The sequence below is a fragment of the Methanobrevibacter gottschalkii DSM 11977 genome, assembly GCF_003814835.1.
In the GTDB taxonomy this organism is placed as follows: domain Archaea; phylum Methanobacteriota; class Methanobacteria; order Methanobacteriales; family Methanobacteriaceae; genus Methanocatella; species Methanocatella gottschalkii.
The window spans coordinates 173,015-230,685 of record NZ_RKRG01000003.1 but is presented as its reverse complement, the minus strand read 5'-3'; the positions used below and the strand labels follow the sequence as shown (position 1 = coordinate 230,685).

Annotated in this window: 43 protein-coding genes (2 of these 43 running past the window's edge); 12 read left to right on the top strand and 31 right to left on the bottom strand. The window is 30.2% G+C overall.

Annotation, left to right across the window (positions count from 1 at the left end; genetic code table 11):
- From EDC42_RS07825 to EDC42_RS07805, 5 genes are all read right to left on the bottom strand, one after another.
- Positions 1–177, bottom strand: partial view of a phosphate ABC transporter substrate-binding protein gene (locus tag EDC42_RS07825; protein WP_069575333.1) — the beginning only. It extends 639 nt beyond the left edge of the window; the window shows 177 of its 816 coding nt (coding positions 1–177); the start codon lies at positions 175–177; its stop codon lies off the left edge, out of view.
- A 382-nt stretch (positions 178–559) separates the two neighbouring features.
- Positions 560–877 (bottom strand): transcription factor S, encoded by a 318-nt coding sequence (locus EDC42_RS07820; protein ID WP_069575340.1) that lies wholly within the window; start codon positions 875–877, stop codon positions 560–562.
- 106 nt (positions 878–983) lie between these two features.
- Positions 984–1,307 carry a DUF2149 domain-containing protein gene (locus EDC42_RS07815; protein WP_069575381.1) on the bottom strand — a complete coding sequence of 108 codons (324 nt, stop codon included), beginning with the start codon at positions 1,305–1,307 and terminating at the stop codon, positions 984–986.
- A 7-nt stretch (positions 1,308–1,314) separates the two neighbouring features.
- Positions 1,315–1,959 carry a MotA/TolQ/ExbB proton channel family protein gene (locus tag EDC42_RS07810; protein WP_069575341.1) on the bottom strand — a complete coding sequence of 215 codons (645 nt, stop codon included), beginning with the start codon at positions 1,957–1,959 and terminating at the stop codon, positions 1,315–1,317.
- A 15-nt stretch (positions 1,960–1,974) separates the two neighbouring features.
- The gene (locus EDC42_RS07805; protein ID WP_083234888.1) at positions 1,975–2,685 is read right to left on the bottom strand and encodes a DUF2162 domain-containing protein; all 711 of its coding nucleotides are present in this window, start codon (positions 2,683–2,685) and stop codon (positions 1,975–1,977) included.
- 211 nt (positions 2,686–2,896) lie between these two features.
- On the opposite strand from EDC42_RS07805, the gene EDC42_RS07800 reads away from it, so the two are divergent.
- Genes EDC42_RS07800 through EDC42_RS07790 form a run of 3 tightly spaced genes read left to right on the top strand, consistent with a single transcriptional unit; the run spans position 2,897 to position 5,674 of the window.
- The gene (locus tag EDC42_RS07800) at positions 2,897–4,198 is read left to right on the top strand and encodes a phenylacetate--CoA ligase family protein (protein ID WP_069575343.1); all 1,302 of its coding nucleotides are present in this window, start codon (positions 2,897–2,899) and stop codon (positions 4,196–4,198) included.
- A complete protein-coding gene (locus EDC42_RS07795; RefSeq protein WP_083234889.1) occupies positions 4,199–4,639 on the top strand; it encodes an acetolactate synthase in 441 nt (146 codons plus the stop codon). It abuts the gene before it with no gap.
- Positions 4,640–4,681: 42 nt separating this feature from the next.
- Positions 4,682–5,674 carry an acyltransferase family protein gene (locus EDC42_RS07790; protein ID WP_069575352.1) on the top strand — a complete coding sequence of 331 codons (993 nt, stop codon included), beginning with the start codon at positions 4,682–4,684 and terminating at the stop codon, positions 5,672–5,674.
- Between the two features lie 18 nt (positions 5,675–5,692).
- Here EDC42_RS07790 and EDC42_RS07785 read toward each other — a convergent pair whose 3' ends face one another.
- From EDC42_RS07785 to EDC42_RS07775, 3 genes are all read right to left on the bottom strand, one after another.
- Positions 5,693–6,673 carry a beta-ribofuranosylaminobenzene 5'-phosphate synthase gene (locus tag EDC42_RS07785; RefSeq protein ID WP_069575356.1) on the bottom strand — a complete coding sequence of 327 codons (981 nt, stop codon included), beginning with the start codon at positions 6,671–6,673 and terminating at the stop codon, positions 5,693–5,695.
- 75 nt (positions 6,674–6,748) lie between these two features.
- Positions 6,749–7,396, bottom strand: coding sequence for a hypothetical protein (locus EDC42_RS07780; protein WP_069575360.1), 648 nt, complete (start codon positions 7,394–7,396; stop codon positions 6,749–6,751).
- 39 nt (positions 7,397–7,435) lie between these two features.
- Entirely contained in the window at positions 7,436–7,942 is a 507-nt protein-coding gene (locus EDC42_RS07775; protein ID WP_069575365.1) for a ferritin, read from the bottom strand.
- 71 nt (positions 7,943–8,013) lie between these two features.
- Here EDC42_RS07775 and nudC point away from each other — a divergent pair, with 71 nt between their 5' ends.
- Positions 8,014–8,814 carry an NAD(+) diphosphatase gene (gene nudC, locus EDC42_RS07770; RefSeq protein ID WP_069575370.1) on the top strand — a complete coding sequence of 267 codons (801 nt, stop codon included), beginning with the start codon at positions 8,014–8,016 and terminating at the stop codon, positions 8,812–8,814.
- Between the two features lie 22 nt (positions 8,815–8,836).
- Here nudC and EDC42_RS07765 read toward each other — a convergent pair whose 3' ends face one another.
- Both EDC42_RS07765 and EDC42_RS07760 read right to left on the bottom strand, forming a co-directional pair.
- The gene (locus tag EDC42_RS07765) at positions 8,837–10,012 is read right to left on the bottom strand and encodes a MalY/PatB family protein (RefSeq protein ID WP_069575385.1); all 1,176 of its coding nucleotides are present in this window, start codon (positions 10,010–10,012) and stop codon (positions 8,837–8,839) included.
- The gene (locus EDC42_RS07760) at positions 9,999–10,517 is read right to left on the bottom strand and encodes a nitroreductase family protein (RefSeq protein ID WP_069575373.1); all 519 of its coding nucleotides are present in this window, start codon (positions 10,515–10,517) and stop codon (positions 9,999–10,001) included. The genes EDC42_RS07765 and EDC42_RS07760 overlap by 14 nt, the downstream gene beginning before the upstream one ends.
- Positions 10,518–10,574: 57 nt before the next feature.
- Here EDC42_RS07760 and EDC42_RS07755 point away from each other — a divergent pair, with 57 nt between their 5' ends.
- Positions 10,575–11,060, top strand: a complete 486-nt coding sequence (locus EDC42_RS07755; protein WP_069575378.1) for a DUF308 domain-containing protein — start codon at positions 10,575–10,577, stop codon at positions 11,058–11,060.
- 170 nt (positions 11,061–11,230) lie between these two features.
- Here the strand turns inward: EDC42_RS07755 and EDC42_RS07750 are convergent, their stop codons facing one another.
- Both EDC42_RS07750 and EDC42_RS07745 read right to left on the bottom strand, forming a co-directional pair.
- A complete protein-coding gene (locus tag EDC42_RS07750) occupies positions 11,231–15,808 on the bottom strand; it encodes a collagen binding domain-containing protein (protein WP_123833444.1) in 4,578 nt (1,525 codons plus the stop codon).
- 111 nt (positions 15,809–15,919) lie between these two features.
- Positions 15,920–18,508 carry a PQQ-binding-like beta-propeller repeat protein gene (locus EDC42_RS07745; RefSeq protein WP_069574609.1) on the bottom strand — a complete coding sequence of 863 codons (2,589 nt, stop codon included), beginning with the start codon at positions 18,506–18,508 and terminating at the stop codon, positions 15,920–15,922.
- A 491-nt stretch (positions 18,509–18,999) separates the two neighbouring features.
- On the opposite strand from EDC42_RS07745, the gene EDC42_RS07740 reads away from it, so the two are divergent.
- The gene (locus EDC42_RS07740; protein ID WP_158005584.1) at positions 19,000–24,477 is read left to right on the top strand and encodes an Ig-like domain-containing protein; all 5,478 of its coding nucleotides are present in this window, start codon (positions 19,000–19,002) and stop codon (positions 24,475–24,477) included.
- Positions 24,478–25,016: 539 nt separating this feature from the next.
- On the opposite strand, the gene EDC42_RS07735 is transcribed toward EDC42_RS07740, so the two are convergent.
- The 7 genes from EDC42_RS07735 to EDC42_RS07705 form a co-directional block, all read right to left on the bottom strand.
- A complete protein-coding gene (locus tag EDC42_RS07735; protein ID WP_170151654.1) occupies positions 25,017–27,251 on the bottom strand; it encodes a right-handed parallel beta-helix repeat-containing protein in 2,235 nt (744 codons plus the stop codon).
- An 840-nt stretch (positions 27,252–28,091) separates the two neighbouring features.
- Positions 28,092–28,865, bottom strand: a complete 774-nt coding sequence (locus tag EDC42_RS07730) for a hypothetical protein (protein ID WP_123833443.1) — start codon at positions 28,863–28,865, stop codon at positions 28,092–28,094.
- Positions 28,866–29,047: 182 nt separating this feature from the next.
- Positions 29,048–29,680, bottom strand: a complete 633-nt coding sequence (locus EDC42_RS07725; protein ID WP_069572874.1) for a flavodoxin family protein — start codon at positions 29,678–29,680, stop codon at positions 29,048–29,050.
- A 204-nt stretch (positions 29,681–29,884) separates the two neighbouring features.
- Positions 29,885–31,162: a serine--tRNA ligase gene (gene serS / locus EDC42_RS07720; RefSeq protein ID WP_069572872.1), complete on the bottom strand. Its 1,278-nt coding sequence runs from the start codon at positions 31,160–31,162 to the stop codon at positions 29,885–29,887.
- A 152-nt stretch (positions 31,163–31,314) separates the two neighbouring features.
- On the bottom strand, positions 31,315–31,686 hold the full coding sequence (locus EDC42_RS07715; protein WP_091698817.1) for a winged helix-turn-helix transcriptional regulator: 372 nt from the start codon (positions 31,684–31,686) through the stop codon (positions 31,315–31,317).
- Between the two features lie 349 nt (positions 31,687–32,035).
- Complete coding sequence (locus EDC42_RS07710) at positions 32,036–32,386, bottom strand: arsenate reductase family protein (protein ID WP_069572637.1); 351 nt, start codon at positions 32,384–32,386, stop codon at positions 32,036–32,038.
- Between the two features lie 50 nt (positions 32,387–32,436).
- Positions 32,437–33,081 (bottom strand): HAD family hydrolase, encoded by a 645-nt coding sequence (locus EDC42_RS07705; protein ID WP_069572641.1) that lies wholly within the window; start codon positions 33,079–33,081, stop codon positions 32,437–32,439.
- A gap of 70 nt (positions 33,082–33,151) precedes the next feature.
- Here EDC42_RS07705 and EDC42_RS07700 point away from each other — a divergent pair, with 70 nt between their 5' ends.
- Both EDC42_RS07700 and EDC42_RS07695 read left to right on the top strand, forming a co-directional pair.
- The gene (locus EDC42_RS07700; RefSeq protein WP_069572643.1) at positions 33,152–34,858 is read left to right on the top strand and encodes an ABC transporter ATP-binding protein; all 1,707 of its coding nucleotides are present in this window, start codon (positions 33,152–33,154) and stop codon (positions 34,856–34,858) included.
- Positions 34,855–36,660: an ABC transporter ATP-binding protein gene (locus EDC42_RS07695; RefSeq protein WP_069572648.1), complete on the top strand. Its 1,806-nt coding sequence runs from the start codon at positions 34,855–34,857 to the stop codon at positions 36,658–36,660. The genes EDC42_RS07700 and EDC42_RS07695 overlap by 4 nt, the downstream gene beginning before the upstream one ends.
- Before the next feature lie 29 nt (positions 36,661–36,689).
- Here EDC42_RS07695 and EDC42_RS07690 read toward each other — a convergent pair whose 3' ends face one another.
- From EDC42_RS07690 to EDC42_RS07645, 10 genes are all read right to left on the bottom strand, one after another.
- Positions 36,690–37,430: an SDR family NAD(P)-dependent oxidoreductase gene (locus EDC42_RS07690; RefSeq protein WP_069572653.1), complete on the bottom strand. Its 741-nt coding sequence runs from the start codon at positions 37,428–37,430 to the stop codon at positions 36,690–36,692.
- A 430-nt stretch (positions 37,431–37,860) separates the two neighbouring features.
- Positions 37,861–40,401, bottom strand: a complete 2,541-nt coding sequence (locus tag EDC42_RS07685) for a DUF3344 domain-containing protein (RefSeq protein ID WP_158005569.1) — start codon at positions 40,399–40,401, stop codon at positions 37,861–37,863.
- A 315-nt stretch (positions 40,402–40,716) separates the two neighbouring features.
- Positions 40,717–41,052, bottom strand: coding sequence for a DUF2149 domain-containing protein (locus EDC42_RS07680; protein WP_069572668.1), 336 nt, complete (start codon positions 41,050–41,052; stop codon positions 40,717–40,719).
- A gap of 14 nt (positions 41,053–41,066) precedes the next feature.
- Positions 41,067–41,711, bottom strand: a complete 645-nt coding sequence (locus tag EDC42_RS07675; protein ID WP_069572671.1) for a MotA/TolQ/ExbB proton channel family protein — start codon at positions 41,709–41,711, stop codon at positions 41,067–41,069.
- A 10-nt stretch (positions 41,712–41,721) separates the two neighbouring features.
- Positions 41,722–42,429, bottom strand: a complete 708-nt coding sequence (locus EDC42_RS07670) for a DUF2162 domain-containing protein (protein WP_069572675.1) — start codon at positions 42,427–42,429, stop codon at positions 41,722–41,724.
- 33 nt (positions 42,430–42,462) lie between these two features.
- Complete coding sequence (locus EDC42_RS07665) at positions 42,463–47,574, bottom strand: cobaltochelatase subunit CobN (protein WP_069572677.1); 5,112 nt, start codon at positions 47,572–47,574, stop codon at positions 42,463–42,465.
- Positions 47,575–47,843: 269 nt separating this feature from the next.
- Positions 47,844–48,677 (bottom strand): MATE family efflux transporter, encoded by an 834-nt coding sequence (locus EDC42_RS07660; RefSeq protein WP_083234802.1) that lies wholly within the window; start codon positions 48,675–48,677, stop codon positions 47,844–47,846.
- Positions 48,678–48,713: 36 nt separating this feature from the next.
- Entirely contained in the window at positions 48,714–49,208 is a 495-nt protein-coding gene (locus tag EDC42_RS07655) for an MATE family efflux transporter (RefSeq protein ID WP_083234803.1), read from the bottom strand.
- A 35-nt stretch (positions 49,209–49,243) separates the two neighbouring features.
- A complete protein-coding gene (locus EDC42_RS07650; RefSeq protein ID WP_069572680.1) occupies positions 49,244–50,530 on the bottom strand; it encodes an O-acetylhomoserine aminocarboxypropyltransferase/cysteine synthase family protein in 1,287 nt (428 codons plus the stop codon).
- Between the two features lie 33 nt (positions 50,531–50,563).
- Positions 50,564–51,409: an aldo/keto reductase gene (locus EDC42_RS07645; RefSeq protein ID WP_069572684.1), complete on the bottom strand. Its 846-nt coding sequence runs from the start codon at positions 51,407–51,409 to the stop codon at positions 50,564–50,566.
- Positions 51,410–51,756: 347 nt separating this feature from the next.
- Between EDC42_RS07645 and EDC42_RS09490 the strand changes: the two genes are divergently transcribed.
- On the top strand, positions 51,757–51,975 hold the full coding sequence (locus tag EDC42_RS09490) for a hypothetical protein (RefSeq protein ID WP_083234804.1): 219 nt from the start codon (positions 51,757–51,759) through the stop codon (positions 51,973–51,975).
- 489 nt (positions 51,976–52,464) lie between these two features.
- On the top strand, positions 52,465–52,779 hold the full coding sequence (locus EDC42_RS09650; RefSeq protein WP_233144850.1) for a hypothetical protein: 315 nt from the start codon (positions 52,465–52,467) through the stop codon (positions 52,777–52,779).
- A 129-nt stretch (positions 52,780–52,908) separates the two neighbouring features.
- Here EDC42_RS09650 and EDC42_RS07635 read toward each other — a convergent pair whose 3' ends face one another.
- Positions 52,909–54,360, bottom strand: coding sequence for an ATP-binding protein (locus EDC42_RS07635; protein ID WP_069572687.1), 1,452 nt, complete (start codon positions 54,358–54,360; stop codon positions 52,909–52,911).
- A gap of 67 nt (positions 54,361–54,427) precedes the next feature.
- Between EDC42_RS07635 and EDC42_RS07630 the strand changes: the two genes are divergently transcribed.
- Entirely contained in the window at positions 54,428–54,619 is a 192-nt protein-coding gene (locus tag EDC42_RS07630) for a hypothetical protein (protein ID WP_069572689.1), read from the top strand.
- Positions 54,620–54,770: 151 nt separating this feature from the next.
- Here EDC42_RS07630 and EDC42_RS07625 read toward each other — a convergent pair whose 3' ends face one another.
- The gene (locus EDC42_RS07625) at positions 54,771–55,922 is read right to left on the bottom strand and encodes an aldo/keto reductase (RefSeq protein ID WP_069572691.1); all 1,152 of its coding nucleotides are present in this window, start codon (positions 55,920–55,922) and stop codon (positions 54,771–54,773) included.
- Positions 55,923–56,765: 843 nt separating this feature from the next.
- On the opposite strand from EDC42_RS07625, the gene EDC42_RS07620 reads away from it, so the two are divergent.
- Positions 56,766–57,671 carry the start of a hypothetical protein gene (locus tag EDC42_RS07620; protein WP_123833442.1) on the top strand. The gene runs 4,779 nt beyond the window's last position, so only the first 906 of its 5,685 coding nucleotides appear in the window; its start codon is at positions 56,766–56,768; the stop codon falls past the right edge of the window.

Sequence of the window (57,671 nt, the reverse complement as noted above, 5' to 3'; positions counted from 1 at the left end):
ATTAGCATCAGGGTGTGTTTGTTTATAAGTTTCGACAAGTTTCTCAGCTACAGGTTGCACAGATGTAGAACCTACAATATCTATATTTTCTGAACTTCCAACACCTGAAAGAAGTGCAATACCTGCAACAATAACAATAATAATTGCTACAATAACAATCTTTTTTGTATTTTTCATTTTTGTAATAACTCCTTGATTTTATTGTACATACAAATAATTTCATATGTATAATTGAAGTTTAATTTATGATTATATAAACTTTACTAAAATATGAACTATTATTCATAAAAAGTGAATAAAATAAAATAAAAAAAATATAAAATAAACCTACAGTTCCCAAAATAAGAATGAAAAATCATAAAAATAACTATTTTTTAATTAAAGTTTAGATGATGATTTTAAATTTATTATTTTATTGAATTTTCTTTTAAATAGCACAATTAATACTCAAAAACCTTTTAAATATATTCATAACAAAATTAAATCATTGAAACATAAAAAATGAAAAAGAAAAAAACACATAAGTTTTTGAAAGAAAAATTATGTTATCAATAAATTGCTAATTAGAACTTCTCCAAGTGTTGCCACATTTAGCACATCGGATAAAATTAGTTGGTGCTTCATCTGCTGATCTTGTTTGTACTGTCCACCAATATCCTTTTGTCCCACCACATTTATAACATGTTATTTTTGTTGTTGGCAATGCAACATTATTACTATCTGTTACTATTACTTTGGTTTCAGGATTAGTTTCCCCTTTCATATGATATTGTTCAACCAAATCATCATCACTTAAAGACTTTTCATACCCACATGTACATTTAATTTTACCTTTTTTAGGCATTAACATTGCACCACAATCAGGACAGAATTCCATATTATTAAACACCATTTAAAATTTGTAAATATTAGTATAATTAAAGTAGTTTATAAATATTCATGTTTTGAAAAATTAGTTAAAAAAAGTTTTTTTGTGAAAGGATTTAACCTTCCACCATAATCAGCTTACCCGTAGCTGGATCTTTGTATACCTTACCCATTTCAGTATACCCTTGACCAGAACTGTTTGAAGTATCCGGAGTTTCATTTAACTGTTGGCCCTGATCCACTTCGGTTGTCTTTTGTTGTTGCATTTTTTCTTGTATACTTTGATCTGGATCTATCATAGCCTGCATATTCCAACTTATGATAACAAAAACAAGAAACCCAACAGCAATAACAAGCATTGCATCTACAAGGTTAGATGTACCTGCCATTGGATCTTCTTCAACTCTTTTTGACCTGCGCCTATTACTTTTTCTTACCATAAAACCACTATTTATCCATATAATCCAATACTGAATCAATTAAAGCATCCAAATCTGATAAATATCTATCATACCATGAAGACCTGATTTTACCAATGAAATAACATAAAGCACCTGAACCAATACCTACAATAGTAGTGTTGAATGCAACAGTTAAGGAATTAGCAAGAGTATTAATATCCCCTGCACCGAGTGCCGCAAGTCCAGGACCCATCGGAATTAGAGTACCCATTAAACCTAATGTCGGTCCAATACGAGTAATGATATCAGTTTTCTTTAATGTTTCCATAGTCTTTTCTTCTTCGAATTCAAACAGTTTACGAGCTAAAGCTTCACGTGAATTTACACCTAAGGATTCAGCTGATGCAATTTCGATTAAAACCTTTTTCTGTGAATTTGGGATTTTAGCTTTTGAAATTATATTTTTTAATCCATCAATAGATTCTGAAAGATTAATATCATAAATCAAATCTCTAATTGTTCCTATCGGAACTTTTTTTCTTGAAGTATATTCCGCTATAATTCCTCCTAATGTAATGATTGAAATAATAACAATTACAAGTAGAATAACAAGTACAGGAATTGTTAAGCTTTGTGAGATTACATCAAGAGAACCAGTTAAAAATTCTCCACCTGGAATGTTTAAAACCATATTTTTCACCTAAATTTAATCTAAAATGTTTCTCCCTTTTTTATTTAAGACCATGCCTCCAACAAGTAAAATAACAAATGTTAAAATTACCATGAGTATGTTCTGAGGAGAAGCAATAGTAATCGGGCTTGTATTTTTAGTTAATGATGATGCAATATTTGGAATTACAATAGCTGAAAGCAAGAAATATGCACCGAGCAATAACATGAAATTACCTAAAACAATAGGATACGGCTTATTAGTAAATCTAATAATTGTATTGGATGCAAAATAAGTTACTACCATAACAGCGACTAATGCTGCTGAAGCATACCAACTTAGATTAAGTGAACTGATACCTATAGTTGGTGCAACAATTAAAACACTTGCAATAATTGAACCAAAACAGCACGGGCAAGGTGCAATAATCGCTAGAGAAGTAGCAGTTGATGTATTTTTATCATGTATTTTCCATTCCCTTATTGTAAATAAACCTGCAATAATCATGATTGAAGCCATAATAATATAAAATATTGTATTATAACTGTATATTGCTTGAACTAATTGTTCAGCGAAAAATGAAGCAATATATGAAATAAGAATCACTCCACCACCATAAGACATGCAAATTACTGCAAATAATTTTTTTGGCAAATTAGCCAGACCTGATGCCAGCCCTATTTTTATTCCAAAAACAAGGACTGAAGCAAAGATTCCAACTTGCCATAAAACACTTATCATATCCATATTTATTTCCTCATAATCAATTTTAATTTAATTAATTACATTTTATTATTAATATAACAAACTATATAAATTTTTAAACGATGTGTAATGAAATAAACATCAATGATATATTTAATTTTATTATTTAAATAATGAATACAATTAAAATTAGTAACTTTTAAAGTATTGTAATGACATAATAGTATGTTAACAAAAGAAAATGAGGCAAAATATGTTTTGGAATGAAGAGATTGAAACTATGTCAAGGCCAGACCTTGAAGAATTACAATTAAAGAAACTTCAAGCGACTGTAAAAAGAGCATTTAATAAGATACCTTATTATAATAAAAGATATTCAGAAGTTGAAGTTTATCCAGAAGATATCGAAACTTTAAAAGATATTGAAAAACTTCCATTCATCACAAAAGATGATTTAAGAGAAAGCTATCCATTTGGACTTTTTGCAGTAGATATAAAAGACATAAAAGAATTACATTCCTCATCTGGAACCACAGGAAAACCAGTAGTATCAGGATATACTGAAAAAGACTTGGACACATGGGCGGAAACAACAGCCCGTGGACTTACAATGATGGGTCTTGGTGAAAACGACATTATCCAAAATACCCATGGCTACGGAATGTTTACCGGTGGTTTTGGAGTTCATTATGGATCTCACAAAATCGGTGCGGCAATCATTCCGATTTCAACCGGCCAGACCAGAAGACAAATTGAAATTATGAGTGATTTCGGCACTACCGGATTAATTTTTACTCCATCCTACGGAATACATATCGGAGAAGTTGCTCTTGATGATGGAATTGATCCGAAAAAATTAGGAATTAAAGCTATTGGATTTGGAGCTGAAATGTGGACTGAAGAAATCAGACAAAGAGTGGAAGAGCTATTTGGTGCCAAAGCATATAATATTTACGGATTAACTGAACTTATGGGACCTGGTGTTGGTGTGGAATGTGAAGCGCAAAAAGGACTGCACATTGCAGAAGATATCTACTATCCTGAAATCATCGATCCGAATACAGAAAAAGTGATTGGTGGAGACAAACCTGGTGAATTAGTTTTAACTAACCTTGAAAGAGAAGGAATGCCCATCATAAGATTCAGAACAAAAGATTTAACCACACTTACTTATGAAAAATGCAGTTGCGGCAGAACTCATGCAAGAATGAGTAGAATTACTGGCAGATCCGATGATATGATTAAAGTAAAAGGTGTAGCTATTTTCCCATCCCAAATCGAAAAAGCATTACTTAAAGTTGGTGATGTAGAGCCTCATTACATGATTATAGTTACAAGACCCGGAACTTTAGATGAAATTGAAGTTAAAGTAGAAGCATCACAAGATATTTTCTTCGATGGCGTGAAAGAAATGATGGCAATCCAGAACAAAATTGGCAAATCAATTGAAAATGAAACAGGCATTCGTGTAAAAGTTACATTGGTAGAACCAAAAACATTACCAAGATTCGAAGGAAAAGCAAAAAGAGTAATTGACGAGAGAAACTTACACTAGGTGATAAATATGAAAATCAAACAATTATCTATATTTTTACAAAATAGAATGGGCAGCTTATCAAAACCATTAGAAGTGCTTTCAAAAAATGGTGTGAACATCAGAGCAATGTGTATGGCAGATACTTCTGAATTCGGTATTTTAAGACTTGTAGTGGATAATCCTGAAATGGGAAAAGAAGTTTTAGAAGAACACAATTTCCTTGTTAAAATTACAGAAATAATTGGTGTTGAAATGAATGATACACCAGGGGGTCTTACAAGTGTTTTGAAAGTTATTAAAGATAATGGAATTGATTTAGAATATCTTTATGCATTTACACATGATAAAGAGGGGAAAGCTATTTTATTACTCCATGCTGATGATATAGATAAGTTAATTTCTTCCCTACAAGATAATGATATAGTTATCGTGCCATCAGATGAAGTTTACAACTTATAGATAATTTTTAATTATCTATCCTTATTTTTTTACGTGAAATAAATGGAAAATAATAGAACGGTGTTTATTGATTACTTAAAAGTAATAGGTCTTTTATGTATTATCTTAGCCCATATTTCAACAGATGAAAGTATATTGCAGATTAGAAACTTTGATGTTCCATTAATGGTAATAATTTCAGGATTTCTTGCAGTAAATTCTTTTAAAAGAAATCTTAAACAAAACAGATCATTTTTAAGATATTACTGGAAAAGAATTAGCCGTTTATTGTTTCCAACATGGACATTTCTAATAATATTTTTTATTGTAATGGCATTTTTACCAATAAATGGCATCTATCATTATGATGCCGATTTCATACTCAACAGTTTCTTATTGCTTGATGGACTTCCATATGTTTGGATCATAAGAATATTTCTTATTTGTACATTCATAACGCCTGTAATCTATTATTTCGACAAGATTGAAAATGACTATATTCAATTTTTAATTTTACTATTAATCTATATATTATACGAATTATCAATATTCTTAAAAATAAATGAAACAAACATCATTTTTGAGTTTATATTAGCTTATGTTATCCCTTATGGAATAATATATTTGCTTGGAATGATTTCTACAAAAACAAGTCCAAAAATGGATAGAAATGTCTCAATAATCTGTTTAATTGCATTTATTATTCAGGCGGTCATAATTTATTTGAATACTGGAATATTCCAGCCAACACAGATTATGAAATATCCGCCAACAGTTTATTACATAAGTTATGCGCTGTTTGTATCTTTCATGCTATTAAGCATATTTAAAAGAATTGATTTGAAGCCAAACAGAGTTATAGAGTTTTGTTCTAAATCTTCATTATGGATCTATTTATGGCACATATTATTCCTGACCGTTATACCATTAATTTTTGGAGAATTAAATTGGATTTTAAGTTATATCATTATTGTAGTATGTGCAGTTGGAGCAACATATATTCAAAATAAGATTCTTGATTTAACCAATGCAGATATAAAAGTATTAAGAGGATAAAATCCTCTTGAAAAACAGCTATTCAATAGTGAAACCATGGTTTTGCGCTTTAGTTACAAAGACAGTACCATTTTCACCAATAATTTCTTTTGTTTTTTCTACGATATCCTCATTTGATTCATCAAAGAAAGTATATAAAACCGGTCCGAATGAAGATATACCCACACCATAAGCTCCAGCTTTTTCAATAGCCTGCATAGTTGGCAAATAGCTAGCATCAAGAGAATGCTCCAGTTTATTAAATCCAACTTTTTGAAGTTCACTTACAGCCCAGCCAAAATTTTTAATATCCTTTTCAAGCATGAACGGAACAAGATTCATTAAGATCAGATGAGACACTTGCTCCACTTCTTCCTTTGGAATAGGACAATAAGTCTGGAAAACATCCACTTCATCATCCCCCTCCATATGCTTTTCAATTTCCGGAATTGCAATTAAAATATTCCATTCCTCCGGAAAATCATATCTTGCAATTAAAGTAGCTGGTTTTGCTTGGGATGCGCCTGAAGGTAAAAATAATGGTTTTTCTTCCTTACTATGTCCGCCATCCAAGATAAATCCACCCAAATCATGTGTATATGTTCCAATACCGGAGGTTCCTCCTCTTCCAACAACACTGCTAAGTACTCTGCTTTCTACTTCAATATCCATAGTTTCAGTTATTAAATGGGCTGTTGAAATAGCAATTTGGGTTCCGCTTCCAAATCCGGAGTGTGGAGGGTATGTTTCATGAACAATAAATTTAAAACCGGAATCAATATTAAAGTGTTCAATAGTTTTTCTGGCTGCATCAGGGATTTTTTCCCTACATTCTTCGATAGCTTCCTCGTCTGTTACATTATCTGCAAATTCAAGTTCTATTCCATTTTCAATCTGTTTAACTTCTAAAACGAATTGGGGATCAGCTAATGCTAATCCAATACCTCCATCAACTCTCCTATATGATCCATTTAAATCAATAAGGGACATATGTATTCTTGAAGGTGCTCTAATTATCATGTTTTCACCAATTTAAAAAATTTATATTACATAAATATATAAATAAAGTATTATAAGTTTTGTTATATTATTCTATTAAAATAATGTATCAACAACAGAGATTAATTTTTCAGCCAAATACAATGTATATTCCATTGGTTCTGAGGAATAACATTCATAAACTAAAGTTGGAATTCCTGCTTCTGCTGTTGGCTCAGTAATATAACTAGGACTTGATCTGAATTTAGGTGCATAATATACAATTTCATCAATTTGATCAAGTATTTCATTCATGAATTTACTGGATTTATCATCAAAACCTGGAGCGAAAAGAAAATTAGTTATTTTATAATCTCCAGGACCATCAGGCCCCCTATTTGAGTGAATATCTAAAAATAAGTCATAATTTTTAGAAATAATATCTTTTTGAACAGATTCCTGAGCCAAAAGTTGACCTTCATTTCTTCCTTCAGATTCACTGTTTTTATTTGAAACATTAATATTATACAAATAATAACAATATTTCAAATCTTCTTTTGAGATCAGCTTTTCAAATAATGCTCTGTGAGATTTGCTCTCAAGAGGATGCATCCCAATCAAATAAGCTATTTTAACTTCAGATTCAACATTGCCAAAATGACCATGAATGTGTACTGACCCCAAATCATTTTCATGCAATAAATCTGCATCAAATTCAGTTGAATCAACTTGAGCTTCACTGGTGGGACCATCGGGATAATTCATAAAAACACCAAAAAAAAATAAAATTAGACTAGAACAGATCTAGTCTTGAGATTCAGATGGTACACGAGTAGCCAATTCCTTATTTAATTCGTAAATTAATCTATTATCTCCATCAGCCAATTTAGCTTTTGCAAGTAAATCCATTGCATTTTCTTCTTCTTCAACTTGTTCTTCAACAAACCATTGCAGGAAGTTATTTGTTGCATGATCTTTTTCTTCAATGGAAATGTTTACTAAATCGTTGATAAGACCAGTTACCATTTGTTCATGTTCCAAAACATGTTTGAATGCTGCAAGTGGACTGTCCCATTCAGTTTGAGGTGCATCAATTGCAGTTAAAGTAACAGAAGATCCTCTTCTAATAATATAATCATAGAATTTCATTCCGTGCCCTAATTCTTCGTTTGCTTGTACTCTCATCCAGTTAGCAAATCCTGCTAAGTCTTCATCTTCAAAATAAGCCGCCATGGATAAATATAAATATCCTGAGTAAATTTCAGCGTTTAATTGAGCATTTAATGCTTTTTCCATATTTTTAGATACCATAATATCACCATTATATTTTTTGTTTGATGTTCAATATAAATTTTAAGTAATTTAAAAACATATCAATAACCATGATTGAGAAATCCATTTATGAAAACTACCAAATCGATTTTAACGAAGAGATGACACCAGCCGATGATGATTATATTTTTATTTTTAATCATGACCGAGAATTGTACTTAAATAAAGATAAACAATTAGCGAATAGTTTAGATGATTTTGATGTTAATTTTTGTTTATATATCGGAAAATATAACAATAAAAAAGCTTTTGTAGCAAATGTTAATACTTCAGATTCATTTTATCAACTTATGGAAGTTTATGAATTCAATAAAAGTCTTTATTTGATGGGTGGAAAAGCTGTTCTTGTCAACGATTGGTATATATCACATCAATATTGTGGAAGATGCGGTACTAAAACTCAAATAGATGAAAAAGACATGATGTTAAAATGTCCTGAGTGTGGTCAAAACCATTATCCTCGCATTGCTCCTGCAATTATTGTAGCTATTAGAAAAGGTGAAGAATTGCTAATGGCAAATCACAGTTATCATGAAACAATACGATATGCCCTAATAGCCGGTTTTGTTGAACCTGGCGAATCAATTGAAGAAGCGGTCAAAAGAGAAGTTTCAGAAGAAGTTGGAATTGAAATTAAAAATTTAGAATATAAAAGAAGCCAGTCCTGGCCATTTCCAAACTCCTTGATGGTGGGATTTACTGCAGAATATGAAAATGGAGATATAAAAGTTGATGGAGATGAAATTCTAAAAGCAAAATGGTTTAAAAAAGATGAAATAATTAGATATGATTCTGACATCAGCATATCCGATTGGTTAATTCAAGATTTTATTGATTCAGCCAATCCATGACTGAAAACCGTTTGAAAACTTTTTATAATCCATTATTTATATAACTCAAAGCAGTTATTCCAGCTTTTAATCTTTCCAAACCATCTTTTAACAGTATTTGAGGACAGGCAATATTCATTCTTAAGAAGTTATCACCATTTTGACCAAAATCAATACCTGCAGATAAAAACAATCCATGATTTGTTCTTAAAAACTCAGATAAAACTTTTGAGGGAGCATTTAATGCTGAACAATCAAGCCACAATAGATATGTTGCATCACAGTCAACCAATTTTATAACAGGCAATTCCTTTTCCAGATATTCTTTAACAATCTGTTTATTTTCGAATAACACTTCTTTAAGCTGATTTAACCATTCTTCTGATTCATTATAAGCGGCAATTACAGCACTTGCTGCAAATACATTACAAGAATCCGAGTTATCAATATGCAGCTGTGTTCTGATTTTCTCAAACAATTCAGTGTTTTTTGTGTGAACAATGGAACTTTTAAAACCGGCAATATTAAATGATTTTGAAGGAGATAAACAAGTTACTGCTTTTTCATAACCTGAAGAAATTTCAAAAGGATTGTATCTGATATCAGGATCTGTTAGATCACAGTGAATCTCATCAGATACTAAAATAACATCATATTTACTGCATAAATAACCGATTTTAGCTAATTCTTCTCTTGACCAAATTTTGCCAATTGGATTGTGAGGATTGCAAACAATCATCATTTTTACTTTTGATAATTTTTTATCCAAATCGTCAAAATCAATATTATATCTCCCATTTTCATAGACCAATTCATTTTCTACAACTTTACGATTATTCTCTTCAATCACATGATAAAACACATGATAAACTGGAGATTGAATCAAAATCCCATCTCCAATATCTGTTAAGCACCTTATCATTGAAGATATGGACGGCATTACACCAATAGAATATAACATGTCCTCCCGATACATTTTAAATCCATATCTTCTATCCCACCAGTTAATATATGATTCGAATAGTTCATCTGAAACAATTGTATAACCATATATCGGATGCATCGCTCTTTTTAAAACAGCATTTTCAATGGCCGGAGCTACTTTAAAATCCATATCTGCTACCCACATAGGCAACTCATCATCAAAATAATCCCATTTTACACAATTAGTGTTATGTCTATCAATGACACTTTCAAAATCATAGTCAGTATTTTTCATAATGAATCCTACTTTCATCAAATTTATCCATGAATTTATTTTCAAAGCCTTCAGCAGGATATCCTAATGTGATAATGCAAAATGGTTTTAAATCAGCAATATCATCAATTCCGATTATATTCCCGATTTTAGCCATTTTTTCTTCATCAGGCGCAACTCCATTCCAAAGACCACCCAATCCAAGATTCACTGCTTCAAGCAGCATGTTTTCAGCTGCAGCACCCATATCCTGTTGCCAAACAGTTTTATAAAATGCCCTTCCAATATTGGCAACAAGTACAATGGCAACTGGAGCATTAGTTACACGAGGCTTAATTTCACCAAGTTTCGATAAAATTTCCCTGTTTTTAATTACAACAAATTCCCAAGGTTCTGCTCCGAGTCTAGAACCAGGTGCCTGCATTCCAGCTTTTAAGATTTTTAGTATTAATTCCTCAGCAATATCCTTATCCTGATACTGGCGAACGCTTCTTCTTGTGTTTATGATTTCTTCAAAATCAGACATATTTATAAATAGCATCTAAATCATATAAATAATTAATTTTTTAATGGAGGTGAGATAATGGAACGTGAAAACTTATCAGGTATTTTTAGTATTGTTCTCGGTTTGATATTCATATTATTCCCAATGTTTTCATCAAATCTAATTTCAATAATTGTTGGTTTAAGTTTACTATTCTTTGGTCTGTCAGCGGCATTCATGGGTTTTACCATGAGAAGAAATGGAATTCCATATTCTTTAATATCAATAATAATTGGAATTGTTGCAGTTATTTTAGGATTTGGATTTATATTCTATCTTGATGCTCTTTCATTTTTGGTTGGATTCCAATTATATATTGTCGGATTTATTATGATTGTATTTGGAATAACCGGATTAATCTCAAAATTAAATAGAATATCTTCTTTTACATCCATACTTGTTTTATTAATGGGTATTGTATCAATTGCTCTTGCTATATTTGCTCTCAACCAACCAATATACATTGCAATTATTATTGGTATCGTTTTAATTATTGAAGGAGTATCTTTCCTTTTAAATGATTAAAATTTGACTTATATAAAAAGAGTGTTTAAATCATCAAAAAAGTAACCATCATCATGAACAAATTATTAAACAAGTATCTGACTTAAAACAAAGAAAAGGTAATTTATTTTAAAAATTATATGATATTCTAAAAAAATAAAAAAAGAAGTAAAAAAATTGTTTGTGTTTTTTTACTTTTTAACTATAACTTTTACTTTTTTGTTTATGGCTTTGAAGTATTTGTTTCCTGCAAATTTAACTGTTCCTTTAAATGTTCCTCTTTTATTTAATTTTGTTATTTTAAATGTGGCAATTCCTTTTTTATTGGTTTTTGCTTTATAAGTTTTGCCTTTAAGTTTTAAAGTAACTTTTGTATTTTTAAGAGCTTTTCCTTTTTTGTTTTTTAAAGTTATTTTAAGCTTTTTATTTTTTGTTTTAACTTTTGTTTTTAAAGTTTTGGCTGTTAATTTAGGAGTTGCTTTCTTGATAACCACTTTAGCAGTATTTGATGATTCGACTAAATCATTATCACCAGCAAAGCTGATTTTTGCATTATAGCTTTTAGGAATTAAATATGCAACATTAACAGAGACTTGACCATGGCGATTAGTAGTTAAAGTCTTTGAAATACTGCCTACTTTAACACGTAACAACTTACCAGTTAAAAGATTACCATTACTGTCTTTTAAAGTAACAATAAGCTTACCGGAACTACCGTAAACACCATTAACCTTTTTAACACCAATAATGGTGGTTAATTTATTAACAATAACATTGGCACTGACGTTTACAGGATTATAATTGTCACCTGTAAGTGCAGTAGCAGTTAAAATATATGATCCAGCATTCAAACCACCAACACTGATTTTAGTGCCATTAATGGTTGTTATGGCTTCAGGATGACCAACAACATTGACATTGCCAATTCCAGTTGCATTGTAAACAAGAATATTCACACTACCTGAATTACCATAATCAAATATGATATCCGGAATAATGATTTTAGAATCAGCCTTATTTACAGTGACATTAACTCTACCGGTAACTGAATTATGATTAGTGTCCGGATTAGTGGTAACTTCCATAATATATGTTCCTGCATTTAAAGCTGAAACCTTGACAATACCATTCTTGTTGATGTTAATAACTGCTTCCGGATGATTGATTACTTTTACAGTAAAGTCAACAGCACCCTCACTATAAACATCACAATAACCAGCATCACCGTATGTGAAGACCACTTCATTTCTAATATCAATAACAGAATCTATTTTATTAACAGTTACCTTAACATTTTTACTCACACTATTGTGGTTTTCATCTGGATTAACAATTAACTGTAAAACATATTCTCCTACATTTAAATTGTAAATGCTAATATTATTGCCTGAAACAATGACATTTGCATAACTTTGATTTAAGATATTTGCATTGACACTTTCAATACCTTCACCTGTAAATACTGTAATGTCATGAGAACCATAGTCTAAAACAATATCCTCAATATTGATGTTTGCATTTACCTTATTTACTGTAATGCTGATTGTTTTATCCACACTATTGTGGTTTTCATCAGGAACAGTAGTGACTTTCAAGGTATATTGCCCAGCATCCAAATCAGAAACAACAATACAATCCTCATTAATCTTAATTACAGCCTCAGGATGATTAACTACTTCAGCTGTAACATTAACTGCACCATCATAATCAAATGTAACTGAAGCAGATCCACCATAATCAAAGACCATCTCATCATTATCCAGAGTTAATGCTGAATCTATTTTATTGACAGTCACTTCAAATTCTTTATCTACACCAGTGTGGTTTTCATCAGGAACAGTAGTGACTTTCAAGGTATATTGCCCAGCATCCAAATCAGAAACAACAATACAATCCTCATTAATCTTAATTACAGCCTCAGGATGATTAACTACTTCAGCTGTAACATTAACTGCACCATCATAACCAAATGTAACTGAAGCAGATCCACCATAATCAAAGACCATCTCATCATTATCCAGAGTTAATGCTGAATCTATTTTATTGACAGTTACATTAATGTCTTTTTGTGATGAAGTGAAAAATTCGCTCTCATTGAATTCAACAGCAACATTATATTTACCTGCTTTAAGATTAGAAAATGAAACATTACCTTGACCTTCTGTGATTTCAACTATTTTCTCCACACCATCTATTTTAACACTAAGATTGCCTGTGAATCTAGTGTCGGTTTTAACAACAACAACTAATTCTTCTCCCCAATCAACATTTTCTGCAGAAACACTTAAATTAGCATCGGCTTTAATGACAGTGATATTAATGTTTTCCTCATGAGGATTATAATTATCATCACCATTAAACGTCGCATAAACTGTATAGTTACCTAAACCCGGATTATCGAAAATAGCCTCAGCACGATTATTAAAAATCTCAACAGTCATGTCCTGACCATTTATTCTGAAAGTTATGCTGCCACCTACATTGACTGGAATTAAAGCTTCCACTTTAATATTATCGTGAATACTGATTGTTTTGTCAGCTTTTAGTGTAAAGTATTCCAAATCAATTTTGTTAACATTAAATCTTTGACTTGCAATGGAATTACAATAAGTTTCATCACCTTCATAAATTGCAATGATATTGTATTCACCTGCATTTAGACCTGTGAAAGTAGCATTAGCAGATTTATTGCTAATAATTCCAGTAGTTGAGTTAATAAGATTGTCCTCTAAATCTCTAACTTCAAAGATGATTGTATCTTTAACCACATCCTGATTTAAAGTTACATTAACATTAAACGGATTAGTGTAATTAATATTACTGTAATTTAAGGTTAAATCAACACTTGGCTTACTGTTAACTAAGGTAAAAGTACACTCCTCACTTTCATTGAAATTATTATCACCATCATACTTAACAGCAATAATATAACTACCATAGTCCAAATTGCCGAGCAGTACTTTTCTTTTGGTAATGTCAATACTATAAGTATCGGTGTCCAATTTAAATGTTAATTTACCAGTTGCATTATCCGGTAAAATAATACCTATGGTGTTTTCATTGCCATTTTCAGTTGTGCTGAAGTAGAAACCAACATCACCATTATCTTTAATGGCATCAACATGGCCTTTAGTTAAGCTGATTGTTGATTTTGCTTTAGTTACATTAAATGTTTTTGTGTATGATTTAGCTCCATAAACTTCATCACCTGCATAATAAGCAGTAATTGCGTATTCACCTGCAGGCAATACTCCCAAATTAATACTGCATCTGTAGTCTGTGATGTTTTTGATTATTTCACTATTGTTGAATCTGAAAGTTAACTTTCCATCTGGAATATCCAGTGAATCCACATTGATAATAACATCCTCACCATAAGTGCTGCTGTTTTTATCATCAAATAGGAATTCAGGAGCTTCTTTAACAATAAAAATAGGAGCTTTCACTGTACAATTGCCCAGATATTTAGTGAACATTTCATCACTAACATCAATGTAATATTCACCAGGCACATCAGGAACAGTAACTTCTTTTTGATAAACCCCATTAGTATATGTAAGGTCGTTTTCAAAAAGATTGAACTTCAATTTATAAAGACTAAGAATATTACCTAAATCATCTACTAAAGAAGCATTAAGATTAATAACATCTCCACAATTAACATTAACACTATCCTCACCATTTAAAAAAGTAAGAGTAGTATGTGAACAAAACATTCTATTTGAACCCTCGTAATGATCAGATGGTTGGAAAAAAACAAAATTGTATGGGTGGTCAACATAATTATTCTCAAAAATCAAATTACAATATGGTTGAAAATACAATAATGGATTATCATCATATTCTAGAAATTGAGAATTAAAAATACTATAATTACCCATAACACCTATTTTATAATCAGAATATCTGCAACAATTTTTAAAAATAGTATTATTTAAAAGGACTGAACAAAATAACCTTGGAGATATTTCTCTTCCAACATGTCCATCCGTTGATGTAAAATAACAATTATTAATAGTTAGATGAGTACCCTCATCCAGTTCTATAATAGCAAATTTGGAATAGGCATCTATAAATTTACAATTTTCAAAAATATAATTATTCTTATTCAAAAGGAAATAAGACTTCGTCTTTTCTTTTTTGGGATCTTTTTTAATAGCACTGAATGTAATATTTTCAAATTTAAAATTATTAGTATTATGCAAACTAAATATAAACGAAGTTCTTTTTTTAGGTGTTAAATTGGAAATTATTTTTACTTTATCTGGATTCTCTCCAACAATACTTATATTATTCTTTGATTTAATTGAAATAAAGTGATAGTAACCATCTTGATAAATTGGAGTAATGTTTGAAAGTAGGTAAGTTCCTTCAAGCATATGGATAACAGTATTATCTTCAGTATTGTTTAATATTGTTATAAAATCTCCAGGGTCATTTTCATCTAAACCACTACCAGTAGCATTTGGTGCAACATAAAGATGCTTTAAACCATCACCATCACCCAACAACCCATTATTATTGTCTTCGTTTAATAGTCTATTTGATGAATTATCTGATTTTTCTAATGATTCATCAGTTTTTTCAATATCATTTTGATTTAATTTTTGTAAATTTGTATCATATGAACTAGAAATTGAATCATCATAATCTATTTCAAAAGAATCTGCATTTAAGTTAGTTTCATTAATATCTTTTGCAACAATAAAATTCAAACTCAATAAAAAAATAATCATAAATACAAATAAAACACTTTTATTTAATCTCATAATTATCCCCAAATCATTTTTAAAAAAAAATATATTAAATAATGAAGGGAATTTCGATTTTTTATTCAAAAAAAATCCCCCTAACCCTTCATCATTATAAATTAACTTTTTCTAATATTCTATGGCATAAAAATGCCCATTATCTGTACCAATATATATGGTGCCATCATTATCAACAGCAATATTTCCTACAATTGCAGAACCAGCATCAAAAACCCTATATACAGCATTATTAAGTACGGGTTCATCTAGTTTACTAGTATTAAATGCCCATAGTATTCCGTTGTTGTCTCCTATGTAAAGTTTACCATCATAACATGCCATAGCTGATGAAACAGGATTAATGTTGAATTTAGTTTTACTGCAGGTTATTGATGAACTGGTGTATGTAGCATAATAGATATAGCCATTGTTATCAACAGTGTAAATATTACCATTAGCATCACTAATTAACTTGTTGCATGTACCATCTAGTGTGGTTGAAGCAACAACTTCTAAATTGGAATTAAGTAATGAAATAGCAGCACCATTGTTTGATAGAATACAGATATTGCCATTGGCATCAATAATAGGATTACCTACAGTGCCACTAACATTATGGCTAGTGCCATCAACTAAATTATAGGCAATTAAACCTTGTATGGTGTTAACATAAAGAGTATTGCCGTGTATATATGGTTGGGACAATATTGCAGGAGTGCCATAAGATACATTATTTAGCTCTAAAATACTGCCATAGTAGTAGTAATCAGAATCATGCTTAATCATGGAAATCCAATTATTGGAATTAATACCATAACCGTATTCACTACTTACATAAAGAGTATTATTATAAATTACTGGTTTATAGAGGCTGGATCCTTGATAAATGTTTGAATAAGTTAAAGATTCACCATTTGTCAAGTTAAAGATATATAATGCGTCCCATGATGCAGGTGCATAAACAATATTTCCATCCACCAATAACTCATGGAAATAACCAAATTCGGTTGTGAAATTCCAAACAAGATCTTGGGTGATGTAATTGTAACAGTACAAATCATGACTTGCAGGAATTAGAATATAATTACCTGCAATAACAGAGGTACCATTTAAATTGTCACCCAATATAACATCCCAACTAGATGAAAGTATATCAGTGCCTATAGGGATTGTTATATTTCCACTGCTAGTGCCATTTGTATTGTTTTCAGGTTCAATGTAATTAGTAATATCATCAATACTATTATTGTATTGAACAATATTTACTTTATCATTAGCTACAAAAACAGACCCAGTACCATTATCCTTTCCACGGAATATATTATTGGTATAGGTCAAGTATGCTGCAGTATTGCTATTTCCAGTATAATAATATGCAAGTGCATGGCCAGAGTTATTGTCTTTAGCAGCATTGTTAATAAATTCACATTTATCAACTGTTAATCTGCCTTTTCCAGTACCATAAACTGCACCTCCTTTTCCTGCTGTTTTATTAAGAGTATTGTTTATGAATTTACAGTTAGAGATTGCTGCAGTACAGCTGCTGCTGGAAATTGCACCACCATTTAATTCAAGTGCAGTATTATTTGTGAATTCTGAACTTTCCACATTCAATGTTCCTGAACTTATAACAATTGCTCCACCATTACCTGTTAGTGCAGTGTTGTATTTAAATTCTGAATTTTTAATAACAACTTTTGGTGTGCTCATATAACTGCTTGCTCCAATAGCACCTCCACCAGTATTGGTTTTTGCAGTATTGGCTGTGAAAGTTGAGTTGATGACAGTTAAATAACTGTATGTGTATAATGCACCACCATTCCATCCTGCATAATTATTTTTAAATTTAGAACGAATAATGGTTGTATTTGCATTACTGTGTGTATGGATTGCTCCTGCCCACCAAACTGCTTCATTATTTTCAAATGTTGAATCATAAACAACTAATTGTCCGCAATTATTAATTGCTCCCGGTTCAGTAGTAGCATAATTATCTTTAAATGTAGAATCCCTAACTGTCATTCTAGCATTGTTAACAGCAGTACCCCAGGAGGAATAATAATTAGTTACCGCACCGAAACTACAGTTACATTTTATAAAAGAACAGTTTTCAATTAATGCATGTCCATAATTTAACCAGATTACTGACTGATGTGATCCAGTTGCATTAATATTGCTAAATACACAGTTTTTAAATGTATAATTTCCGTTACCCATCAATTTCATAAAAACATTGTCAGATAAGTATTGGAATGTAACATTTTCAAATTTTACATTCAGATTAGATCCAGAAGTAATAATTGGAATATAGTTGTATTTTGTTGAACTGCTCCAACTGTCACCACCGATATAATAACCATAACCTCCAATAATATTTATGTCATGGTTTATACTAATCTGATTGGAACTATCGCTTGATGGAGCAATATTTCCTTTATTTAATTCTATTGTATTTATATTCGCATTTTCGACTTCTGATTTAAAATCAGCCCAAGAATATGTATCTCGAGTTGATTTACCATCACAAATCACTTCTCCATCAACATTAGTTGAAATCTCATTATCAACAATATTGATAGTACTTATATCATCATCTAGACTAATCGTGTCATCAGATGATGAATTACCAATTTCATCTATGTTTTGTGCAGAAACACAACTGATTCCTACAATAAACAGGATGAATATTGAAAAAAATAAAATATTTTTGTATTTCATTTTTTTATTCTCCTAATATCCTTTATAATATATTTAATCCAAATTAATAGGAACTGCATTTTTTATAGAAAAAATGAATCTTGTCTATTTTTTTAGATTATTTCATCAGATAATTTTTTCAATTAAATAAATTTTTATTATAGTAATACTAAAGTATTTTTTATATAATAATTTAAATTATATTTGAATAATTATCTAATGAATTATAATATATACAAAAAGATATATAAAGTTATCTTAACTTATATTAAATTATATATGAATTTTCATATATTACATTAATGTTCGCAAAAAATCTAAAATTAATTTTTGAAAACCGATTAAAATTACTTCAATTCAAAAACAAAAAAATTTGCATCAAAAAAAACTATTTTTGGTGAACACATGTATGTAAAAAAATGATGGAGGCAATAATAAAAATGAAAATCAAAAAATACATGTTAATAATATTTATTTTATTGACACTGGTGAATATAACTTGTATCGCTGCTATGGATAACGATACTTTTACAACAAATGTTAGTCAGAATATTTCCAATATTAATACAGATGAACAAATAAATATCCTAACACAAAAAACAGAAAATATCAATGAAATACACCAAACAACAGAAAATGATCAATTATCATTCTCTATGCATCCGCCAGACGATAATTATTATAATAATAAAAAGGGTGAAATTTATCATACACAATTAATATTAACAATCGAAAATTTCACAACATTCAGTACTGCAAATACTACAATGAATGTCCATCTAGATTGGGACTTATACATGTCAAAAGATTATTATGATACATGTCAGATACGAATATATGAAAACAACACAAAAATCCATGCATTTAACGTATCCGACCAAAATAATGCTGAATATGAACACAATGCCCATCAAACACTAGATGTAACATTTCCATATACAATCAAAGATAGAACTGAATTGAAAGCCGTGATTTTACAAATTGAATCAAATACATTAAGTTTTGAAGAAATAAAAAAAATTAACTTAACTAATTTAAACAACAATAATATTATAGTCAATAATACTTATTTTTCAAATGAAAACTGGACAAATCAAATCAAATACTTAAAAAAAGCAATAAATGATGCGCCAACAAATAGTATAATTTACTTAAACAATATGGAAATACTGAATGATGAGGATATAACGATCACTATCGATAAGAATATCACAATAATCGCAAACAACACCATAATAAATGGATTGGATCATGGAACAATATTTACAATAAACTCCCAAGCAACACTAACCTTAATAAACCTAACATTCACCAACATCTCCACTAATTACATAATGCAGAATAATGGTAACTTAAAAATTGTGAACAATAATTTCAACAACAATATTGGAAGATTAATAAGTAATAATGGTAATTTAACTATAGAAGACAGTATTATTGAAAATACAACAAAATACTATGCATTATTCCTTAACAATATCAAAACAACATCCGAAAACGGATTAATATACAATAAAAAAACACTAAACATTAAAAATACTACTTTTAATAATATTAATTTGAATCCATTAACAAACAATAATAAAAAATTAGATTGGAATGCAATAATCGTTAACTATGGTAAAGCCATTGTAACTGACTCAAAATTTACAAACATCAATTATAGAACAATATACAATAATGCAATACTTGAAATAAAAAACACAATAATGGAAAACATAACCTCAACAGACATTTTTTCTCATACAATACAATACACCCGGCAATTAAATAATACTGGAAAATATTTTTCATATATACGGGCAACCTCATCTCTTGAAGGAGGAGCAATATACAACATCAAACACTCCACAATAACAAACACCACATTTCAAAAAATCACAGGAAAAAGTGGTGCAATATACAATAAAAAAACACTAAACATAACAAACACCACATTCCAATCAATAAACAATGGAGCAATATACAACAACGAAGATTTAACAATATCAAACTCCACCTTCCAAACAATAAGCGGAGAAGCAATATATACTAAAAATGCAAATATAACCAATAGTAGATTTCAAACAATCAGTGGAAAAGCATTATACAATATAGGAACACTAAACATAAACAATATATTAATAAACAAATCCACAGGAATACATAATGATGGAATATTAACCATAAATAATACGATAATAAATAAATGTGGAGGCATATATAATAATAACCAATTAAATGTCAATAATACACTATTTAATAGATGTAGTGGGGTTGGTGCAGCAGTATACAATAATAATATTGCAAATATTGAAAACTGTGAAATTATAGAAAACCATGGAGATGCTGATACCAAGTGGAGATATGTAGAGCAGCCTAATGGTCAAGTATTTTCATATATTGTTGAAGTATATTCCGGTGTAATTTATAATTATAAAAATGCTAAAATAAACATTACAAAATCAATTATTAAGAACAATGATATTTCAGAAGAAAGCAATGGTAACTGGGATACATATTATGGAATCATTAAAAATGATGGGGAAATGAAAATAACTGGCTGTATTCTTGATGGTAATAAACCAAGAGAGTGGATTGCTTTTTGGGGTGGTGATGGTTCAATAAACATTTACAATACTGGAAAGTTAACATATAAATACAATTACCTGCTAAATACACAATATTATACCGGAAATATTCATAAACCAAGCAGTTTTTTATTTAATACTGGGAATGGTGCATGTGATGTCAATTATAATTTTTATTGTTTAAAACCATCCAGTATTTTTGCAAATGCAAATTATAATTATTATTTTGTTCCTTATTTTGGTGAGTATATTCCGATTAAGCTTAATGAAACCAGAAATATCACTTTGTCATTAGGTCTGACCAATGGTGCTGATTATATGACCTTCAATGATTGGGACAAATTATTAACTCCAGGATTAAACGCAACCATTACAACAATTGATGAAAACGGTGAATACAAAAACATAACAACACTTCTAAAAGACAAATACACATTTAATTTCAACTACACCCATGTTAAAGGCGAATACATAATATACAGCAATATCTTGAATTTTAAGAGTAGTGCTTTGGTTGATGTGGGAAAAGAATTTGCAGAAATGGAAGTAAACTACAATAACATAACCTATAAAGAGGGCAACATAACATTCCATATTAAAATTAAGGGAAATCTCACCACACAACCAACCGGAAACATAACTTTAAGATACAACAATGAAAAAATCATATTGAACCTAACAGATTCCGAATGCAGCTTCACCATTCCTGAAATATTAAAACCTGACAATTATACTATGAGGATTGATTATGATGGCGATGATGAATATTTTAAAATACTAAATCAGTATTTTATTTTTGCTGTGTATAAAATACCTACCAATATTACTGTAGTTGCTCCCGAAGTTAAATATGGTCAAACCGGTCTGATAACAATCACCATCACACCAGGTGAGGCGAAATTAAAAGGTAAACTATACATTAACGGAATATACACTAAAAATGCTGATACACAGGGCCATAGGATTTTGAGGATTAATAGGAATCCTGGTGTGTATAATATTAGTGTGGTTTTTGAAAGTGATGAGTATTATATGGGTGGTGTTGCAAACACTACTTTTATTGTAAGCAAATGGAAAACCAATTTAACCTTAACCGGCAAGGATATTAATGCTGGTGAGGATGCAATTGTCAATATTACAATTGATCCTGGTGATGTTCGAGGTGATGCGATATTGATTATTAATGGTGTGAACCAAACAATATTTATAAACAATACAGTAACACCTATTACTATTAGTAATCTTCAGAACGGAACATATCATGTTAGTGTTTATTATCCGGGTGATAAAAAATATGCTCCATCTAATGCCAGCACTACTTTTACTGTTTCAATGAAAACAACAAAACTTACAGTAAATATCACTAATAATGATGATTTAACCGGCAATATCCATGTTAATACTGATTATAATGATTGTACTGGTGAAGTGGGAGTGTATATTAATAATGATAATGTTTTGATTATGAATTTGACTAACGGGTCTTGTAATTTCCCTGTTAAATTCAAAAGAGGCAACAATTACATCTACATACATTATATTGGTGATAAATATTATTCCTATGCCTCTTGGAACACTACAAGATTTATTGAGGGAAAAGCAATTATCAACACAAACTACAACCATACAATCGATGAGCAGGAACTAGGTTATTACATTATAAAAATATTTGATAGTGACAATAACCCTTATGAATATACAAATTTCACTGCCTTATTCCAGAATAAAGAAATACATTTAACTACTGATGAGAATGGTGTTGCAAAACTGCCTATACAATGCAGAGCCGGAACCTACAACATAACAGTCAAATACAAAAATACAGTTAAAAAGAGTACTGTTGTGGTGAATGCAACCAGAATGGATATTGATATTAAGGACATTCTTGCAGGTGAAAATGAAACAATCACAATCAGATTACCTTACAATGCAACTGGAAACATTACATTTAAAGTAGATAATACTGTAATTAGTAAAAGATTGAGTAATGGTCTTGCGATTGTCAATATTTCTGCTTTGACTTTAGGAGAACATAAATTAACAGTATTCTATAGTGGCGACAATAATTATACTGATCAGAAAATAGAAAAAATATTCAGCATCAAACATTCCCTATCCCAAATCATTGCATCATCATCCGGTGTCACATATGGTGAGGATGTTATTGTCACTTCAAAGGTTACATCAGGCGCAAGCGGTAGTGTGACATTTGTCCTTAACCATGAAACAATAACTGTGAATTTAACTGATAGTCAGGCAAATGCTGCATTTACTAATGTTCCTGCAGGAAATTATGTTATAACTACCAGGTATAATGGTGATAAGACATATAAAGGGTCTGTTTGCGATGTTAAAATCAATGTTAAAAAAGCAGTACCCAATATAATGGTTAATACAAGTCCTTTACTGTTAAATGAAAATATCAGGATTGATGCTTTGCTAAACAATGATGCCATGGGTAATGTCACCTTCCATATTCAGGGTCAGTATTCACCAAGAAACAGAACAGTGAATAATGGTGTCAGTTCATGGCTAATCAGTCCATTAAGTAAAGGTTCATATAATCTGATTGTAACATACTGTGGTGACAGAAATTATGAATCCATAACAACTTCCAAAATACTTGTATTGAATCAGAATGAGACTGTCTTGAATGTTAATATTGGTGATGTAAATGCAGATGATGATTTAATGGTATATGCAACACTAAACAGTGACAATAAGTATAAAATAACAGGCAACATTACTCTTGAGATTAACGATAAATACTATAAGGTTGTTGTTAGTGATGGTGTGGGATTAAGAAATCTTGGTGAGTTTAAAGCCGGCAGATACACTTATACTGCAACATATACAGGTTCAGATTTGTTTTCAATGTCCACCATTAAAGGTTCCTTTAATGTAAGATGCAATAGCTATAAGATAACAGGAAATAAAAATATTGTTCAGTATTATGGCACATACAAGTCTTATAAAGTGCGCTTATTAAACAATAATGTCCCTGTTAAAAAAGCAATTATTACCGTTAAAATAAATAAGAAAAACATTAAAGTTAAAACTGACAATAAAGGTTATGCAACATTAAAACTTAAATTAAAGGCCGGTAAGTATAGCATTACTGCTTCTTACAAAAAAGTCACTGTTAAAAATAAGGTAACAGTGAAACCTATCCTGATAACAAAGAACATGGTGGTTAAGAAGGGTAAAACAGTAACCTATACTGCCAAACTGCTAAACAAATATGGTAAAAAGGTTAAAAATAAAAAGGTTATCTTTAAGGTTAAAGGTAAGAAATATATTGTTAAAACTAATAAGAAGGGGATTGCCAAAATTAAAATTAAAAAGCTGAAAGTTGGAAAATATAAAATACAGAGCATCTATGGGAAAGTTAAAAACACCAACACCATAAAAATCAAATAGACAACACACCACCATTTTACAAAACCATCACCAACACACAACCATAATAAAATAATCAAAATTTAACTAATGATTAAATTCCAAAATACTGCAAATCGATTACCTCAACAAAACAAAATCATTCCCTAATTTTAGTATTAAGAAAAACGAAGGATATTAAAAAAAAACTATTTCTCTTAAAAAAAAAAAAAAAAAAAAAAAAAAATGGCAATTTGATTATGAATAATTAGTCAATTATGGATTTTAAAAAAAAAACAGAATGCCTTCAAAATAAAATGGAAATATTAATGATTTAGAATGTATGATGGAAAGATTATGTTTAAATTCCTTGAAAAAGAGATAGTGAAAAGTTATTTATCTAAAAAAGCACATCATACTCTGATAACGGATTTTATAAATCCGAAATCTCATATATACTTTTTGCATTATAGTTTTCTTAATCATGAATTAGATGATATTAAATTTACTTAAACGTTTAATTAAAATAATTACAGCTTAAGGAATATTAATAAAATAAGATTAGATTAACTAATGAATAGTTAATCTAAATTTTTTGTTTCTTTTCGTTTGTATCCAACAATAAGTAGAAGTTCACATATTATAGCCAATCCTATGAATCTTATCATATCATAAGGACCATTTTCTACAATATTTTTAGTTATTTCATATGCTTTTAGACTTTCCTGTGCTGCACCACTACTTCCAGCTGCACCGGCTGAAGATGCTGATTTAGAAATAGTTCCACTAGCGGTTACTCCATTAACACTGGGACTTTCACTAGATGTTGAGTTTTCAGTTGATACAAGATTGTTATAAGAGTTACTTGCATCTCCTTGATTATTAAATGAATTAACTGTTTTAACATTAGCTCTCTGATTAAATTTACGGGATAAACTTTTACCATCATCTCCACTTAAGTCAGGAAGACCAATATACCCCTTATCACCATCTGCAACATCAGGATTTGTGAATCCTCCAACATTACCATTACCTCCGGTGTTTATTGTTCCTCCAGAATTGCTTCCAGGAATTAATGGGTTTCCTCCGGGGAATCCTGGTTTTAATGGAGAAATTCCACTTCCATTAATAATATTGGAATGGTTTCCAGTATTAGTTGGTGGTTCATAGTTGAATTCATCCCCTTCATCAATTTCATCGCCCTGTTGTTCAATTTCATATTCAAATATTGTGATAACACGATTTCCTGAAAAATCATTATTTTTGATTTCATCAGTGTCTTTACCTATTGCATCCCCACGTTTGAATGGATCATAATTGGTATCTGCATATTTATATGTACGAACTAATGTATTATTAGTTACTGTTGTATTGTCTGCATCTAACATATGAGATAAGTAGTATCCGTCGCTTATTACAGTATTATTAACTACTTTATAAGAGTGTGTCCCTTTTGTTTCTTGTGAATATGATATTCCATATAAGTTATCCTCTTTGGTGGTTTTGCGAATATTATGAATTTCTATAATATTATTCATTATAATATCATTATCGTCTTGTGCTTCAATTCCCGCTACCAGTGCCCAACTATGATTTCCTGCAAGTCCAGTAACATTTATATGATTGTTCAGGATAGTAATATAATTTTCACCATTGAAGTTTTGTGAGTATATACCAATATTTGGACCATTACATTTTGAAAATATTTCATTATATTTAATGATTATTCCACTTGCAGGCCCTGTTAATTGTATTGGATAAGCAGTTCCTGCAGCAAAAGTTCCTCCACTTGTTTCAACATGAATATTATTCCCTTCAACAAGTAGATTATCAGCTCGATAAATATCTAAACCATACAAGTAATTTGGTTGATTTTTATATGATTTGAAATCAGTTAACGTCAATTGATTACCGATGAATTCACAGTCTTTTGAATCACAAATGAATATTGCATCCAATGTTGGAAAGCTGCATTCAGGTCTTTCATTAACATCACAATTAATAATGTTACCTTTAAATGTTGAATTATTGCAGTTGCTTATCCCCATTGCCAGTGCAAATTCTGAATATAAATATGCTGTTGTTAAATCGAATGCTATTGTTCTTAATGGCAGTCTGGCATTAACAGTATTGTTTTCAAATATGCAATTTGGGGAGTATTCCAGACAAACAGCATAATCCCTACCTTCAGATGGGTTGTTTCCTTCAAAGTTAATAGTGTTGTTAATAATTTTTAAATTACTATTTAAACTACGTTTTGTTCCTTCAGAATAAATTCCATATGCGGTAGTATCTTGTGGAGGAATATAATTAATATTTGTATTATAAATATTCACATTATTTGCTCTCCATATTAAAATTGCTGAGTTTTCATTGTCTTCAAATTTTTCAGTTATATTTAAAATGATGTTGTTTAATGTTACGCCATTTGCTTCAATACTGAAAACCGTATTTTTTAATGTGTGATTATTCCCATTAATTGTAACATTATTTGATTTTATTGTTAATATGCCCAAATCATCAATATCTTCAGATATGCATAATGTAGCATATGCGTAAATGGATTTTAATCGCCCCCTTATAAAATAATCATCAATATTATCCGAAGTAATATTTACCACCAGATCAGGTTTATCAACTTCACCTAATATTTGATTATCCTCAGCAACAGCAGCTGATGATACAATACACGTTCCGTTTGAATTATCACTTATCAGCTCTGTTGCATTTGCATCATGAGCTGAAACAACGGTCAGTGAAAGGAACGTTACCAATATTAATAATAATACTTTCGTTGAATTGCTTAATTTTCTCACCTCTTTTAAAATTTTAATATATTTAAGTTATTTTAATAAATATTAAAATACAATTTATATTTTTATTTAAAGTATGATATATATTTTAGTAAAAAACAATTTATTTTAACTATTTTTCATATGTAAGATAACTGAAAATTATTTTTTTAACTGATTTTACTCTTTAAAAGAAATTTGTTTATTTCATTTTAGTTATTTTCATTCCACATTATCTATTTTGTATTCTACTCACATCACACTTTGAAATTGTCTTTTAAAACTAATTTTTCAGATTAATCATGCCTTTTGTTTGTTTTAAGAATTTTCATGATGATATTCCAACCATCAGAATTAGTTTTATTCAAAATAGGTTAATGTCTTTTAAACATCCATTATCAAGGCTAAATTGCAAATCAATTGATTGTTCACTAATACTTTAACATGAACTGATTTTTATTTGTTTTATAAAGGGATAATTTAGTAATGATATGCCGGGTTGTTAAAAAAAAGTATGTTGCAAGTATTATTCAATTGTTCGTCTACTGTGATTTATCCTTTGTAATTAGACCCATATTTCTTATTCTTTATAAATCTGAAACATGGAGCATCTGATACTATTTACACCTTATGAACTCTTTTGAGTTTTTTTCAAGTATGGCAAACTTATTTGGAATTTTTTAGAATTTTCCATCTACTTGCTTTTAGAATATTAATTTATATCATCTTAAATGAGTTTATTATCTTTTTCATAGACTTATTAAAAATTAGCAATCCAATCCACAAATACCAAAAAGTTTTATTTTAAAGAATAGATGAAAATTATTGAAGTATGAAAAACATGTTTCCATACATCCAGAATATTTAAATTTCCTCATTTTCACTTCTACTAAAATCAATGCCATTGCTTTCGCAATACTCTTCAATGCGTGAAATAACATTTAAAATATCTTCTTCACAATATTCATTTTTGAAATAATATAGAATTGGTTGAGCATTGGTATAAACAGTGATAATTAAATACTGATTATTCCGGATATGAACATCAAGAGTATTATACATTTGAATATCCCTTATAATATCGCTTTCAGCTTTTCCAACCGAAGTTTCATTACCAATAGATTTAATTTCACTATTTTGATATTTATTTTGTAATTTAATTATATTATCTTCATCAGTTGAAATCTCGCTTGGAGGTTTCATTTCAGACAGTTTATCTCTGAATAGCTTTGCATTATGTAGTTTTTCTTGAATTTCAGTTAATTCATTTTCAAGTTCTTTTTGATCCTCAATTAATGAATTAATAAAAGCTTCACTGCCATTATTGTATTCTTCATACATTTCAAGCACATCTCTTGGAGATAAAATAGACTGGCTTTTGAAAAATTCTTTTGTGTGCTGTTTTACACGAATACTTAGAGGTTTTAAGTTTTCTTTTCTTGATTTATGATCAAACATCTCCTCTGCTAAATCATTACCTTTTTTGTGTAAAGCTTGCATTCTTGAGGTAAATATTTTTTCAAATTCTTCACGTGTCATATCTTCCGGGAAATTGAATTCAAATTCACCTGGAGTATATGATCCTCCAAATCTTTCGTTTCCGAATGCAAATTTTCTAGTTCTTTTTTGGTTTGTCACAATATCACATCCATCTTGTATTACAAAATATATTTTTGTATACAATACAATATTGTAATGACATGATATATAAATGTATTCATTTTTATAAAATGTATACATCAAGAAATCTGGAAAAAATTACCTCAATTCAATTTTCCATTACAGACTTCATCAATTATATCAATTAAAATTAAAATCCATTATTTACTTAAATTGGCACCAATTTCAAAAGCTTTTTCCAAATCTTTTGGAAATTGTAAAATCCACTGTTTTTCTTTAGCTTCTTGTGAAAAACCAGCCATATTAAATTTAGAATAATCACTTACCTGAATTGTATCACAAACAGGATAAGCAACAATTTCTCCGTTTAAAAATGAGAATAAAAACTCAGTACTGGATAAACTTTCTTTCATAGCTTGTTCATAAAAATCCAAAGGGGCATTCATAGTGTAAAAAATACCCACATTTACATTGCCTGTAAAATAGCTTGATCCATCATCATAAGACATTATACAGAATATTAATCTTTCAACCAATGCCCTGAATTCACTTGTAGGTTGGCCAAAGTAAATCGGAGAACCAATAAGCAGTGCATCAGCATCTAAAATCTTTTCAATGACTTCTGTTAAATCATCTCTCCAGTAACATTTTCCTTTAGTTTTTTCTTTGAGTTTGCAAGCAAGACAACTTCGACAACCTGTAAATACTAAATCATATAAATTAAAATATTCAGTTTCAGCTCCAACAGATTCTGCTCCTTTTTGAGCGGATTGCATTATCTCAGCAGTGTTCCATTTTTTTCTTGGACTTGCATTAACAATGATTGTTTTCATAAAATACACCCAAATAACAATATGTCCAAATTCCCTTAAATATTTTCAACTCACCAACTTCAACATTTGGATATAATCTTCATTAATATTTTGAGTAATAGTCTTTGCAGTATACAAGGAGTTTCCAGTTGCAGAAAAATAAAATATCATGATTGCCATCCATAAAACAAGTTTATAAAAAATTAATAAAAATAAGAAAAGAAGCTAATATTTAGCTTCAATGACAGTCTTTCCATTCATGTAAGGGACTAACACTTCAGGAATTTTAACACTGCCATCAGCCTGCTGATAGTTTTCTAGAATACAGCACATAGTTCTTTCAGTAGCAATAGCTGTACTGTTTAATGTATGTAAAACCTGAGCATCTCCAGAACCTGCTCTTCCATAACGTGTTTTTGTTTTACGTGCTTGGTAGTCTTTACAGTTTGTACAGGACACTAATTCCCTAAATGCTTTAGAACCCGGAAACCATGCCTCCAAATCATACTTAATAGCGGCATTATCATTTAAAGCAGATGATACGATAGCTATTACTTGATATGGAATGCCTAATTTTTGATATATTCCTTCGGTTACTTCCATTAAATGATCATGCTGATTTCTTGAATCTTCAGGAGTGGAGTAAATGAATTGTTCAATTTTTTCAAACTGGTGAACTCTAAATATTCCTAAAGTATCTTTTCCATGAGATCCCGCTTCTTTTCTAAAGCAAGTTGAAAGGGCGCAGTACCTTAATGGCAAATCTTCAGGTGATATTATTTCATTTCTGTGAAGAGCTGCCAAGGTTTGCTCAGCAGTTGCAATTAAGTACATGTCTTCATTTTCTACCTTGTATAATGTTTCTTCAAATTCACCAAGCTCTGATGTCTCTGCTGCAACCTCACCTTTTACAAAGAATGGGGTTTGCATTGGAATATACCCTTCAGCTTCAAGTTCTGATAATGCAAATTGAATTAATGCCAAATTCAAATGTAAAATATCTCTTTTTAAATAGTAAAAACGAGCCCCGGCAATATCTGCTGCAGTTTCAAGATCTGCACCATCGATTTTTTTAATTAAGTCTACATGATTTAATAATTCGAAATCATGTTCCGGAATCTCACCGTAAGTTCTAACTACAACATTATCATCTTCAGTATCAGAAATAGGAACATCTTCATCAAGTAGGTTTCCAACTTTATATCTATAATCATCCCTAAGTTTAAGATATTCCACATTTTTAGCACTTAGTTCTTTAATATCACTAGCTACCTGTTTGGATTTGGCTATTACTTCTTCAAAATTGCCTTCTTCTTTTGCTTTTTTAAATGATTTGGATAATTTATTTTTCTCAGATCTAAGGGAATTAAGTTTTCTTTCACCTTCTCTCCATAAATTATCATATTCAATTACTTTTTCGACATTTATTGTGTCTCTAAATCTCTTTTTTTCAGAGTCAATAATTATTTCTGGATTTTCTCTGAATAATTTTATATCTAACAATTTTTGTCCCCTAATTCTTTAATCATAATATAATATGGTTTTTTTGTTTTTTAAATTTAATGCTTAAATAAGGAAAATTTTAACTAAAAATTGTTAATAATTGAAAAATAAGTAAAAAAGAGGATAAAAAATCCTCAAAAATTTAGAAAAATTTATAATAATTTTTCTTTAAAAACTGTTTTGAGTTCAGTTTTAGTTTTATCAGTATAGTTTTCTGAATCTACACTAAAAATTGCCATTTCATAAATAATTTTATTTAACGATTGGCCTTTTTCTGTTAGGTAATATCTAACATTCTTTTTATCGTATTTATCTACAATACGTTGAATTAAACCATTATCTTCCATATCTTTAAGGCAACTGCTTAAAACTCTGTTGGATAATTTAGGTTTGTTTTCTTTAAATTCATGGAAACGGGTTTTACCAAAGAACAAATCATTTATAATTTGTACAACCCATTTTTTCCTAATTAATTGAATTACATTATCTATTGGGAAATTCATTAATTGAGCATTTGCATTCATAATAAAACCTCCAATAAAATTATTATTAATATAATTGATTCTTTTTCACATATAAATTTAACGATATGGTGAGTAAAAGGTTACCAAAAGCTTTTAAATATTATCCACTTATGTTTTAATTGAAAGTGCAAAATTTGTATCTTTCAGAGATGGCGAATCAATCAAGAAATTAAAATAAAATGAACATGAAACACCATTTTTTCCTCCATTATAACACACAATAGAGAAAAGAAATAGTCATGGGATTTTAAAAATAATTTTTTGAAATAGCATTAAGCTAAAATCAACCTCAAAAAAAATTTTCCTTACATAAATTATTAAAAACACCATCTCTATTTTTTATTTTTTATCATAATAATTTTTCTTCCCATTCTTTAACTTTAAAACCAACTAAAACAAAATTATCAGTTACAACTATCGGCCTTTTAACAAGCATCCCATCAGTAGCTAAAAGATTTAATTGTTCCTCTTCTGACATTTCAGGAAGTTTATCTTTTAATTTTAATTCACGGTATTTCATACCACTTGTGTTGAAAAATCTTTTAAGTGGCAAATCAGATATTTTCCACCATTCACGTAATTCAGAAGCAGTGGGATTATCTTCTACGATGTGTTTTGATTCATATTCTATATTGTGTTCATCTAACCAGTTTTTAGCTTTCCTGCAAGTTGAGCATTTTGGATATTGTACGAATAACATGATTATTATCTCCTTTTTCTGTGAATTTTAATATTATTATGTTAATTCTCTTAAAAATAATTAAGTATATCATATGGTTTTTCAATTACATTCAGTACATATTCATTTCCATAATCATTTTGATTCCCATAACCCCATTTAACAATTATACAGTCAACTTCTGCATTTTGAGTTGTTTTAATATCAGTTGAAGAATCCCCAATGTATAACGCTTCTTTTTTTGATACATTTAATTGATTCAATATTTTATTAATTCCAAAAGGACTTGGTTTTGATGGATAAACAGGATTATGACCTTCAATAGCTTGAAAATCAATGTCTGAATAATATTTATCAACAAAAGTTCTAATTGAATCATTATTTCTATTTGAATTAATTGTAAGCAATATTCCTTTTTCTTGTAATTTTAATAAAACATCATGCATTCCATCAAAAGGAAGAGAATTCTCCTTATTTGATTTGCCATAAATAGTATTATATGTATTTTTAACGAGTTCCATATTTTGAGGAGTATTGTTATCTTTTAAACATGATGAAACAAGCTCATCTATGTTTCCACCTAAAATTTCAACATATTCATCATAAGTTAATGTAGGAAAATCATTAGTTGATAATGCTTTATTAAAGCAGATTATTACATCAGTTATTGAATTAAATATGGTGCCGTCAAAATCAAAAATTGCAAGTTTTTTCATGAATTAATTTATGTTGTTTCATTAATTAAAACAATGTATTAAATAAAACATTTATTAATATTAAATACTGATGAAAAAATTAATAGCACCCCTAAAAAACAAAATCGGACAAATCTTTGCAATATTCCTGTTTTTAGTGGTTCAAGTTTATTGTGACTTGACATTACCACAATACACATCAGATATTGTGGATATAGGTATTCAAAATGCAAATTTCCAGTTTATTATTGATACTGGTATGATGATGCTTTTAATGGTTGCAATATCTGCTCTTGCAACTGTCGGAGTTTCATATTTTTCAAGCAGAGTTTCCTCAGGTTATGCTAAAGATTTAAGAAAAATAGTTTACAGCAAAGTTTTAAAATTCTCAAATCATGAACTAAACAAGATTTCAAGATCTTCTCTGATTACAAGATCAACCAATGACATTAACCAGCTCCAAAGTGTGCTTGCAATGATTTTTACAACAATATTATTTGCACCTCTCCTTGGAGTTGGAAGTATCATAAAAGCATTTGAGCTTGGAACAAATTTATCTTGGATCATTTTTGTAACTTTTATTGGTGTTGTAATTCTTTTAGTTATTGTTATTGTAAGAGTGCTTCCTTACTTTAAGGTAATTCAGGAAATTATGGATAAGATCAATAGAACATCAAGGGAAATTTTAATAGGAATACCTGTTATTAAAGCATTTGTAAGACAGGATTACGAAGAAGAGAAATTCAGGAAAATCAATGAAGAATTCTATGATGTCAACATATATGTTTTTAGAAATATGCTTATAATGCTTCCATTAATGACTCTTCTTATGAATTTGATGATTGTTCTGATCCTATATTTCGGAGCCTATGATGCAATGAGAGGTTCTATCCTAACCGGAGATATTATAGCATTCATTCAGTATTCAACCCAAGTTGTAACATCATTTCTAATGATTGGTGCATTTTTCATTATTCTTCCAAGGTTACTTGTTTCTGGAAGGCGTGTGAATGAAGTATTAACTACTGATTTAACAATAACTGATGGTGAACTTACAGACATTTCAGAAAATCCTACAATTGAATTTAAGAATGTTTCATACAAATACCCGAATAGTGAAAAAGAAACTATTAAAGACATTAGTTTTTCCTTAAAGCCCAGTAAAACCACTGCAATTATTGGTGGAACAGGTAGTGGAAAATCAACAATACTTAATTTAATTCCCCGTCTTCAAGATCCGAGTTCTGGTGAAATCTTAATCGATGGTAAAAATATTAAACTCTTTAAATTAAAAGGTTTAAGAGATAAAATCAGTTTTACTCCTCAAAAGGCTATTTTATTTCAAGGGGATATTAAATCAAATATGTTGACTGGAAAAAATGATGCAACAGATGAAGAAATTGAAAATGCACTTAAGATGGCCCAAGTTGATTTTGTATCCAATCTCAAAGAGGAAGTAAGCCAGGGAGGGTCCAATTATTCTGGAGGCCAAAAGCAACGTCTATCAATTGCAAGGGCGATTATTGGAAAACATGACTTTTACTTGTTTGATGATTGCTTTTCAGCACTTGATATGAATACGGAGAGATTAATAAAAAACAATTTAAAGAATTTAAAAGATTCATCCATTTTAATTGTATCTCAAAGGATTTCAACCATCATTGATGCTGATGAAATTCTTGTAATTGATAATGGGGAGATTATTGATAGGGGAACACATTCTGAATTAGTTGGAAGTTGTGAGATATATACCGAAATCGTTAATACCCAAATTGACAGTATGGAGGCATTATCATGAGTCCAAGACCAATTAAAAGAAGACCTCCTGAAAAAGCTGTTGATAATAAAAAAGCTATTATGAATATATTAAGTATTTTAAAATGCCACAAATTCAAATTAGCATTAACAATAGTTTGTGCTGTGATCTCAACTGCATTTACAATAATAGCCCCTCTGATTATTGGTAAAGCCACAACAACAATTTTTAATGGAATCAATAGCATTTCAAAACACACAGGCACAATGGATTTTAACACATTATTTAATCTTTTAACTATTGTTGTGATATTGTACATCATTAGTTCATTGTTTTCATACTTACAGAGCTTCTTTTTAGTTGAAGTATCTACAAAAATAAGTTATGAATTAAGAGAAAGATTAATGGATAAAATTTTAAGTCTGCCAATGGAAAGTGTTGATGAAAATAAAAGAGGCGATATCCTATCAAGAATTACTAATGATGTCGATTCTCTCCAGCACGGAATTACACAGTCATTTTTACAATTAACTACAGCAGTAATTACCCTTATTGGCGTATTTGTCATGATGTTAACTATTAACATCTGGATGACTCTTGCAACAGTCATCCTCATCCCAATTGCATTTTTAGTAATTAGATCTATTACTAAATTCTCTCAAAGTTATTTCTTAAAACAATTAGTCTTTAAAGGTTCCCTTAATGGTCAGATTGAAGAGACATTTACTGGCCATGATATCATTCGTATATTCAACCAAGAAGAAATCTCAATGAATAAATTTGAAAGTGACAATGAAAATTGGTTTGATCAGGAATGGAAATCCCAATTTTATTCCAGCTTAAATGGACCTTTAATGAACTTTATTTCAAACTTTACATATGTTATAATAGCTGTTTTAGGCGCCATATTTGTTCTTCAAAAAGCAATAGCTGTTGGAGATATTCTTGCATTTTTTCAGTACACACAAAGTTTCACAAGACCAATTCAGCAGATTACAAGAGTTATGAATCAAATACAAACTGCAATGGCAGCAAGCGAACGTATATTTGAGTTTTTAGATTATGATGATGAGGAAAATCCATCAGACAAACAGTTAACTGAAATAAAAGAAGGAATTGCATTTGAAAATGTGAGTTTTAGCTACACACCTAACGAGAAAATAATCAAAAATATGACATTTGACATTAAAAAAGGTCAGAAAATAGCTATTGTTGGAGAAACTGGAGCTGGAAAAACAACTATTGTTAAATTACTTATGAGATTTTATGAAATTGACTCAGGTTCAATAAAAATAGACGGTGTTGACATCGAAGAATATGACAAACATTCACTTAGATCACACATAGGAATGGTTTTACAAGATTCCTGGCTATTTTCAGATACAATTGAAAGCAATATACGTTATGGAAACTTAGATGTCAGTGATCATGAAATTATTAAAGCTTCAAAACAGGTTTATGTTGATAACTTTGTAAGAAAGCTCTCAGATGGTTATAAAACCATTTTAAATGAAGATTCAGATAATATTTCACATGGTCAAAAACAGTTAATCACAATAGCCAGAACAATTCTTTCGTCAAAAGAAGTATTAATTTTAGATGAAGCAACTTCAAGTGTTGATACAAGAACAGAAAAATTAATTCAAAAAGCAATGGATAAATTAATGGAGAATAAAACCAGTTTTATTATTGCCCACAGATTATCAACAATTAAAAATGCTGATAAAATTATTGTAATTGAAAATGGCAGGATAATCGAAAAGGGCAGTCACGAAGAACTTCTTAGATTAAAAGGATATTACTATAATACTTTAAATACCCAATCTGAAGACAGCCCAATATAAAAAAAATAAAAAAATAAGGTTTTAAATCCTTATTGCAATACAAATCCACCATTAGGGGAAATAACTTGCCCAGTTAAATATCCTGCGGTTAAAATGTATTCTAAAGCCCCTGCTATTTCTTCTACTTCACCGATGTGTCCAAGAGGAATTGTTGCAGCAAGTGCATTTAATTCGTCTTGATTTACTCCCCTAAGCATATCAGTCATAATCATACCCGGAGCAATAGAATTTACCCTTACTTTTCTTGGTGCAAATTCTAATGCTAATGCTCGACATAAACCGATTACACCAGTTTTAGCAGCACAGTAATCTGCTTGGTTAATTACACCAGTCAAACCTCCTACAGATGCAGTGCATACAATTGCAGTATCACGGTCAACCATGTAAGGAAGACATAAATGACACATGTGCATCATACTAACGAGGTTTGTGTTGATTACAGCCCCATATTTTTCTGGTTCCAAGTCAATGAAGTTAGAATTGTTAGTAATTCCTGCATTGTTTACTAATGCATCGATTTCATCACCGAATGCATCAACAGCAGCTTCAACCAATTTTTTACAATCCTCAAATTTACTTACATCTGCTTGAACAGCAATAGCATCCACACCATATTCTGATTTAATTTCTTCAATTAAATCTTCTGTTAACTGCTTAGATGAGTCACTTCTGTAGTTGATTGCTACATTATATCCAAGTTCACCAAGTTTTAATGCCATTGCTTTACCAATTCCTCTAGATCCGCCAGTAATTATCGCATTTTTTGCCATTATACTCACCTCAATTATTAGTAATTATGAATATATAATCAAATGTTTATATATTTATTGAAATTAATCTATAATATACATTTAAATAAAAATTTAATAAATAATATTCAATTATATGAATTTAAATTTAATAAATATTCAGTGTATAATTTAAAATAACCTAATCTAAACAAATAACATTTAATATTCCAACATTCAACAAAAATCAATTAAAATTCGACAATAATATCAAAAAGATTTTATAATTACCAGATGAATAAAAATTTAAAAATTATTCCCTATGACTAAATTAAATTCTAACTTTAAAAACAGACGGAATAAAATAATAACAGAACATATCAATAAAAACGATAGTTTCTACAAAAACATGCATATAAATTATCAAATATTAAAAATAAAAAAAGAAAAAATCAGGGCTGAAAATCAAACCCTACCATCTTACTTTAATTGAACTTTTTGCACCAATTGAATATTTAGAATTACCAGAATATACAATAACTTTATGGCTACCAACTTTCAAGTATTTAGTTTTTAAATAGGCGGTACCGTATTTATTGGTTTTAATCTTGTAGATTTTGTACTTTTTACCTGTGAAGACTTTTAGTTTAACTGCAATATTTTTAACCGCTTTTTTAGTTGCTTTGTTTTTAACATTTACTTTAAAATACTTAGATTTTTTAAATTTTACAGTTATTTTAGGTGCTTTAACGATTGTTTTAGCTTTATATACTTTAATATAAGAAATAGTTTTTTTAACAACATAATTTTTATTATTTGTTGTAATTTCCACCTTATGAGTTCCAATAGATAATTTAGAAGCTTTTTTAAAGCTAGCAACACCATTTGAACCAGTTGTTACATAATAATTTGCATACCTTTTACCAGTGAAAACTTTTAATTTAAGTTTTAAACCTTTAACTGATTTTTTATGATTATCTAAAACTTTAATATTAAAATATTTACCTGAATCATAAGTAGTGGATAATTTTGTTGGTTTTACACTAGTTTTGATTGGAGCATCTTTAGTGGTTACAATAAATTGCTGTAAAGCTAAAATTGTAGAACCAGTAGCAACAAAACGAATATCGTTTGAATCTTTTACAATATCAGTTATATCTGTAGCAAATAAGTCTGTAGTTTTACTAGTTCCATTCCAAACATTTTCAAATACATTATTATTTATAATTATATTTCCCTCATTAGTTTGAGCACCAGAAGCAAATACATATAATTTTGCATCAAGAATATCTTTAGAATTAATATTAATATTTGAATTTGCTTGAACTACTCTTCCAGCATTGTTACTTGTGTTTGAAAGTAGATCCGCACCATTAATAATGTAAATATTTTTAATTACTTCACTACCGGTTGTGTTGTACATGTAAATTAAAGTACTTGGATATATAGTTGGTGTTGGGTTAATTTTATTTAAGACAAATGTGTTATTACCATTTTTAATTGAATTTGTTACATCATAAACCACTACCCCATATCCATATTTGCCATAATTTCCTAAGTTACTTTGATCCCTATGGAATCCAGCTGGACAGATAGTCTGATTATTGAATGTTACATTAAACATGGTTTCATTTTCAACATATTTCTTTCCATTAAACCAGTTGTATGGAACATAAATAAATCCTTTTACAATAGTGGAATCTTTACCTAAGTTAACATTGAAAATTTCAATTGTACCAGTAGAACCAGATTTATATGAACTTTCATTTTTAATATCAATTACAATATCACCAGTAAATGAAATATTTTCAAATGATGCAAATCCGCTTGATGGATAAGACAAATCTTTTCCAAGATTACCGTTGTATAAAACAGGCACAGTTTTATTTGCACTTGAAACAACAACATCATTAAATCTGACATTTACCATATAATTTACTTTAACATTATCTGCCCCATTAACAGTTGAATCATCAACTTCACGAACAGTAGGATCAGTTAAGAATAAAATTGTTTGATTTTCACCATCTAACTCAATTTCCGTACTATTTACAACATTACCATCAGCTAATAATTCGATTGAATATTTCTCTTTCTTATCGGAGATAACATTAATTGAAATTGTATTATTAGTACCTGCATAGCAAGTATCAGCATACTCAGTTGCTAGGGAAACATTCGCTTTAATAGGATTAACTTTTAAAACAGACAAAACATTTTTAAGAGATGCATAAGAACCAGACCCCACATTCATGGATAATAATTCAGTATTTTGACCTTTTTTCATTTTATCAGAAATATCCCATGAATTATACTGATAATAATTACCAGAATCATGGACAATAGGATCTCCTATTATTTCACCATTAACTTTAAAACTTCCATCACCACTTGAAAGAGCAACATTGATTAAATTAGCACCATTAATGTTTGATAATTTTTCTGTATTGAATATTGTTGTAACATTAGTTTTTGTCCATTTTTGGGTTGCATCTACCCAATAATTAATTACATCACTGTCCCCATCATCATATGCTAAAATTAAAGCAATTAATTTAATTTTACCATCAAACGATTTATTTTCCATTTTGAAAGTATCCACTTTAATTGTAATTGACGAACCATTAAGCCCTTTTATAGAATTAGTAATATCATAATGCATCTGATAATCAGAATAACATTTATTGATATGATCATTCACAGCATAAATAGTTCCATCACTACTTCCTTCTTCAATCCATAACGATTCATTAGCTATTTGATTTTCACCATTTGCAGTTTTTAAACTTACATTAGCATTTGCTCCGTAAGTATTCTTAGCACTGCCCCCATAAACATTTACATAAACATCTGCACTCCTAATATCCTTAGCTTCTGAAGGAATATCATATGTTAAACTGCCGCTAGTGGTCCATGGATTAACCGTAACTACATTAACATCCCCTGAAACTTCACCAGCATATTTTGTTTGTAAATCATCAGCAGAAACAGAACTAATTGATAAAACTATCATGAAAATCAATACAAATAAAAAAATAAATGATTTATTTCCCATAATATCCCACAATTAAGTTTTTAAGGCGTTGATTTGAAGTTTGTGGAAAATATATATTAAAATATACTCCCAATACTCTTCAAATAAACTAACCTTAATTAAAATGAAGGAGTAATAATAATATAAAACTTATCTTATTACTATTCGACAGATAATACTCAAAAAAGTATTACTTTTGGTTAAAAGTAATAAAAAATGATATTAAAAACGAAAAAGGTAATATAAATAAAAAAAAGTAGAAAGCGAAAAGTAATACTATATAAGAAATATATATTATCCTTCAACCATTATTAATTTTCCCGTTGATGGATCTTTATACACCTTTCCCATTTCCATATAACCTTGACCCGAACTTTCAACAGAATCCAAAGTGTCATTTAATTCTTGACCTTCACTTACCTCAGTAACATTCATATGAGAATCCTGAACGCTTTGAGATTGATCATGCGATGTGTCTGAAAACACTATACTCTGCATGTTCCAACTTATTACAACAAAAATTAAAAATCCTACTGCAATAACAAGCATTGCATCTACAAGATTTGAAGTTCCAGTCATGGGATCTTCTTCATTATCACTAAATCTTTTTTTACATTTTCGTCTAGCCATGGTAAAAACTCCATTTAGCGGTTTAATTTGTCAAGTAATGCATCAGCCAAAGCATCTGAATTTGATAAATCTTCTTCATACCACCTGCGTCTAATTTTAGATACAAAATATCCCACCGCCCCAGCACCAATACCTACAACCGTTGTGTCAAACGCAACAATAATGGCATTAGCCAGAGTATTTACATCACCGGCACCTAAAGCAGCAAGTCCAGGACCCATTGGAATTAAAGTTCCCATCAATCCTAAAGTTGGACCAATACGAGTAATAATATCTGTTTTTTCAATTGTTTTTCCAAGTTCAGTTTCTTCAAATTCAATTAACTTCCTAGCTAATGTTTCTCTTGTTTTATTAGGTAATGAATCTGCACGCAATATTTTAACTAAAATTACTTTTTGATTCTCATATATTCCAGCATTTTTAATAATACTCATCAACTCCTCAACAGAATCTGCTCTGGATATTGAATAAATTAATTTCTCAAGTAGGTCAGGAGAGACTTTTTTACGTGATGTATACTCTGCAATAAGACTTCCTAAAGTAACAACTGCAAAAAATGCAAAAATTACTAAAAATATAATTACAGGAACTTGTAAACTTTGAGAAATCATATTTAAACCAGAAGTTAATATTTCACTTCCAGGAATTGTTGTAACCATAATAAACACCTTAATCCAAATAACTATTATTCTTAAAGTAAAATCCGCCTAAAAACATCATAATAATCATTAATACCAATACAGCAACCAGATATTCCGGAGATGCTATTTCAATTGCATCCATAGGATTTTGTATCATAGACGTGATGTTTGGTAAAAATAATGCTGACAACAGGAAGTAAATTCCTAAAAATAACATAAAATTTCCCAAAACAATGGGATATGGTTTATTTATAAATTTAATAAGATAGTTTGATGCAAAGTATGTTAAAACAATAGTTAAAACCAGTGCAGCAGCAACATAAACACTTAAATTTAAAAGACCCAAACCTACAGCAGGAGCTACTAACATAATGCTTACAATTATTGATCCAAAACAACATGGACAAGGAGCTACAACTGCCATACAAGTAGCTGCAGCAGTATTTTTTTCAAAGACCTTATATTCCCTAATAGTGAAAATTCCCGCTAGAATCATTATAATGGCCATGATTAAAAAGAATTCGAAATTATAAGAATAAATTAAACCTGTAATCTGTTCTGTGAAAAATGATGATATCTCTGTTAATATTAAAACACCACCACCATAACCTATTGAGACTAATGCCAAATACTTTTTCGACATATTAGCTAATCCTGTAGCTAATCCTAATTTAATTCCAAATATCAATACAGCAGACAAAATTCCTAATTGCCACAATATATTTATTACATCCATTTTTTCCCTCTTTAAAAAATAAAAAAATGAGTTTTATAATTTTTCATTAAAAAGCTCATCTAAATTACTGCCTTTTTTCTCTTTTCCATTATCTCTAAAATAACCGACTCCAACTATAAGGATCAAACATATGACTCCTAAAACTGCAAGTAAACTCATACCAACTTCACTTGCAGATTGTTGGGTGATAGGATTAATTTCAATTGCTTTTTTAACATCAGCACCTTCAGAACTAAAAGTACCTGAATCACTGGAACTACTGTCTCCCACATCAGAAACCGCATTTCCTTGTGAATTTTGACTATTGCTTAATGAATGCTGATTAGAATTTGTGGAAGTTGCATTATTAGAAATAGTTGAACTAGAAGAAGAACCATCAGTAGGATTTGGAGTTGAAGGTTCTACTTGAGGATCATTATTGTTTTCAGGTTTAGTATTTGGATTATGAGTATTGTTTAAGAATACTGGATTTTCAGTTGCATCATATAATTTCGGCAATAATTGTGCTAAAATATCAGGATTTACATACTGAACTGCCCACTGCATCATAGCCACATTACCACAGCTGCAATCACAACATGCAACACCATTTTTAACTGTTGCCTGCGCCCAAGTATTTGCAATATCTCTTATTGTTGCATCATCAGCATTCCAATATCCCTTATGAATTGAACTCAACATTGTTCCACTCATTGAAATAAGGGAATAGGCATTATTTCCACTCATTAACCAATCCTTAACACCCAGATTGTATTTGTCTTTATAATAGGTATTATACACCCTATTCCATAAATCATCTGAAACTGAATCCGGTCTTGTCACTTGCCAACCCAATAGATTGCTAACAAATTTATTGGACATATAACGAGCCCCACTGTATCCTTCTTTCATCATTCCTTTAATCCATTCGGGATTGTCATACCTTGAAGCAATTTCACGATACATGACTTCTTCAAGCGAAGAAATATATGCATTATCCTTATCAGCATACATTAAAACATTCATTTTTGGAGATTTACCTGAAACATGTTCAACAGCCATTGATAAACCACCCCAATAATCAAAGAAGTCATCATTATCCATTACACCATACTGATTTGTATTGCGGCTTGTTATTATTGTGTCTGAGTTAGATAATGCTTTTAGAAATACTAATGGATTTGTATCTCCCCAGTAATTTTTAGAATACATATTTCCCATTCGACCTAAGTAAAACTGAGCTAATTCGTCTGTGTTGTTCCAAGTCCATGACATTGACACCAATTTTGATATTCCTGCACCATAATCTCCATTAGGTGGTGCGAATATACGGGTAATTGCACATTCCCCTGCATAAGATGCATTATAACCAATACTCAAATAATATAGGCAATCTTTAATCCAATGCTGAGCAACATAATTATCTTTTAAAGCTTCATTAGAAGCCCTATAATAATTTATACCCTCCATGACACAGTCCAATGCCTGTCTTAATTCCTTGCCATATTTTCCATTCATTAAAGTTTTATTATTAATTAATGTTAAATATGACCTTGCCAATGCTACTCTAAATGCATTATCCATTAAAACAGACTGAGAAGAGTATAAATCTCTGAATAATCCGCTAGTAATTATGGTAACATCTATTCTTTTTTTATTCCAACCCTCAGGACGAGTTAAATCATTTAATTTAATGACTTCAGGCATTGCACCAACTTTTTTTCCAGTAGGATTTCCTTCATCATCAAAGCCGGCGCTTGAAGAATTTGTCCAAACAGGTTTCATGCCCAACAAATAAAGAACAGTTGAAACCAAAGCACCATCATCCCTTGCTGTTTCAACACACCATATCCCCATGATAATTTTTTCAGTAGTGTCATTTAAATCAGCTAAAGTTAATAATGCAAGAATTTTTGCATAATTCCATGCATCCTGTGTTGGTAGTTCAGATGATTGATCTTGGAAAATGTTTGTACCTGTTGGTAAAATACTTGGTTTTACAACAATTTCCCCACCTTCTCCTGTAGGAATATATCTGCCATTTAAACCATCAAGCATGGCATTTAGTTCATTTGAAATACTTTGATTAATAAGATTTATGTAGCTTTTAGCCAAATTTAAACAAGCATAGAAGTTAGAATTGTTAAATTTAACATTGCCATTAATTAATACATTACTTACAGAATTAACATCCCAATAAATCAATGCTTTACATATATCATAAGATTTATTCAATACAAATTCCCTTTCAAATGGAGTTAAATCACCATATGATTTTGAATAGTAATAATTAGAAAGTTCTGTAAATAAATTAAGTGTTCCCTGATTATTCTCTAAAACAAAATCATGAGAAAGCATTGCAGAAACTGTACTAGCAATATCCTCTTCACTCCAATATTCTCCTAATGCATGAAGGCCTAACGGATGTAAAGTATCCTGAGTTGATTTTAAAAATATATTAATTTTTTCTATTAATGAATCAATAGAAATGCTTTTTATTTGACTCTTATTGAGTCCTAAATTGGTTGAATAATCATTGCTAATTATCAAATCTTGTATTTTTTCTCCAATTTTATTTTTTTCTGAACTGCTCCCTGCTTTTTGATAATCATTTATCAGATTAGCAAGAAAAGTTAAATTACCATACAAATGAGTATAGGACATTGGAGAAGTTAAGTGAGAGATAATAACTGCAAATCCTCTTCGTTTAGCTTGAATAGCTTCACCTAAGCCATCACTAATGTAAAAATATAATTGAGGTACATCACCAACAACAACTGATCCATAATCAGTTGCAGATAAAAGAATTTCTTTGCCTGGCAACCATTCATGTGTTGCATGCCTTCCAGTGAAAATCATGGCATTTGGATTTCTAGTTTGCATATAATAATATGCAGCCAAATACTGATGTGTTGGAGCAACAGCAGTACAATGGTAAAGATTTTTAATATCAGACTCCCATCCTCTTTGAGGTTCCGGAGCCACGAATATATTTCCAAATGTCAATCCGGGAATTACAAAGTAATCTGTACCATTTTTATTAACTACCATGACATTTCCTGGAGTTTCACCCCATCCATTTAATCCTTGAATGTTTAATTCCTTAAATTCATCAAAATATTTTAAATATAATCTATAATAGTCTTGTGAATGAGTATTAGCATAATCTTTTAAAGCCCTGACAATATTACTTAAAACTTCTTTTGCTTCAACTGATTTTTCATCTGGAAGTAAGGAAACAACTTGATTATACCAGTCGTCAATTGTGCTTCCAATTGTTTTGGTATAATCTAATTCAACGGCTCTTTTAGTTAACTCACCAATATATGCAACAGTACCGTTAGAAACTTGTATTCTTACAATTTCATCTAATGAATTAAACCAGGAGTTATATTCACTTACCGGAAGTAAAGTTATGCAAGATCTATTAGCTATTTTTTCAAGTTCTCCCGGTGCCCATGTAGCTACATTTATACCGCATGTAAGCATTAGATATTCAAGTTCACTAACATCAACTGGCAAACTTCCAACAGTGTATCCTGCAGCTTTTAAAGTATAAAGTATATTATAAATGCTTTTTATTGTATCTAAATAACTGGAACCGATGTTTTGTTTTCCCGGTGGATAGTTATAATAAATTATAGATATCAGTTTATCCTCATTTAAGGTGTATTTTAAATCCACCCAAGAATCGATTCTGTCAGCAAGTAACCCTATGTTCCCTTCATGCGGAATATAAGTGGTAATTTGAGCTCCGGTTAAATTTGATATATAACTTGAATTACCTCCAATGAATGTGGCATCAATTATTCCTTGCGCTTCAGCAATAGTAATGTGCCACCATTTATCACTTTTTTCTGTAGTTAAACCAGTAGAACCTAATTCCCACTGTTCATTTGAAACATGATCCGAGTGAACCGCCCTAAATACCTGAACACCAGCTTCTTCAAAAAAAGATGTTGCTTTTGTGAAGTTTTCCCCACCAACACCATATGCCACCATCGATACAATCGCATCAATATAAACATCAAAATTAGAAGAATTAGATAAAAATCCTGAAATATCATCTCCCGCACTTGTCCAGGATTCAACCATGACCTTCAATTGTTCAGCAGATCCTCCATCAGCAAAGACAGGAATTACATTATAATTTCTTGATTCCAATGAGTTTATAATTGAATAGCAAGTGTTTAACTGCTGAGATTCAATATACATTTTACTTTCTAAAATCCCAACCGTCCTATTATTAGTTGCTTTAAAAAAAGTAGAAATATACTCATCCAAGGAGTACCATCTATCCCTATAAATACCATAGTTTTTAACACCGGTAAATGTTGGCTGTTCATAACTAACATCAACGCCCAAATAATTTAAAATAAACAATATTTGATTTTTCAAATTATTTTTATCATTCAAATCCTTATAAAGAACTAATCGATTAAAAATTGAATCGAAATTTTTTCCGTTTCCATTTGTTAAATAATTATTAATGTTAGAATATGAGTTGCCCCTTTTAGTATTCTTAAAATAATTAATTAACTCTTCATTGGAATAATTTGTAAATATCTTATTATAATTCAAGGTATTATTCCTAATTAGATTCAATGAACTGGACCCCGAGTTTAAATTGCCTGAAGGAGGTTCCAATACAAGAAATAATTTTTTATTAGACAAATCAGGATTTTTTACTAAAACACTTGTCAATACAGAATCGACATCACTACTAATCCATTCACCTATAAAAGCATCACAATCAGATAATAAATAACTTAATTCATTTTCATTCATTGATTTTACTTGATTTCCATTTCTAATAATTAAATTTACACCATTTATCTTATTTTCATTGGAAAGTTCTAAAATAGCTTTATCCAGAATATTTGTTCCCGGATTATCACTAATTATAAATAAAGTCATGTGTTGAGAATTTCTTAAATTTTCATTTGAATTATCCGTTGAAATCTTTTTAGAGACGTTATAACCTATATCTTTTGAAACTTCAAAATTATCATTAGTACTGCTTAAATTATTTTCAATTTCTGCATTTCCAACAACTTCACTTTCATTGATATTTTCGGCGAAAGCCAGTTGTGAGAATAAACAAAAGCATATCATTACAATTAAAAGTATCAAAAATATTCTTGGTTTTTTTCTAAAAAATTTCATTTTAAATTTCTCCTTTAAAATTAAAGGCAAAAAATTTCAAGTAGTAAATAATTTTAAAAAAATATTACTACCATGAGTAATTTTATAAAAAAATAAATATAAATTTTTCTAAAAAAAGTATTACCAAAATGCTTTAAATTAAGTAAAAAGTAATAATCATTGTTTAAATTCATGACTAATAATATTCAATATTTAAATAATTAAAATAAAAGTAATACTATATCAAAAGTATTACAAAACTCTTTAAATTAATAAAAAAATAATACTGATTAGCAATGAATTTCTTTTTTAAAGTTAAGATTAAAAATCCAAATACAAATAAATCCAATAAATGAACCGATATTCATTCCAACTATTGCACCAAGATACACTCCAAAAATTCCCATATTGAAAGTAATTCCCATCAAATAAGCGAATCCCATGCTTAAAATTAATTCCCGAAGTATTGTCAAAGAAAGTGATTTAAATCCGGAACCTACTCCCTGATAAACATAAGCTGCTGTTGCTCCAAATGGAATCATGAAATTATAAAATACCAACAGTTGTAGAATTTCAGCAGAACGAGTAACTAATTCCAGATTATTTGAAGTGAAATTAAATACCTCACAAATTGGATAAGCAAAGAAGAAAAACACCACAGTAAAAACTAATGTAATAGTCAAACTAATTAATGTTGAGTATTTGATTGTTTCATTGAAGTTCTGCCAGTTGCAAGCTCCATAAGCAACACCTGATACAGTGATTGTAGCAATACCAATTGCCATACATGGTAGAAATGCCATTGCGATAAATCTCCAAGCTATTGTAAAAGCTGAAACCTCACCAACACCGGATGTTGTAATAATTAAGTAATTTAAGATTATTGCAACTAAAGAAAATATAATCTCTTCAGTACCTGCAGGAAGTGAAACAAGAAGGATTTCCTTATATATTCCAAATTCAGCTTTATAATTTGAGAAATTAAATCTGAAATATGTATCTTTTTTAATGTAAATCCAGTAAATCATCCATATTAATCCGATAAATGAAGCAATAACAGTTGCAAATCCTGCTCCAAAAATGCCTAAATCAAGTACATAAATTAAAATTGGATCCAAAATCATGTTTAAAATAGCCGTTAGGATTAATGGATTTGTCGCTCACCCAACATCACCTTCGGCTCTGAAAATACTGGCTATTACATTGGGTAGTAAAAATACAATGTTCAGTAAAAATATGATTTCACCATAACTCAAGCAGTATGAAATTACACCACTTGCCCCAAGCGATATAATCAAATCATCTAAAAAGAAAATACCTATAATTAAAACAATGATTGAAATAATAACCGTTAAAATTATTGAATGAATAATCGCATTATTTGCATCATCAATTCTTTGCGCTCCGAGATATCTGGAGATTAAAGAATTAGTGCCTGCACCAACACCAGTTCCAAGACCAATGATAACAAGGTAAAGGGGAGAAATAAAACCCAGAGCTGCAAGAGCATCAGCATTGATTCCTGCAACCCAAAAACTGTCAATTAAATTATTAAAAAACATTAAAAGCAATGAAAATATAGTTGGAAAAGCCAATTTATTAATAGCTTTTCGAGGATTTCCAATTATTGATTCAATGTTCCTATTAGTCTGCATAGAGATCTGAAAAGAGATTTTGAAAGGCTTTCAGTTTAAATTTTATCTAAAGCTTGATCCACATCAGCCAAAATATCTTCCAAATCTTCAATACCAACAGAAAATCTAATTAAATCCGGTGTTACCCCAGTAGATAACTGTTGTTCTTCAGACAATTGGGAATGAGTAGTGGAAGCCGGATGAGTAACTAATGATTTTGCATCACCAATATTCGCTAAAAATGAGATTAACTCAACATTTTCAATGAATTTTAAAGCCCCATCATAACCTGCTTTAAGACCAAATGATACTATTCCACCATATCCTTTTTCAGCATATTTTTTAGCTATCTTATGGTTAGGAGATGATTCCAAACCGGAATATGTTACCCAAGCTACTTTAGGATGTGCCTCCAAATGTTCTGCAACAGCCATTGCGTTTGAAGCATGCCTTTCAATTCTAAGTCCTAGTGTTTCTAAACCTTGTAAAAGTAAAAATGATCCGAATGGAGAAGGTACAGCACCAGTGTCTCTTCCAACGACTGTTCTGATTCTTGTTGTAAAAGCAGAATCTTTGAATGCTTCTCCAAATACTAATCCATTATATGTTGCATCAGGTTCGGACAATGATGGGAATTTTCCACTCATCCAGTCAAAGTCACCCTTTTCAATGATAATCCCGCCAAGAGTAGTTCCATGACCGCCAATGTATTTTGTAGCGGAGGATGCAATAATGTCTGTTCCATGGTCAAATGGTCTTACAGACCCGATTCCAACAGTATTGTCTGCAATTAATGGAATTCCATGTGAATGTGCAATTTCAGCTAACCTATCAAAATCTGGGATGTCCAATTTTGGATTTCCAATAGATTCCACATAAATTGCTTTTGTTTTATCATCAATAGCTTCCTCGAATAATTCAGGAGACTGTGAATCAACAAAAGTTACACTACGTCCCAAATCTTCTAATGTATTTTCAAATAATTCATAGGTTCCGCCATACAAATTATCTGCAGATACAATGTTATCTCCAACAGAGGTTATGTTGATAATTGCATAAAAGATTGCAGACATTCCAGTTGCAGTTGCATATGCAGATGTTCCACCTTCAACAGCTGCCATTCTCCTTTCAAATGCTTCAGTAGTAGGGTTTGTAAGTCTTGAGTAAATGTTTCCTCCTTCTTTAAGTGCAAATCTATTTGCGGCCTGTTCTGGTGAGTCAAATACATAAGATGTTGTCTGATAAATTGGAGTTACACGTGAACCTGTTTCATCAACTTCCTCTTGGCCTGCATGCACTCCAATTGTTGAAATATTCTTCTTGTTTTTAATTTCATATGCCATAATAATCACTAAATTATTTGTCTTTCTTAAATATTAACTTATATCCTCAAACCTTTCAACAACTTCCGGATTTTGGTGGTTGAAAAACAGGGTTTCACCATTATCCAAATTCATTATTTCCATCATGTCCTCCTCATCAAGTGCAAAGTCAAAAATATCAATGTTTTCAGCCATTCTTTCTTTGTGAGTTGATTTTGCTAAAACAACAATGCTTCTTTCAACCAACCATCTTAAAATTACTTGAGCTGGTGTCCTGCCACCATTTTTCTCACCAATTTTTTTTAATGTTTCATTTTCAAACATGCCATGCCTACCTTGTCCAAATGGTGCCCAAGCCTGCATTTGAACTCCATTTTTCTCCATGTTTGCTTGTGCAGCATATTGCCCATTAAATGGATTTACCTCAACCTGATTGATTTGAGGGATGATTCTGCGATTAAATAAGCAGATATCAGTTAATCTATCTGGATAAAAGTTAGATACCCCAATCGCTTTGATAATGCCTGCTTCGTATAAATCTTCCAAAGCACTATAAGCACCATAATAATCAGAGAAAGGTTGATGAATTAAGACCAAATCAATATAATCCAGACCTAATTTTTCCAAGGATTCTTTAATAGAATCAAGACAGTTTTCATAACCATAATTATTTATCCATACTTTTGTTGTAATGAATAACTCTTCACGGTCAACACCACACTCTTTAATCGCTTCACCAACTTCTTTTTCATTTTTATAGAATTGTGCTGTATCAATTAATCTATAACCTACATCAATTGCATCAAGTACAGCCTGTTTTGTTTCTTCTGGAGGTATTTGGTATGTTCCAAATCCCAAAATCGGCATTTTAATTCCATTGTTTAAAATTAAAAATTGCATACTACCGCCTATAAATAAAAATTTTGTTCATCAAACATTTTATCTGAAAATATCCATATAAATTTTTCGTTTTTATTCTCATTTATCCTCTTTTTTAGAAGTTTTTTTCAAGTTCGCTGTTTTAATTTATTTATAAAATCTTTCGAACCTTCCAATTTCAATAAGAAAAGCTGAAACTTCAAAATCACCTATATATATAATTATACTCTTTTATTATTTGTTTTTTATCCATCCATATAGAATGATGCATTAATTATATCAGATTCAAATTATTGTATACTTATCGTGAATATCACTTTTTATTGCTCTTTGAAATTTTTTTACAACCGAAAATGAGAGGTGCGAATATGAAAACAAATGAGCTATTAAAAAATATATTTATGATATACAACAACTCTGAAGGTACCAAAAAGGCCTATGCATATGTGTTTAAGCAGTATTGCCAGTATTTTGGCATGGAGCTTCATGAGTTTTTAAGGAAGCGGAAGATGAAGAAAACAAGGAAATCAAATGGAAGCACAGAAAAATCAAAAGCAGACTGCTGGAATTCCACCAACATTATCTAAACAACTATGCCCTAAATACAACAAAGTCTGTTATGATGTGTGTCATCAAGTTCTACAAGTTCTATGACATTGAAATCTATTCCCTGCTGAAAATCAACCAATAATCAATACAGAAAATGCAACCAATCCATTACAGCGATCTGCCGGACAAGGAGATAATCCGTGAGGTGGTTAATATTGCAACGCCTGTGATGAAGGCGGCGATACTTTTTATCTGCTCTAGCGGCTGTGCAAAAGCAGAAACCTTGAGCCTGAAATACAGGACTACATAGATGCCCTGTCCAAGTATATTCCAAACAAGAATATGGATACCTTTGAGATAATCGATTTGATTGAGGATAACGACACATAGTCCCCACATTCAATATTCGCCGAAAAAAGACCAACAAGCACTATACGACCTACTGCAGTCCCGAAGCTGTCAAGACCATCAATACCCACATCTTATCCCGTACCGATAATGTTACCAACGAGTCAAAGCTTTTTAAAATGGTTGTGGGTTATTTTTCAATTAATTTTCAAAAAATCAATGATGATTTGGGACTTGGAAAAGTCGGCAATTACAACCGTTTCAGAAGCCATATACTTAGGAAATTCCATACATCATCACTGTACAATGACGACATGAGCTTGGATGATGTCAATAATTTGCAGGGCAAATCCAAAAGCAGGACTAATAAGGTATATTTCATGATAAACACTGAAGATTTGAAATATGAGTATATTGAACATTTGCCGGCCATTACCATCAGCACTGAAGTCAAAAAGCCCCATGTCAAATCACCTGAATTCGTTAAAATTTAAAACGAGAAAAACGAACTTAAAAGTGAATTGGACAGGCTACGGGCTGATATTGGAAGTCTTAAAGGCATGATTGGGAAATAAGTACTTTTCCCAATCTCCTATTTAAAAACATATATTGTGCTCATTTTTTTATAAAAATGAGAATGTTTTTGGAGGCAGATAAATAATATTATCTTTTTTCGCTATTGTTTTAGTTGTATTTGAAATTATTATTCCATAATCCGCATTGTAACGCTCAATTGCAGTCGCTATTTGCCTTTTCTTCTTTTTGCCCATGCTCACTTCAATAGGTATTGCCTTTTGGAACTCGCCCTGAATTACAAAATCGACATTGACTCTGTCTTCAGGATCATAGTATAATGTGAAATAGTTTCCTTCTTCATTGCTCAGATAGAATAATGTTGATGCAACAAGATTTTCCAAAAGAACTCCAAGATATGCATTTTTATTTGAATTAAGATTGCCTATTGATGATGTCAGGATATGTTTTATGCTTGATGTTGCAAAAAAATACTCCCATGACTTGATGGATCTTTTAGGTGATGCGATATGGGGTTCGCAGTGAAATATGAGTTGGGTTTTTTCAAGAATGTCTAGAATGTTTCTAACATTGCCCTTTGAGGTTCCAAGGTATGTTCCCATTTTTTCCTGTGAAATGTCTCCTGGCTTTTGGAGTGCCAGAAATCTCAGTAAGCGGTTGGCATGTGTTTGGCTGGTTGAGGTTATTGAGGATATTGTTCCCATATCATGTGATATTACTTTATTTATCATTCCAGTTATGTTTTTGCAGATTATATGGGGGTTGTTTTCAAAGAGTGATGTTGGAAATCCTCCATATTTTAAAAATTCATTCCAGTCGGTTGTTGAATAGCCATTGATGTTGATTAAATCCTGATTTATCTGTTGTTCGCAGCTGACTGCATCGGTTATGTCTCCTTCGAAAATTAATTTTTTGAGGGATGCTGAAACGTTGGCGGCATTGTAGTTGTATTTTAGTTTCAGGTGCTGATTGTAGTTTAGTGGAGTGATGTTTTCTTTGAGCAGTCTTCTTGCTGAATCTGCATCGTATTCAAGATTCAATGCTGATGAACCTGTGAAAATCATGAATATATTTTTGGTTTTGTCATATATCCTCTTTCCGGACAATGCCCATTTTTTGTCATGTTGTGATTCGTCGATGAGCAGGAATATCTTTTTGTCCAGTCTTCTTAGGGTGGTGTTGTGGTAGGTTTCTAAAAACTGTTTTACAACATCTATGATTTTAAAATCCACTATGTCATTTAGGTTTTCGCATGAAATGAACAGTATTTGATTTGGGTTGATGTTTTTGGATTTAAACAGGTACTCATAGGTTTGGTATAGTAGTGTTGTTTTCCCGACACCTCTTAAGCCGGGAAGTGCGAAATAACGGTTATTGGTTGTTTTTTCTAAAAACTCATCAATATGATGTTTAATAAATTCAAACTCTTTTCTATGTTCAAAACTTCTGCCATCCAATGTTAATTCATTATCTAAAATATTAGGTACATCGGATAATTCCTCTTTAATGTAATCGCTGATAATTTCTTCTTTTTCATACATTTAATATCACACCATGAAAAAAAATATTTAATCTATTTGGTTAAATATTTGACCACATTATATATAAATGTGTGGTCAAATAACTGACCAGCATATGTTTATAATATCAACTTCCGAAAAAATAAATACTGAAGTCAAAAAGCTTCATGTCAAATCACCAGAGTTCGTCAAGATTGAAAATGATAAAAACGAACTTAAAAGTGAACTGAAGAGAATCATGGCTGATATCAACAGTTTTAAAGGCATGATTGGGAAATAATATTGTTTCCTAATTTTCCTATTTTTTTAATCAATCAGGATTCTTGAAATTTTCATACCTACTTTAACATTAATATTCCATTTTTACTTTATAACCGATTATTAAAATGGTTGAATAACTCCCTAATTCAATGATTGTGGACAAGTTTACCTCATTGAGAGAATAAGCATTGAATGTTTTCCATCACATCCACAATAGCTACATCAAATGGACATCTTTCTTCACAGTCCCCGCATGCACTGCAATCTGTTGCATCATATTTTAAATTATTATAATGTTCCCTAATACTTGCCGGAACCTCATCATGATTTTTTGCAAGGTCAAATAATTTTATTACCATTGATATATCTATTTCCGAGGTGCATGGAGTGCAATGCCCACAATAGGTGCATTGTCCCTCAAACGAGTGTTTTGGAGCTGTTCTTAAAATTTCTGCATAATCTTTTTCATTTTCTGTTGCTTCACAGTATTTTAAGGATTCTAAAAGTTCATCAACGGTTTTCACACCAACAAAAATACTTGAAACCCCTTTTTGCTCTAAAGCATAATGAATACATTGAACTGGAGTTAATACAACACCAAATGGTGATGTTTCAGCACTTAATAAATTTCCACCGGCAAAACCCTTCATTACTGTTAAAGCAGTCCCACTCTTCTCACATGATTCATATAATTCTGCTCTTTGGGGGTTAATAGAAGATAATTTTTCATCACCATATGCATCCTCTTTCCTATATTCCTCAATATCCTCCATTGGACCAAACATGTCAAATGCAGGATTAATAGAAAACATTAATAATTCAATTTCAGGATTTTGAGCAGCTAAAAGTCCAATATCAGGATTATGAGTACTTAATCCAATATGAGCGATTGTTCCTTCTTCTTTTAACTTACGAACATATTCAATGAATTGACCATTAATTATTTCATTATAATCATCAATTTGATCAACATAGTGAATCATTCCAAAGTCAAGTGTGTCAATTTGAAATCTTTCCATAAAATCTTCAAAAGCAGGAATTACCTTATCCATTTCACGAGTTCTTACATATTGATTATTTTGCCAAGTAGCTCCAATGTGGCCTTGAATTACCCATTTTTCACGATTAGGTTTAATAGCTTTACCTAAATGTGAACGTACATCAGGTTCACTCATCCAGCAATCAACAAAATTAATCCCGTGTTCCTCACATGCTTTAATTAAAACTTCAGTATCCCTATAAGGCCTTTCTACTAAAAATTCAGCACCAAAAGCTATTTCAGATACTTCAACACCAGTATTTCCTAACTTTCTGTATTTCATTAATATTTCCCTCAAAACATTATTATGATCATATCTATAAAATCATTAAATTAAAACAATCCAATAAATGAAGATTTCTAAATAAAAAAATGAAAAATGAATTCCTTCTCCTTTTTCAAATCATTTATCTGTTAATTAAACCATTAATTTCTTGATATTCTCCATAACTTTAGAGACGATATCATTAAAAGAATCATTTTTATGCCCAATATCCTCTAATATTTCATGATAATAAACTAACCCTTTATACTTTAGTTTTCATTTCATCAGTGTTTGTAACTTTTATTATTGAAAGAATATATAGTTATCAACATTGTATACAATGATAACATTACCAACAAGACCAAATACTGAAGAATATTAATAAAAAAAGGATTAATTAAAGCATGAATTAAATTCCTAAAAAAAAACAAAATAGAATTTCGTTTAGAGAAATTCTTTTATATGAATGGCTATTTGTAAAGTTGTTATTTAAACTTTTTGCTGACTGTTATGCAGTATCTGTTACCTACAAACTTAATAATGGCAGTGTATTTTCCTTTTAGTCAATTTAGTTATTTTTGAATTTTAGTATTATTTTTTCATGTTTTTTGATTTTAAAATGATAATTCCATGTTTTTAATTTAAAGTTATGAAATTAAATTTTAACTAACGCACATTATAATTTAAAATAATCAATGTTAATAAAAATTATGTAATTCTTAATAACCTTTAAATATGCCTTCAATTATATATTGACATATATTCAATTGAACTTGAATATGTTTTTTAATTAATTAATTAATTGAAAAGGTGAGTAAAATTCTGAAAATAAATAAAATAATATTAGTTGGTATTGTTTTATTGACTATTTTATCATTAAATGCAGTTAGTGCATATGATAATTCAAATAACACTGAAGAGTATCTTTCTTCGGAAAATTATGAGGAAATACTTAGTGCAGACTCTTTTAATGATAATAATATTCTTGCTTCAGCAAGTTATAATAAAACAATTTATGTAAATTACACTGGAGATGACTCAGGATCAGGCAGTCAAAACAGCCCATATGCTACATTAAATAAAGCCATATCTAATGTAAATGATTCTGATAATGCAGTTGTATATTTAAGTGCTGGAAGATTTAGTGGTGAAAATAATACGGATTTAAGTATTAATTTAGCTCATAGGAATTATAACAGTAGTTTAACTATTATTGGAGCAGGTAATGGTCAAACTATACTCGATGGAAATGATGAATCAGCCATTTTCACATCAATTAGTGCTGATTCTATTGTAACTTTAATAAATATTACATTTACACATGGAAAATCTGAAATTGGTTCAGTTATGACTACTTCTGGAAATTTAACCATAGATAATTGTATTTTTGATAATAATTATGCTACTAGTTCTGCAGCAATTTATGCAGAAAATACAGAAGATATAAAAATTACAAATTCAGTATTTAAAAATAATTATGGACATGAAGGATGTGCAGATTTTTATTGTGAAGGCAGTGAATCAACAATAATAGATATTATCAATTCTACATTTATAAATTCAACAACACCATATTTATATAGTTTACCCTCTTTTTTAATCCAATATTCAAATGCAAATATTATTGGAAATAAATTTGAAAATATAACTGGAGTATATCATTCTGGAACATTTGAATTAAAATATGGATATGGTAAACGTAAAGTAATTAATAATACATTTATTAATTGTAATTATACTGGAAATAACGATGGAGGCATAATTTAT

What these genes read in the sequence shown, in the direction of transcription:
- EDC42_RS07820 (WP_069575340.1), bottom strand. Translation starts at nt 877, where the DNA reads ATGGAATTCTGTCCTGATTGTGGTGCAATGTTAATGCCTAAAAAAGGT.
- EDC42_RS07815 (WP_069575381.1), bottom strand. Translation starts at nt 1,307, where the DNA reads ATGGTAAGAAAAAGTAATAGGCGCAGGTCAAAAAGAGTTGAAGAAGAT.
- EDC42_RS07810 (WP_069575341.1), bottom strand. Translation starts at nt 1,959, where the DNA reads ATGGTTTTAAACATTCCAGGTGGAGAATTTTTAACTGGTTCTCTTGAT.
- EDC42_RS07805 (WP_083234888.1), bottom strand. Translation starts at nt 2,685, where the DNA reads ATGGATATGATAAGTGTTTTATGGCAAGTTGGAATCTTTGCTTCAGTC.
- EDC42_RS07800 (WP_069575343.1), top strand. Translation starts at nt 2,897, where the DNA reads ATGTTTTGGAATGAAGAGATTGAAACTATGTCAAGGCCAGACCTTGAA.
- EDC42_RS07790 (WP_069575352.1), top strand. Translation starts at nt 4,682, where the DNA reads ATGGAAAATAATAGAACGGTGTTTATTGATTACTTAAAAGTAATAGGT.
- EDC42_RS07785 (WP_069575356.1), bottom strand. Translation starts at nt 6,673, where the DNA reads ATGATAATTAGAGCACCTTCAAGAATACATATGTCCCTTATTGATTTA.
- EDC42_RS07780 (WP_069575360.1), bottom strand. Translation starts at nt 7,396, where the DNA reads ATGAATTATCCCGATGGTCCCACCAGTGAAGCTCAAGTTGATTCAACT.
- EDC42_RS07775 (WP_069575365.1), bottom strand. Translation starts at nt 7,942, where the DNA reads ATGGTATCTAAAAATATGGAAAAAGCATTAAATGCTCAATTAAACGCT.
- nudC (WP_069575370.1), top strand. Translation starts at nt 8,014, where the DNA reads ATGATTGAGAAATCCATTTATGAAAACTACCAAATCGATTTTAACGAA.
- EDC42_RS07765 (WP_069575385.1), bottom strand. Translation starts at nt 10,012, where the DNA reads ATGAAAAATACTGACTATGATTTTGAAAGTGTCATTGATAGACATAAC.
- EDC42_RS07760 (WP_069575373.1), bottom strand. Translation starts at nt 10,517, where the DNA reads ATGTCTGATTTTGAAGAAATCATAAACACAAGAAGAAGCGTTCGCCAG.
- EDC42_RS07755 (WP_069575378.1), top strand. Translation starts at nt 10,575, where the DNA reads ATGGAACGTGAAAACTTATCAGGTATTTTTAGTATTGTTCTCGGTTTG.
- EDC42_RS07750 (WP_123833444.1), bottom strand. Translation starts at nt 15,808, where the DNA reads ATGAGATTAAATAAAAGTGTTTTATTTGTATTTATGATTATTTTTTTA.
- EDC42_RS07745 (WP_069574609.1), bottom strand. Translation starts at nt 18,508, where the DNA reads ATGAAATACAAAAATATTTTATTTTTTTCAATATTCATCCTGTTTATT.
- EDC42_RS07740 (WP_158005584.1), top strand. Translation starts at nt 19,000, where the DNA reads ATGGATAACGATACTTTTACAACAAATGTTAGTCAGAATATTTCCAAT.
- EDC42_RS07725 (WP_069572874.1), bottom strand. Translation starts at nt 29,680, where the DNA reads ATGAAAACAATCATTGTTAATGCAAGTCCAAGAAAAAAATGGAACACT.
- EDC42_RS07715 (WP_091698817.1), bottom strand. Translation starts at nt 31,686, where the DNA reads ATGAATGCAAATGCTCAATTAATGAATTTCCCAATAGATAATGTAATT.
- EDC42_RS07710 (WP_069572637.1), bottom strand. Translation starts at nt 32,386, where the DNA reads ATGTTATTCGTACAATATCCAAAATGCTCAACTTGCAGGAAAGCTAAA.
- EDC42_RS07705 (WP_069572641.1), bottom strand. Translation starts at nt 33,081, where the DNA reads ATGAAAAAACTTGCAATTTTTGATTTTGACGGCACCATATTTAATTCA.
- EDC42_RS07700 (WP_069572643.1), top strand. Translation starts at nt 33,152, where the DNA reads ATGAAAAAATTAATAGCACCCCTAAAAAACAAAATCGGACAAATCTTT.
- EDC42_RS07695 (WP_069572648.1), top strand. Translation starts at nt 34,855, where the DNA reads ATGAGTCCAAGACCAATTAAAAGAAGACCTCCTGAAAAAGCTGTTGAT.
- EDC42_RS07690 (WP_069572653.1), bottom strand. Translation starts at nt 37,430, where the DNA reads ATGGCAAAAAATGCGATAATTACTGGCGGATCTAGAGGAATTGGTAAA.
- EDC42_RS07685 (WP_158005569.1), bottom strand. Translation starts at nt 40,401, where the DNA reads ATGATAGTTTTATCAATTAGTTCTGTTTCTGCTGATGATTTACAAACA.
- EDC42_RS07680 (WP_069572668.1), bottom strand. Translation starts at nt 41,052, where the DNA reads ATGGCTAGACGAAAATGTAAAAAAAGATTTAGTGATAATGAAGAAGAT.
- EDC42_RS07675 (WP_069572671.1), bottom strand. Translation starts at nt 41,711, where the DNA reads ATGGTTACAACAATTCCTGGAAGTGAAATATTAACTTCTGGTTTAAAT.
- EDC42_RS07670 (WP_069572675.1), bottom strand. Translation starts at nt 42,429, where the DNA reads ATGGATGTAATAAATATATTGTGGCAATTAGGAATTTTGTCTGCTGTA.
- EDC42_RS07665 (WP_069572677.1), bottom strand. Translation starts at nt 47,574, where the DNA reads ATGAAATTTTTTAGAAAAAAACCAAGAATATTTTTGATACTTTTAATT.
- EDC42_RS07660 (WP_083234802.1), bottom strand. Translation starts at nt 48,677, where the DNA reads ATGATTTTGGATCCAATTTTAATTTATGTACTTGATTTAGGCATTTTT.
- EDC42_RS07655 (WP_083234803.1), bottom strand. Translation starts at nt 49,208, where the DNA reads ATGCAGACTAATAGGAACATTGAATCAATAATTGGAAATCCTCGAAAA.
- EDC42_RS07650 (WP_069572680.1), bottom strand. Translation starts at nt 50,530, where the DNA reads ATGGCATATGAAATTAAAAACAAGAAGAATATTTCAACAATTGGAGTG.
- EDC42_RS07645 (WP_069572684.1), bottom strand. Translation starts at nt 51,409, where the DNA reads ATGCAATTTTTAATTTTAAACAATGGAATTAAAATGCCGATTTTGGGA.
- EDC42_RS09490 (WP_083234804.1), top strand. Translation starts at nt 51,757, where the DNA reads ATGAAAACAAATGAGCTATTAAAAAATATATTTATGATATACAACAAC.
- EDC42_RS09650 (WP_233144850.1), top strand. Translation starts at nt 52,465, where the DNA reads ATGGTTGTGGGTTATTTTTCAATTAATTTTCAAAAAATCAATGATGAT.
- EDC42_RS07635 (WP_069572687.1), bottom strand. Translation starts at nt 54,360, where the DNA reads ATGTATGAAAAAGAAGAAATTATCAGCGATTACATTAAAGAGGAATTA.
- EDC42_RS07630 (WP_069572689.1), top strand. Translation starts at nt 54,428, where the DNA reads ATGTGTGGTCAAATAACTGACCAGCATATGTTTATAATATCAACTTCC.
- EDC42_RS07625 (WP_069572691.1), bottom strand. Translation starts at nt 55,922, where the DNA reads ATGAAATACAGAAAGTTAGGAAATACTGGTGTTGAAGTATCTGAAATA.